Origin of the sequence: Kangsaoukella pontilimi (genome assembly GCF_009830125.1) — a bacterium.
GTDB classification, from domain to species: domain Bacteria; phylum Pseudomonadota; class Alphaproteobacteria; order Rhodobacterales; family Rhodobacteraceae; genus Kangsaoukella; species Kangsaoukella pontilimi.
On sequence record NZ_WUPT01000006.1, the window covers coordinates 1 to 50,646 of the forward strand.

Sequence of the window (50,646 nt, forward strand, 5' to 3'; positions counted from 1 at the left end):
ATCCTCCGGCCGCAACGCCGAGAAATAAAGCGCCGTCATGATCGACACCATCGACGCCGACGACGCCTGATGACCGCCCACCTTGATCCCATCGACTTTGGGTCGGATGTGGTTGGCGTTGTGAATCATCCAGTGCGACAGCCAGAGCAGGCGCTGCTCGACGGTTTTCAGATGATTGATGTCAGACATGCGGTGTACGGGCCTCCCGAGCCATCCGACCGCCACATCAGACCGGGCAACCGGAGTATGACTGCAGGTATATACGCAATGATGCTGAGAACGAGCGGCATTCGTCGGATGAATGGGCGTACTGCAGTGGCGACCTCGCCGTCCGTGCCCATGCGGGTGGATGGCGGATGAGCGCCGGACAAGGCACGTCAGGCCGTGGCGGCCCAGACCCGGCCGCCACATTCGCAACGCATGCCCCTCAGCCCGAAGGCGCTTCAGTTAGGCCCAAGCATCCCGGACGGCAGGGCGGAGACCAAAGCTGCTTCGACGTCGGTTGCGGTGAAGTCCGGCAGGAGCGACGCGAACTTGTCGCCGCCGAGTGCATGATCGGTGTTCCAGAGATAGCGCATCTCCCTGACTTCGCGCGCGAACTCCAGGAAAGGCGACAAAAGGGTCAGAACGGCCCAGGGAAAGCTCGTGAAGCCAAGCTTGCGGCCCAGCGCCCGCTCAAGAGTGTCCCGGATCTCGGCCGCCGAAAGCGTGTGGCCCGGAAACGGGATATCCTCGAACTGCTCGAGGCTGCCACGCATTTCGGCCAGATCGACCGTCGCCCGCGCCCAGTCCGGCAGGTAGCAGAAGGATTGGCGCGTGCTTTCAGGGCCGGGCAAGGTGATCTTTCCTTTCCGGATACTGCGCAGGTAGACGGCGGAAAGCACGCAATCGTCACCGTCGGGGTCTATGAAATTGCCGCCCCGCAGGACGATGGTCTGGACACCGCTTTCCCGATACGCGCGCTCAAGCTCCAGCCGAAGCCGCCCCTTCTCGCTGACAGGTCTGGCGGGCGTCTTTTCGGACCAGGTGCCGGGGCGGTCACCGAAGTGATAAACGTTGCCCGGCAGGATCACCGTGGCACCGCTGGTCCGGGCGGCCTCGATGACCTCTCGGGTGATCGCGGGCAGGATCGTCTTCCAGTCGTGATAGTTCGGCGGGTTCAGCCCGTTCACGATCACGTCGACGCCCCGGGCCGCTTCGATCATGTCATCCGCACGGCGGTTGAAGCGCTTCACGGTCCAGCCTGCCGTCTCGAATGCCTTGCCGCTATGGCGTCCGACCTTTCCGGATGCGCCGAGAATAAGAACAGTGCCTTTCATTTCCGATCTCCTCATTTCATCAGTTGGCGCCAATTTAGACCCCATGAATTTGAATGTGGATTGACCAGAATGCTTCATCGGCTATTCATTTATGAATGCAGAAAGCTCTCAACGCGCTAGACTGGACCCACCTCAAGACATTCCTTGCCGTCGCCGAGGCAGGCTCGCTCACCGGAGCGGCGCGTCGTCTAGGACAAAGCCAGCCAACGGTCGGGCGCCACATCAAGGCGATGGAAACCGCTCTCGGGGTCGAACTGTTCGTGCGCGACCTGACCGGGTTCACACTGACCGAGACGGGAGCCACCCTTCTTGAACCTGCCCACGAGATGGCGCTCGCGGCCGCCCGGCTCGCGCAGCTTGCAGCAGGTCAGGACATCAGCCCGTCTGGCACGGTGCGGATCACGGCAAGCGTTGTGGTCTCGAACTACGTGCTGCCGCCGGTCATCGCCCGGCTCCGCAAAGCGGAGCCGAATATCGAGATCGAGCTCTATCCTTCGGATGCCACCGAGAACCTCGTCTTTCGGGAAGCCGACATCGCCATCCGCATGTACCGCCCCACCCAGCTGGACACCGTCGTCAAGCATTTGGCCGATCAGCAGATCGCGCTCTACGCAGCGACCTCGCTTCTGGACGAGTTCGGTCAGCCAGAGTCACTCGACGCGCTGAGCGAGATGCCCTTCGTGGGCTTCGATAAATCGGACATGATCATTCAGGCCATGCGCGGCATGGGGCTTCAGGTCGACCGGGGTTTTTTCGGGGTGCGGTGCGATGACCAGGCGACCTACTGGCAACTTGTTTGCGCAGGATGCGGTGTCGGAGCGATGCAACGGAGGATCGGAGATCGGACGCCCGGTGTGAGCCGATTGATCTTTCAGCCGGATTTGCCCCCCCTTCCCATGTGGCTTGCGGCGCCCGAGGCGTTACGGCGCAACGCACGGATCAGAAGGATATGGGACTTGCTTGTTGCAGAGCTCGGCCGGCTCGGCGAGTAATGCAGGCTCAGAGAGCGGCTTGGGCACATGACATTGATGACGTTTCGACTTTGAGAGAGCCGCATTCCGAAACAGCCCGGCAATGGCCGGGCGCCGCGCCACAGAGCCGAACGATTGATATTGAACGACTATTTCCGGAGCCCCCGAATGAACGGCAAAGCAATAAATCTGTCCGAGAAACTTGAAACCTTCTCCGAATACTGGTCTCCGAAAATCGTGTCGCGGTTCAACGGCAACGACGTGATGGTGGTCAAGGTGAAAGGCGAGTTCGTCTGGCATGCGCATGAGGAGACCGACGACTTTTTTCTCGTCCTCGACGGCGTCGTCACGATTGAAACCGAGGACGGCAATGTCACGCTGAACCCCGGTGAACTTTATGTCGTGCCCAAGGGCGTGCAGCATCGACCGGTGGCTGCGGAAGAGGCGCATATCCTCCTGATCGAACCGAAAGGCACGCCCAATACCGGCGACATCGCGACAGCGGCGGAGAAGATCGACATCTAGCGGGCGCGCGCCCCGCATTTACAAGGCGATCCGCCGGAGGATCAGAACAGACCCGTTGCAATACGTCGGAAGACAAGGAAGCCCTTCATGATCACACGCGTTTACCGGGTGCGCATTCACCCCGATCTTCGCGAAGAGTTCGAGCCGCTGTTCAGGACCGTTGCCCGCGGCTCGGTGTCGGACTGCGCCGGATGCGTAGACGTCACGGTCGGGTTCCCGTCCTCGGCTGCCCCGGATGAATACGCGATGATCACGGTCTGGCAGGATGAGGCGAGCTTGCGCGCCTTTGCGGGCTCGGATTGGACGGTCCCGCATATTCCCCCCGGCATGGAGAAGTTCGTCGACGCCTGCTGGGTTCACCATTTCCATCACGGATAGTCACATGCACCCCAGACCGAGCACGGGCTTGCACCCATCGTGCCCTGCCCACCCATGAGCCGCCATGACGACATCTGACATTCGAGACCTCGTTCCCGTGCTGGAAACCGAAAGGCTGATCCTTCGCGGGCACACTTCTTCTGATTGCATCCACAGCGCTGCCATGTGGGCCGACCCCGAGGTCGTACGCCTGATCTCGGGACAGACTGCGACTGAAGCGCAAAGCTGGGGCCGCATTCTGAACTACGCAGGTCTTTGGCATCATCTGGGCTACGGCTATTGGGCGGTCTTCGAGAGATCATCGGACGCGTTTCTTGGCGAGGTCGGCTTTGCCGATTTCAAACGCGCATTGGTTGCACCGGTCAGCGGCGTGCCGGAGATCGGCTGGGCCTTCCGGACCGCGGTGCAGGGGCAGGGTTTCGCTATCGAGGCCGTCCGGCGCATTGTCGCGTGGGCAGATCAAAGCCTGCCTCATCCCGAGACCTTCTGCATCGTCGACCCGAAGCATGAGCGCTCTCTAAGCCTTGCCACAAAGGTCGGGTACGAGGTGGCGTCTACCGGGAAGAACGCGGGCAAAGACGTTCTGATCATGAGCCGTCCACGCCGGGGGTGACCCAGGCGCGCGCCCCTGAGAATAAGCGATTTTGGCCGGGTGACTATTCGCCTCTGGCGAAGTCCTCCGCATCGCTCCGAAGGCATTTCTCGAAAAACAGGTCCGGGTACGGATCATCGTTGAAGCGCTCGATCCGGCTCCAGCCCATCTTCCGATAGAGGCCGACGGCCTCGACCAGTGTGCTGTTGGTATCCAGCCGAAGCGTCTCGATCCCGAGTGCGCGCGCCGCCTCTTCGGCGGTGGTCATAAGCCTGTGCGCCAGACCCAGCCCCCGCGCTGCGGGCGCGATCCACATGCGCTTTATCTCGGCAAGCGTATCGCCCCGACCCTTCACCCCCACGCAGCCGATCGGCATGTCACCGAGCCGCGCCACAACAAAGGTCCCATTGGGATGCTTCATCTGTGACAGCTCGGGGTCACCCGATTTTTTCAGGTCGAATTCAACACCAAGGCGCGCGCTCAGCTCTGCCGCGAAGGCGGTCAGGCATTTCGTGGCGATCTCGGACGCATAATCGACCTCTTCGAAAACAATGTTCTCGCGGGACAGAGCGATCGTCACGATGTCCATGGCATCGAGCAGGCGCTCGGCGTTCTTATGTCGCTCGAGAATCGCGGCTGCCCGCTCGTTTGAGAGCTTTTCGTAGATCGTGAACTCCTCCTCACCCGCTTTGGTCAACCGCGTCTGGCGGCTGCGCCGGTCATCCTCGTTCGGGGTCGTCTCGATCAGCCCTTCGGCTTCGAGGCTACGAAGCAGGCGGCTCAGTTGACCTGTGTCGAGTTTCAGAAGCGCACGCAGGTCGGAGACATTCTGATACCCCAACCCGATCGCATTCAGAACGCGCGCCGCGCCGAGCGGACGTCCGCGGTTCAGGAACGATTCTTCAAGAGCGCCGACTTCCACGGCGACGGACCGGCCGAAGTTGCGAACGCGGGATATCTGGTCGATCTGCATTACCTGACTTTAGTCAGATAAATTGATCGCTCAAGAGATTTCAGCCGTCACAACGAGAGAGCCGCGCGCCTTGCCTGCCCGGCCCTGCCATCGGCCAGTCCGAGGTTGCCTGAGATCATCCGTTCATTGATAATAATAAAACGCGAACATTTTGCAGGTGAATCACATGGAAAAAGAGCCGCGACGCAGGATCGTTTCCTCTCGCCATCTCGCCGAGGGTGAGGGCTGGCAGGCGTCGGAATTCGAGTTCGGCCTGATCATCGCGTTCAACGCCTTTTCGCGCTGGATGGTGAAATGCATGGCCGCTGCAGGGCAAACCGACATGAGCCCTCTCGAAATCCTCGTGCTCCACAACGTCAATCACCGCGGCCGCGACAAACGCCTGAGCGATATCTCATTTCTGCTGAACATCGACGACACCCACACCGTCAACTACGCGCTTCGCAAACTGTCCAAGGCCGATCTGATCGTCTCGGAGAAGAGGGGGAAAGAAGTCTTCTACAGTACGTCGCCAAGTGGCGCCGCGCTTTGCGATCAATACCGCGATGTCCGCGTCCGTTGCCTGATCGATGGCCTCAGCCGAATGGATATGTCGGGCGACGAGCTGAGCAGCCTTGCCGCCAGCCTGCGCGCCCTGTCGGGGCAGTACGATCAGGCGAGCCGGGCCGCGTCCTCTCTGTGACGCAGCCTGCACGGCTTACCGGTTCATCGCCGTCGGAAGATAGGTGACGATTCCGGGGAATACCGTGATCAGGACGACGGCCACCACAAGCAGCAGGAAGAACGGAAAGGCCGCCTTCGCGATGCGCAGGATGTCGATGCCGGTCAGACCCTGAATGACGAACAGATTGAAGCCGACCGGCGGCGTGATCTGGCTCATCTCCACCACAAGCACAAGGTAGATGCCGAACCAGATCGGATCGATGCCCACCGCCATGACCATCGGCATGATGATCGACGTGGTCAGCACGACCACCGAAATCCCGTCCAGAAAAAGACCAAGCACGATAAAGAAGATCGTCAGGACAAAGAGCAGGAAATAGGGCGACAGCCCCATCCCGCCGATCCATGCCGCGAGATTGCGCGGCAGGCCCGTGAACCCCATCGCGACGGCAAGGAACGCGGCGCCCAGAAGGATAAAGGCGATCATGCAGGACGTCCGCGCCGCCGACAGGAGCGCATCGAGGAAATCCGCGCGGCTGAAACTGCCGGACAGAACGGCAAGCAGGATCGACAGAAGCACGCCCAGCGCCGCCGCATCGGTGGGCGACGCAATCCCGGTGTAGATCGCGCCGATCACGCCGACAATCAGAAGTCCCACCGGAATGAGCCCCCGCGCCTCCCAGAGCTTTTCCTTCAGGTTCAGCTTCGAGCGCTCCACCGGGATCATGTCCGGGTTCAACCACGAGACGACGGCAACATAGGCGCCGAACATAGCGACCAGCAGCGCGCCCGGAATAAGACCCGCCACGAACAGACGCGCGATGGATTGCTCGGTGGCCACGCCATAGACGATCAGGATAATCGAGGGCGGGATAAGGAGACCCAGAGTCGCCGACCCTGCAAGCGTCCCAAGGATCAGCCCCTCGGGATAGCCGCGCGACTTCAGCTCGGGGATCGACATTTTGCCGATGGTCGCGGCGGTTGCCGCCGATGACCCCGAAACGGCCGCGAAAATGGCGCAGCCCAGCACGTTCACATGCAGCAGACGCCCCGGCAGACCGCCCAGCCATGGAGCCAGGCCGTTGAACATGTCCTTGCTCAGTCGCGACCGCAAAAGGATTTCACCCATCAGGATGAAGAGCGGCAAAGCGGTGAGCGACCATGAGTGGCTATGCCCCCAGAAGGTCACCGCCATGTTCAGTCCTACGGACGAGTTCGAAAAGAAGGCGAGCGCCACGGCGGCGACCGCCGAGAGAGACAGCGCGATCCACAAACCGCCCGCCAGAAAGACGAAGAGTACTGCCAGAAGGATCAGCCCGACGACAGGATCAGACATGTCAGACCTCCTCCGAAGCGGCGATGACAGGCGCACCGCGCAAGAGCGTCTCGACGAGGCTGTGGATCGCCGAGATACAGAGCAACGTCATCCCGACGCCCATGGCCGATTGCGGAATCCAGAGTGGTACGGGGATGGTCCCGTTCGACACATCGCCGTAATGCACGCTTTCCGCGACCAGAACCCAGATGAAGTAGACCGCGAAGCCCGTCAGGAACGCTGCACCCGCGAGGGCGGCAATTTCGCAAACCAGCCGGGCGCGCGGCATCAGCCGCGCAGTAATCAGGGATACCCGGATATGGCCGCCGCTCCGGAATGTGTACGGCATGGCCAGAAAGGTCGCGGCGGCCAGCATAAAACCCGAGAAATCAGCATAGGACGGTATCGTCGATGGAAGGGGAAGTGACAGTGCGCGGGTCGAAAAGTTCAGGAAAATCTGTGCGCTGATCAGAAGCGCGATCGCCAGGATGGTGAAGGCCGCGATCCATGCCGCGCCCAGATACACCCGGTCAAGCAAGTGCCCCATCGTATTCCCTCTCATCTGAAAGCCCGGCGCCCAAGCGGGAGAAGACCTGTGCCGGGCTTATCGTACAAGGCGAAAGCGGGCCCGTCAGGCCCGCTTCCACGTTGTCATTACTGGTCCTGATAGGCCGTCAGGATCGACATGGCCGCTTCCGAGGCACCGGATTTCCAGTTTTCCAGCATCTGCGCGCCGATCTCCTGCAGCCCGGCCGTCAATTCGGCGCTCGGCTCCACGATGATCATGCCGTTGTCAGCCATGATCGCGGTTTTCTCGTCCGCTTCGGCGGCCGACATTTCCCACCCGCGGGCCTGCGCGGCCGCGGCGGCGTCCATGACGGCAGCTTGCACGTCATCTGGCAGGCGGCGGAAGGCACGTTCGTTGACGACGACGATATTCTTCGGGACCCATGCGTTGATGGCGGTGTAGTGCGTGACGAAATCCCATGCGGTCGAGTTCGCGCCCGTCGACGGCGAGGTGACCATCGCTTCGACCTGTCCCGTGGCGAAGGCCTGCGGGATGTCGGGGGCCTCGACCTGTACCGGTGCGGCCCCTGCGAGCGCGGCGAATTCCTCGAGCGCGGCGTTATAGGCACGGAAGCGCAGACCGGCGAGGTCTTCGACACTGCTCACTTCACCATTTGTATAGAGGCCCTGCGCCGGCCACGGCACCGAGAAGAGTGGCATCAGCCCCTGCTCGGCCAGAAGTTCGGTTACGACCGGGCGCTGCGCATCCCAGAGACGCGCCGCGTCGTCGTAGCTGGTCGCCAGGAAAGGCTGGCTGTCGATGCCGAAGGCCGCATCGTCGTTGACCAGAAGGGACAGGAAGAACTCGCCGATGGGCACCTGGCCCGACCGGACGACGTTGCGGATTTCGCCATGCGGAAAAAGCGAGCCGCCGGAATGCACGGTGATTTCCAATGCGCCATCTGTTGCCTCGGCAATATCGGCGGCAAATTGGGCAATGTTCTGCGTGTGGAATGTCGAGTCGCCATAAGGCGTCGGCATGTCCCATGTGTCCGCCGTCGATGCGGTGGCAAGGCCACCGGCGACCACGGATGCAAGGATGAAGTGCTTCATTCGGAACTCCTCTGTTGGATAGGGTGAGGTCGTTGCCTCAAATTCATTATGCTGATAAATTGTCAGCGTTTTGCACATAAAGCAACAGGTTTGTTCCTCACGATCCCCGAGGACCTCGTACACAGGAAACGTCAGCGGCTCTTGGGAAACAAGGGAGGCGGGCATGTGGCCGTCAGAACGAGGCCTGACGGGCAAAAAAAACACCCGGAGCGGGCTTTTTCAAAGGACCGAAGCACCGGCGTATTGCAGCCTTGATCGACGCCCCGCGCGCGAGTCTTTCAGTAATAAGTCGGTGGAAGGTGGTCTTATGCCCGGCTGCTGCCCGCATCGAGCGTGGCGAAAAACGCGGACGGTGTTAGCCGCTTCCAAAAGGGAATTTCCACACGGCGGCTGGACTTAAAAGCGGGGCCTACCCGAAATGACCAGCCGCCCGAGTCACTCGGGCGGCTGGACTTTCGTCACTGTCTCAGAAGAACCCGAGCTTGTTCGGATTATAGCTGACCAGCAGGTTCTTGGTTTGCTGGTACTGGTCGAGCATCATCTTGTGGGTCTCACGCCCGATGCCTGACTGTTTGTAGCCGCCAAAGGCCGCATGAGCGGGATAGGCATGGTAGTTGTTCACCCAGACGCGCCCGGCCTCGATACCCCGACCGAAGCGGTAGGCGCGGCTGCCATCGCGGGTCCAGACGCCGGCACCAAGGCCGTACATGGTGTCATTCGCAATGGCCAAGGCCTCTTCTTCGTCCCTGAACGTCGTCACCGAAACGACGGGCCCGAAGATTTCTTCCTGGAAGACGCGCATCTTGTTGTGGCCTTTCAGGATAGTGGGCTGGATATAGAACCCGTTGGACAACTCGCCGTCGAACCGCGCTGCGTCTCCCCCTGTCAGAACCTCGGCGCCCTCTTCGACCCCGATAGTCAGGTAGGACATGATCTTGTCCTGCTGTTCCCTGCTGGCCTGAGCGCCCACCATGGTCTCGGCGTCACGCGGATCGCCCTGCTTGATGGCCTTAACACGCTCGATGCAGCGGGCGATGAACGCCTCATAGATGTCCTCCTGAATGAGCGCGCGGCTCGGACAGGTGCAGACCTCGCCCTGGTTGAAGGCGAAGAGGACAAAGCCCTCGATGGCCTTGTCGAAGAAGGCATCGTCCTCGTCCATGATATCGGAGAAGAAGATGTTCGGGGACTTGCCGCCCAACTCAAGCGTGACCGGGATGAGGTTCTCGGTCGCGGCCTTCATGATGAGCCGGCCCGTTTCCGTCGAGCCTGTGAACGCGATCTTGGCGATACGCGACGACGTCGCGAGGGGTCCCCCCACATCCGGGCCGTATCCGTTGACGATATTCAGGACGCCCGCGGGCAGGAGATCGCCAATGATCTCGGCCAGAAGCATGATCGCCGCCGGCGTCTGCTCGGCCGGTTTCAGGACGACGCAGTTGCCCGCGGCCAGCGCCGGGGCGAGCTTCCAGACGGCCATCAGCACCGAGAAGTTCCACGGGATGATCTGCCCCACGACGCCCAGAGGTTCGGCGAAATGGTAGGCGACAGTGTCTTCGTCGATCTGGGAAATCGCACCTTCCTGCGCCCTCAGCACACCGGCGAAATAGCGGAAGTGATCGATGGCAAGAGGAATGTCCGCGCCCGTCGTCTCACGGATGGGCTTGCCGTTGTCCCATGTTTCGGCACTGGCGATCAGGTCGAGATTCTCCTCCATGCGGTCGGCGATCTTCAGAAGGATGTTCGACCGCTCGGTGGCAGACGTCTTGCCCCATGCGTCTTTCGCCGCATGGGCGGCGTCGAGCGCCAGTTCCACGTCGGCGGCGCCTGATCGGGCGACTTCGCAGACCTTCTGGCCGGTGATAGGGGTGATGTTGTCGAAATAGGCGCCGTCGACCGGGGCGACAAACCTGCCGCCGATAAAGTTGTCGTAGCGGGTTTTGAATGGCGACACATGTTCGCTGCTGATTTGCGACATCTCGTTCATGTTGGGACTCCTCCAAAGTGCCCGGCCCAATGCCAGGGACAGGAGCAGCCTGAGGTGAGGCCGACGCCGCGTCAGCCCCGCCCAAGACGTAGTTCGGGGCGAGGTGTCTCAAAGCTGAGACAGGTTCGGGTGATCTACTCGATTCCGAGCCGCTTCATGCGCCGGTAAAGCGTGGCACGCCCCACGCCCAATGTGCGCGCGGCCTCCGACACGTTGCCGTCGGTCCGGGCAAGTGCCCGGATTACCGCCGCCCTCTCGGCCTTCTCGAAGCCGGTCGGTCCGTCCTCACGTCCGAAAATGTCCGACGCAGGCCGTTCCGCCAGCGGACCGGTCGCCACCAGCCCGAAAGCGCGGCGCGCACCACGGGTCGCGCCGCGGACGATGTCGTTTTCATCGACCGCCAAAAGCATGGCGGCTTCGTTTTCGCCCTGATCGGCCACGATGATGCGGGCACGGGGGAAAGCAGCCCGAAAGTTATCCGCTTCGATCTGGCGCGCGGTCTGCGCGACCATGGCGGCGATCAGCCGGTTAAAGCCCTCCGTCTGATCGGCACGCGCCGAAGAGACGTCGAGCGCGCCAATCAATTCGCCCTCTGAACCGAAAATGGGCGCGTCCATGCAGCTCATCGCGGTATTTCGCGCATGGAAGTGCTCGTCACGGTGAATGGTCACACGGCGTGCTTCGGCAATGCAGGTGCCGATACCGTTGGTCCCCTCCGAAGCTTCTGACCAGTCCGAGCCCGGCGTCAGCCCCCAGCTCTCGAAGATCGAGGCATCCCCGTCGGCAGCCCGCAGGTCGAGCACCACACCTTCGGCATCGGTCAGTAGGACAGCGCAGCCCGAAACGCCGACAAGTTGATAAAGGGCATCAAGCCGTGGAGCTGAGACGCGCATCATCGTCTCGGAGCGATGGCGCCGTTCGGTCAGGCCTTCGCTTGTGACCTTCTGGACGCCATGCGATTGGGCGGGATCGAGGCCGTGATGATCCAGCGAGCGTCGCCATGAGGCTGCAAGCCGCGAGCGCGCCGCAGCACTCGGGTCACGTGCCGTTTCGACCACGCGTTCAACGTGATTGGGACTTTTGGCCAATCTCTCCGTCCTCCCGAAGTCAGGCTAGTCAAAAACCGAGCTTCGGGAAACAGCGGATAGTGGGGTCTATCAGAGAAGGGCGGTGAAGCCCCTCTGTGCCGATCGATGGGATGACGTAAACCCGAATGCCCCGGTACACAGGAAACTCGGGTTCATTGTGCCGTAGTGGCATTGCTGATCGCGCTTGCCTCCTCAAGCATACGCAACTCGGAATGCAGCACAGACAGCTGGCATCCGTTTGAAGCCCTCAAGAACAGCACCGGGAACTGCGGCAATCCAATCCGCCGGCAGGAGACTTCAAAGGCGTCACCGGACCCGAAAACATGTCCCATCAATCCCAGTCTGAAAGGATGCAGTCGGGACCGTTGCCCCTACCCCGATTGACAGGCGGGCCCAAGCCCGCAAGATCGCGGCATGAACGCGGACCAGGTCCTTGAGGTCTGGGCGTTGTCGGAGGCTCATGGACTGGAGGTCTGCATCGACGGCGGTTGGGCTGTCGATGCTCTGCTCGAAGAGCAGACCCGCGCACATGGCGACCTCGACATCGCCCTTCCGGCGGCACGGATGCCAGATCTGCGCCGGCTTCTGGCCGGGCGCGGTTTCGTCGAAGTGCCCCGTCCCGACAGTTGGGAGCACAATTTCGTTCTCGAACGCGCGGACGGCGCGGCGGTGGACGTGCATTCCTACGTACTGAACCCCGACGGCAGCAACCGCGGCGGCGTCCCGTACATTGCCGATCACCTGACCGGGTGGGGCCGGATCTTGGGGCGTCGCGTGCGGTGCGTGCCACCCCGGCACCTTGTGGATTTTCACACCGGATATGAGGTCGACAAAGACGATTGGCAGGATGTCCGACGGCTTTGCGAACGCTTCGGAATTCCCGTTCCGCCGATCTATTCGCGCTTTCAGTCGGACGAATCAAATTCATGATCCCAGGGGCATGTTCTGCCCGAAATTTGCGCGCAATTTCCGACAGCTCGCGCATTTTCAGAGCGTTTTGTCAAAAAAACTTCACCTTGAAATCATAAGCTTGGCTCACGACCACCGCTTCGGAACGACGGCAAGCGCAGGGAGTGTCTTCCCACATTGCCGTTTTTCTGAGATCGTTTTTGCACACGTGTGCAATCAGACACCGGGTACCGAACAGGGAGGACCTTCATGACCAATCTATTTCGCCAGACAGCCCTTGTGGGCGTGCTTGCCGGACTTGCGGCGCCGGCCTTTGCCGAGGATATCAACATCACAGTCTGGGCCGGCGGCTCGAACGACAGTGACAGCTACCGGATCGAGGCGATCGAGATCGCGGCCGACATTCTGGAGCGCGAAGCCGCCATTCTGGGCGAGGAGTTGAACATCACCGTCGAGGGGCGTCGCGACTTCTCGGGCTGGGACGAGTTCAAGCAGGGTGTGACCCTTGGCGCCGAAGCGGGCACCGCGCCCAGCATCGTCGTCACCTCGCATCTCGACATCGCGCCGTGGAGCACCGCGGGCTATATCGTTCCGGTCGAGGACTACGTCGATCTGGACGCCTGGCCGCTCAGCAACGTCTATCCGAACCTGATGGAAATCGCCTCCTATGGCGGCACCCAGTGGGGCATCCCGCAGGACGCCGAGTCGCGCCCGTTCTTCTTCTGGCGCGAGACACTTGAAGGCATCGGATACACCGAAGACCAGATCGACGCGCTGCCCGAAATGGTTGCCAGCGGCGAATACACGCTCGCAAACGTCCTGGAGGACGCGAAGAAAGCGCTCGACATGGGCCTGATCGAGGAAGGCTACGGCTTTTATCCCCGTCCCTCCAACGGCCCCGATTATGCGCAGTTCTACCAGTCCTTCGGCGGCGAGCTGGTCGATCCGGACACCGGCAAGCTGGTTCTGGACAAGGCGGCGATGACCGAGTTCTACCAGTTCTTCGTCGATGCGGTCGCAGCAGGCATCACCCGCCAGAACCACATCGGGACGGACTGGAACCAGTGGTATAACGAGGTGGCGAACGGCCGCGCCGCCTTCTGGCACGGCGGAACCTGGCACTTTGGCCGCTACGCTCGCGAAGGCAATGACGATTTCTGGAACACGATCCAGTTCTCGCTGATCCCGGCCGGCGACGACGATGGACGCGCCAACACGATCACGCACCCGCTGGTCTATCTGGTCATGAACCAGGAAGACGACCGGGTCGAAGAGATCGCCGCGCAGCTTGTCGCCATCGCGACCGAACCGCGTCTGAACTCGCTTCATGCGATCCAGTCGAACCACCTTGCTGTCGCGAAGGCGCAGAGCGACATCGACCTCTATCGCGGTGACCGCTGGGCCTCCGAGGCGACAGAAGTCCTGCTGGGCGCGGCAAACTCGCAGCCGAACCACCTGAATTACGGCGCGTTCTCGGAAGCGATGTTCCGCGGGCTTGAAGCGGCTTGGTCCGGCGTGCAGACGCCTGAAGACGCCGTGGCCGAAGTCGAGGCGCAGATGCGCGCCACGATCGGCGACGATCTGATCGTCCGCTAATTCCGGCTACAAGGCAGGGCGCCGCGTCCCGAGGACCGGCGCCCTTCCGACCTCACTCCAAGGACTGCTTACAATGACGTCGCGCATGCTCGGCATTGGGTTTCTGTCGCCCGCCATCATCTCGGTCTGCATCTTCTTCCTGCTTCCGGTGCTGCTGACGGTGGTCTTCGCCTTTACCAACATGTCCACTTCGACGGGCATCATGGGCGGCGACTACCGGATCAACACCGAACAGCTTCGCAGCCTTCCCGACCTCGACGTGAGCGAGGCAACAGTGGAACGGCTCGAAACCGCGGGCTTTCAGATCACCGAGGCGGGTCTGACGGCGCTTGCCGACCAATTCAGCAAGGATACCGCGGAGGAGCTGCGCGAGGATTACCTGGGCGAGACCTTCGAATCCCGGCGCGATCTCGAGCGCGTTCTGAAAGACCTCGACGAGCCGATCCGCCGCACCCGCGACCGCAAAGAGGCGGCCGATCTTTTCGCGGTCACTCTGATCGGGGAGCGTTTCGGGACCGAAGAGGAATTCCGCGCTGCCCTTGGCACCACCGGCATCGACGCCGTCGATCACGACGTCCTGACCGAGTTCGCCTATACCGGCTGGACCTGGACCACCGACAATTTCAGCCTGCTGATGGAGCTGCCGTCAACGCTTCGCTATGCGGCCAACACGGCCTTTTACGTGGTCGCAACGCTGACCTTCAACATTCTCTTCGGCCTGTTCCTGGCCATTTCGACCTTCTACCTGCCTGGACGTCTGGCCAATACGTTCCGCGCCATCTGGTTCCTGCCACGCATCCTGCCACCGGTTCTCTATGTGCTGATGTGGAATTGGTTCACGTGGGATAACGGCTTCATCGCCACGGTGATGGGATGGTTCGGCGTACCCGCAAAGAACTGGATGATGCATACATCAACCCATGCTTGGACCGCGATCGTCCTGATCAACGGCTTCGTGGGTGCGTCGCTCGGCATGATCCTGTTCTCTTCCGCGATCAAGGCGATTCCGACCTCGATGCTCTACGCCTCCGAGGTGGACGGGGCCAATCGCTGGCAGCAGGTTCGCTACATCATCCTGCCTCAGATGCGCTGGCCGATCCTGTTCATGACTTCGTACCAGACGCTGAGCCTGCTGACCTCGTTCGAATACATCCTGCTGGCCACGGATGGCGGACCCGGACGCTCGACCGAGGTCTGGGCGCTGGCGGCATTCCATACGGCCCTGAACAACTATGGCGGCAACCTGCAATACGGGTTCGGTGCGGCCTATGCGCTGGTGCTGGTTTTCATCGGCATCGCGCTTTCGGTCGCCTATCTGCGGTTCTTCAACTTCAAGGAACTGCTCAGCAAGCCGAGGATCGAGCAATGACCGCACATCCCCGCATCTGGCACCTTGTCCTGATCCTGTCGATCTTCTCGACGCCGCTGGTCATCATGTACGTCTACCAGGTGATCGACAGCATCGCGTCCCCCGATCCGGGCTCGCTCATTCCCGGTGAGATCGACCTGTCGAACTGGCGTTTCCTTTGGGAACGGATCGACATGGGGCGCCCGTCGATCTGGATGGTGACGTTCAACACGTTCATCTTCGCTTCGACGACGGCCTTCCTCGTGACGCTTCTGTCGACCACGGCGGGCTATGCTCTGTCGCGACTCGACATGCCCGGGCGGCCCTATTTCCTGGGCGGTCTGATCATCCTGCACGCCTTCCCGACGATCACGCTGATCATCGCGATCTTCATCATCCTGCAGTTCCTCGGCCTCTTCGACACGCTTCTGGGCATCATCCTGGTCAAGGCGGCGCTTGAGCTGCCCTTCGGGGTCTGGATCATGAAGGGCTTCTACGACACCGTGCCATGGGAGATCGAAATGGCCGGAGTTCAGGACGGGGCCAGTCGGTTCCGCGTCTGGTGGGAGCTTGTGCTGCCACAGGTCAAGCCGGGTCTGGCGGCGCTTCTGATCATCTCCTTCCTGTCGGGCTGGTCTGAATTCGTGCTGCCGCTCGTTCTTGCGCCGGGCTCCAGCACGCAGGTTCTGTCCACTTACATGAATGCCGTGATCCAGGACGACGCGTCTGCGGATTTCGGGCTCTTCAAGGCGATCGGCATGTTTTACTCGATCCCGGTCATCGTCATCTACCTGGTTTTCCAAAAGCAGCTGATGAACATCTACGGCGGAGGCACCAAAGGCTAATGGAACTCAGGTTGGAGAATTTCACCAAACGGTTCGGTGACGTCACCGTGATCGAGAACATGGACCTGACGGTCAACAGCGGCGAGATGATGGCGCTCCTCGGCCCTTCCGGCTGCGGCAAGTCCACGACGCTCTTCGCGATCTGCGGCATCCATAAGATGAACGGGGGCGCGCTCTATTTCGGGGATCGTGACGTCACCACCGTGTCCGCGCAGGGCCGATCCGTGGGTGTGGTGTTCCAGAACTACGCGCTTTATCCGCACATGACGGCAGAGCAGAATATCGGCTTCCCGCTCAAGGTGCAGCGGATGCCCAAGGCCGAGATCCGCCGCGAGGTCGAGCGGTTGGCCGACCTCGTGCAGATCGGCAACCTGCTGGACCGCCGGCCCGCCGAGTTGTCGGGCGGTCAGCAGCAGCGCGTGGCGCTGGCCCGCGCGATGATCCGGAAGCCCGATGTCCTTCTTCTGGACGAGCCGCTCGCAAACCTTGACGCCAAGCTCAGGCTAGAGATGCGCTCCGAAATCCGGCGCATCCAGCGCGAGACCGGGATCACCGCCATTCTCGTTACCCATGATCAGGTCGAGGCCATGTCAATGTGCGACCGCATCGCGCTAATGCGGGACGGCAAGATTGTCCAGCTCGACACGCCTGAGCAGATGTACCGCAATCCGCAGTCGCAATTCGTCGCGGGTTTTCTCGGCAATCCGCCGATCTCGTTTCTCCCGGCCCGGGCGGACGCCTCCCTGACGCTGGCCAACGGTCAGACGATCGAGCGTCCGCCCGGATTGGAGGCCATGGGAGATGTGGTTCTGGGCATCCGGCCCGAGCATTTCGGCCCGCAGCATGGCACGGGCTTGAAGGGCAAAGTCGTCTTCGTCGAGCCGCAGGGCCGCGAAGAGCTGGTGGATGTCCGGCTGGATGGCGGCGGCGATATCCGCTCGATCCTGCCTGCAGGCGATCCGATCCGGCCCGGCGAAACCGTGGACTGGGGCATCGCGCCCGGCACGATCCTTGCCTTTGGGCCGAACGGGGACCGTCTGTGACACGCCCCGGCCTGCCCGCACGGCCGCTCTCGATCGCGCATCGGGGGGCGTCGGCCTATGCGCCCGCGAACACGCTGGCCGCGTTCCGCAAGGCGGCTGAATTGGGCGCGGACATGTGGGAGGTAGACATCCGCGCCACCGCCGACGGTGTGCCGGTCGTCCATCACGACGCCACGCTGGCAGATGGGGCCGAGATCGCGTCGATGAGCCGGGAGGCGCTTCGCAAGAAGATGCCCGACTGCCCCGACCTGTCCGAGGTCGTCGCACTGGCCCGCGAGCTTGGCGCGGGCATCTATGCCGACATCAAGGACCGGGACGCGGCCCTGCCGACGCTGAGCCTCTTGCAGGAGGCAGCGATTTCACCGGTGATTCTGGGCGCGTTCGGGCGCGAGGTGGTCGAGGACCTGAAACGCGCGGGCAGCACCTATCCAGTGGCCGGCCTTGTTCCGCTTGGCGCCGATCCTCATGAATACACGGCGGATGCTGATATCATCCATCTCTGCTGGGAGCGTCTGGACGCGCCGCAGGACACTCTGACGCCAGACTTCTTTGCGCGCGCTTTCGCAGACGGCAAACAGGTGGTGCTCTGGCACGAGGAAGACCCCGCACGCATGGCCGCGATCCGGACACGGCCGGTGACAGGCATCTGCTCGGACATGCCGGAGCTGGTCAACCCGCACCGTCCGCCCTCGGACTATCCTTTCGGCATCGTCTGCCACCGTGGGGCCAACACGATCGCTCCCGAGAACACTCTTCCCGCGCTTGAATGCGCATTGGCGGGTGGGTTCAGCCATATCGAGGTGGACCTGCACATCACGTCGGACGGACAGATCGCGGTCATCCACGACCCCATGCTCGACCGGACGACCGATGGCACCGGCCCCGTCACGGAAAAGACCATGGAGGAGTTGCGCGCGCTCGACGCGGGCTCGTGGTTCGATCCGTTCTTCGCAGGCACGCGCATTCCGACGCTGGATGAGGTACTGACACTGATCCGCCGCTACGATGCGCGGGCTTACCTCGAGTTCAAATCGGCGCCGCCTGCGCCGGTGCTTGAACAGGTGACGGCGGCGGGCCTGCTCGACCGTGTTTTCTTCTGGTCCTTCAACCGCGACTTCCTGCACGAGCTGCGCAGGCTGAGCACCGAGGCGCGGATCATGTCGAGGCGGCAGGACTATCCGTCGCTCGCAGAGGCGATTGCGGATTACGATGCCGACCTGATCGAGTTCACGCCCGAGGCGGATCCTTGGGAAGTCGCCTCGCTTCGAGGCAATTTGCCGCAAACGATGGTGGCGTATATGGGAGGGGAAAAAGACGTGTTTGACCGCATCCTGATGCTGCGCCCCGATCTGTTCAACCTGAACCGGCCCTTCGAGTTCTCCCGCCATGTTGCGGACCGAGGGCGCCATGGCTAGGACCGGGCAGCGCAAGCCGACCTCGTTCGACGTCGCCAAGCTGGCCGGCGTGTCGCGCTCTGCCGTGTCGCGGGCCTTCACGCCGGGCGCCAATATCGCGCCCGAGACGAAGGACCGCGTGACGCAGGCCGCCGCCACACTCGGTTACCGCGTCAATTCTCTGGCGCGCGGGCTGCAGCAGGATCATTCGGGCATCGTCGGGCTGGTAGCGTCGCGGCTGGACACGCCGCTCCGGTCGCGGCAGGTGCGCTATCTGAGCGAGGGGCTGATCCGAGAGGGGTACAAGCCCATGCTGATCACGGTCGAAACGCCGGACCATATCACCGAGCTGGTGGACTCGCTTCTCAGCTACAACGTGGCCGGCATGATCTTCACCTCGGACTCACCGCCCCGCGCGCTAATCGAGGAATGCGGGCGCATGGGTCTGCCGGTGGTGCTGGTGAACCGTGCGGGCGTGTCGAACTGGGGTGACCGGGTCGTCGCCGACAACGCCGCCGCCGGCACGCTGGCCGCCGAGACACTGATCGAACTGGGCGCGACAAGCCTTGGCTGCCTTGTGCCACGGAAAGAAACCTACTCGGTTTCGGGCCGGTCAAAGGAGTTTCTGAAGGCCGCTGAACGGATGGGTGTCCCGACCGAGGTGCTCCACGCCGAGGATCAGGGCTATGACCTTGCCCGCGCCGGTGTCTGCGCGACCGACCGCGCCGTTCTCGACAGGATCGACGGGCTCTTCTGCGCAACCGATCTGATGGCGATCGGCGCGCTCGATGCGCTGCGCCACGATCTGGGTATCTCGGTTCCCGACCGGATACAGGTGCTTGGATTCGACGATATCGAACAGGCGGCATGGGCCTCTTACGACCTGTCGACAATCCGGCAGGACGTGGCCGCGCAGTCGAGCACCGTTCTTCGGCTTCTGGTCGAGCGGATGGAGGACAATACGCTGGACAAACGGGTCGAGAACGAGCCGCTCGCTGTGATCCTGCGGGGCACGACCCGCCAGAAGGCCGTAAATGGACGTTAAGCGCATCCCCGAGCTGATCGCCCTTGCAGAAGAGGCGGGGCGGCTGGCGCAGCGGATGCGCGCCACGCCCGAGCAACTGGCGACGCGGATCAAGGGGCCGATGGACCTTCTGACCGAGGCCGATCTTGCAGTCGAGCGTCTGCTCCGTGAAGGGCTGGCCCGGCTCGACCCCGATGCCGCCATCCTTGGCGAGGAGGGCGGGCTTCAGGGTGAGGGGCGCGCCACGTGGATTGTCGACCCCATCGACGGCACCGTGAATTTCTCGCGCGGGTCGCCGGACTGGGCGGTGTCCATCGCCTGGGCCGACGCTAAGGGGATCGGGGCGGGTGTCCTCCACGCGCCCGACCTGGGACAGACCGCATGGGCCGTTCGGGGCGAAGGAAGCTGGCTGAACGGCGAGCGGGTCGTCTTTCCCGACCAACCTGTCGAAGGCCCCATCGTGGCAATTGGTCATTCGGCGCGGACGCCGCTTCAGCCCTATCTGGACCGGATTGCCCGGCTGGCCGAGGCTGGCGTCTCGCATCGCCGCTCGGGGGCGGCGACGATCTGTTTCCTGTCGGTTCTGGCGGGCTGGACCGATGCGTTCCACGAAGAGGGCCTGAACCTCTGGGACGTGGCGGCAGGGCTGTTGCTGATTGAGGAGGCGGGCGGCACGATCCAACACGACCCCCTGCCGTGCTTTTTCAAGCAACCGTCCCGCGTCATCGCCTGTAATCGCGCGCGCGCGGACCTGGCCGATCTTCTGGACTGAGCCTGCGTTTCAGCTCAGTTCGAGGCGGAAGCGGAAGGTCATGTCGCCTTCGGTCCACATCGTGAAATTCGTCCCCCACTTATTGTTGAAGAGAACGAAGCGCCCGCCCATCGCCGGATTGGGCAGGTCGGGCGCGTGGTTCAGAAACGGCAGGGACGACAGCCCGAACAGCCCCGCATCGAGCGGCGTCAGCAAGAGCGATGCACCCTCCGGCGTCTCTGCCGCCACCGCCTTGACCGAGTGCAACTGACGGTTCCCGTGGACGGGGATGTCGGCGGGGTCGATCCGGAGGCCCATTTTCTCCAGCCGCAGCGTGTCGTCCCGGATGACCGGCTCGAAGTGACAGAATCCCGCCTCGGGCTGCCGGTTTGCGGCCTTGCCCGACAGCTGAAGCGTGACCAGAAGCGCGTCGCCCGCATCTGCGTAAAGCCAGGTCACCCCGGTGGGCGCGCCGAAATCCGCCACCGCATCGGCGGGCATCCGCGCCGTGACCCATAGCCGCCCACCGTCCGAACGAACCTCGACACTCTCAGGATGGAACAGTGCGGCCCTCTGCGTCCCGGCCTTGGCGAGACCGGGCTTGGTATGATCCTGCACGCCCCAGCGGAAACGCTTGGTCAGGTAGCTGTCGAGATAGGCCTCGATCTCGTCAGCCGAATAAGCCCTCTGGGTGAAGGCGAAAAGCCCCTGCCCCCCCTTCCGCGCATCGACGGTCGCGCCACCCTCTCGGGCAATGCTTCGGACAGCACCCGTTCGGGGATCGAGCGTCAGGCCAAAGCCCCCGATCCGCGCCGGAGTGTCGTCGCTTAGAACCTCGCCCGAGGGTTCGGGCACGACGGGCGGCGCGGCAATACCGGCGGCGTCATCGGCGTCGAGACAGGCGAGCGCATCGTCAATGATACGGTCCTGCTCGGCCCAAGCCCCCTCGGTGATGCGAAAGCGGGGGTCGTCGCGGCGCGCGGCCTCGAAATCGGGCCGATCCCAGGCTGACTCATCCCGGAGATAGGTCTTGATATCCACGCCCCAGGTATGCTCGGCCACTTCGAGCAATTTCCGTCCGAAGGCCCGGCGGGCGGGCGTCAGGTTACCCTCCATCCCGTCGAATGCCCGCTGACAATCCAGGAAACGGGACAGGCGACGGGGCGCAGACCCGGTGCCGTGAATCCAGCTATCCCCGATCTCGGACGTGATGACCGGCAGGCTCTCGCGGATCGTTCTCAGGTCGGACCAATAGGCGTCGAGCGTCGAGGCCCGGATGTCGACGCCGGGATACTCCTCGCGCATGTGGTCATAGGTCTCGACCACATGACCCACATTCTGCGGGCCGATATTGTCCATCGTATGGGCAAAGGCGATGCCGTTCTCCATACCGTCCGCCACGAAGCGCGCGCCGTAGGAGTTCTGGTAGAGCACCACGACCTCGGCCCCGTTGGGCGCGCGCCAGCGGAAAAGCGGCGGCAGGTCGGGCACCGGCGAGGCCGCGTTGACGCCCAGATGCAGGAACTCGATCCCGGCCTCTGCCATGACCTCGACCGCGCCGAGCGTGTGGCCCGGCACGTCGGTCATCTTGGCGGCGCGTGTCCGGCGCCCGAACCGCGCATCCAGTTCAGCCGAGAGCGCCAGCCCCTCGCGGAAAAGCGGGCGCGACATCAGTTCGGTATGGGTGGTGAAGGGCAGCGCGTGCCATGCAATGATCCCGTCTTCTATCGCGCGCTCCAGCCGCCGGGCCTTGTCGGCGGGCTGGGTGTTCAGATGATCCCAGATCAGCCAGCTTCCGGTGGTCCAGACGAAGGCGGGCGCGGCCGGATTCTCGGCCAGGAAATGCTCGCCCGTATCCAGTGCCATGGGGATGTAATACTCGTGGTATTGCCGTCGCACCGCGCTGGCGTAGCCGGTGAAGCCCAGATCCAGATGCGTTTTGAAAATCAGATGGATACTGGGCATGGGAGGGACCTTTTTTCGGCGGGAATGCCTTTTCCGAGCCTAAAGGATTGCCCTGGCATGGCAACACGCGAGGTCCGTTTTCCGGACCTATTCGTCGATGTAGATGGGCGAGGTCAGCGCCCGGATGACAGGCTTGTCCCAGGACCCTTCCCAGTCCATGCGCCCGCCCCGTCCGGCGGCCACATGCGCGCGGGCGGCGGCCACGATGTCGGCCCGGCTTCGCTCGGCCACGATCTGCGCGCGGACGAAGCCGACGGGGCCCACAACCTCGAGCACGGTGTCGTGATCGGGTGTCTCGATCCGCTGCTGCGCAATCCGTCCCCTGGCGTCCCAGATTTCGATCATATCCCCCGGTGCGCCGGTCGCCTGACAGATCAGCAGATGCGCCTCCGACGCTGGCACTGCACCGCCGTGGCCAACCTCGCCCACGCGGATCGTCAGACGGGGGCCCTCGGGCGCCTCGGTCACGAAACTCTGCCCGGCGCGCAGCGCATCGAGAACCCCCGCGACCGAAAGCTCCTCGCACCAGAGAAAGGTACAGGGCCGTGCCAGCGTCGCCAGATTGCCGCTGTCGTCCGACTCGGGCTGATGGAAATCCGAGCCGCCGATCGCGGTGATCCTGAGGCCCGCGGCCAGCCGCTCCTGATAGCGCGCCAGCGAGATATGATTGCCCGCCATCCAAGGCGCCTGCCAGACCTCCATGCAGTCGATCTCGGGCAGGTCGTAGGTCCAGGGGATGTCGGGCTTGTCGTGGTTGACCGAGAAGAGGTGACCCTGCGCGCGCAGGCGCGCGACCATGCGCCGGACATCATCGCTGTTCGCGACGCGGAAATCCGCGACCTCGCGCGCGCCGAAGACATTGCCGTGCCCGGCTGCGGTGGTGAACTCGTATGCGGGGATGAAGACCGGAACAGCCGAGTCGTCGCGGTCGAAGTAGGCGGCATGGGCCGTGGTCGTGTTGTGGTCCGTGACGGCCAGGAAATCGAGCCCCTCGCGGCGCGCCGTCTGGTGCAGGGTCTCGGGCGCGCCCCTCGCGTCCGAGTGGAAGGTGTGGCACTGCAGGTCGCCGCGATACCACCCTGCCCCGGCGCGTTTCGGCAGACGGGGCGACTGTGCCCTCGCAGCCGCGCGCGGCGTCCGGTCGAAGACGATGTCGAGGGTGATTTCCACGGGCGTTTCGGGAAGTTTGTAGAACCCCAGGATCACTTGCCACCGCCCCGGCCAGAGACCCGGACGATAGCCGGGCGTGGCAGCGTCGGTGGCCACGAAAATCTGGCTTCGCGCGCCGCCGGACCAGCCCGCGAGCGCGCCTTCGCTCGGGAAATCGCCCATATCGGGCGTGCCGAGACCGAGGTCGATCACGCAATCGGACGCCTTGGGGTAGGAAAACCGGATGTCGACCCGCGTGACACCTTCGGGTACGTCGAAAGGTATAAGGAAGTATTCCGACCGCGCCTTGTCCTGGCGGTCGATCCGCCGCCTGATCGTCATCCTGTCGCGATCGGTCACTGCCGGCCTGCCTCTGTCTCCGCGCCTTGCCCGAGCTTATGCCGAATAGTCTCCGCCGGACCAGCCCGGACGCCCGTTGGTGGCTGGCAGCATCGGAAAACACCACTCGCAGGAAGCGAAGGCACTGCTGTCCTAAGAAGTTCGGGTGCACGCGGACGGCAATCCGACAGGTGCCAACCGGTGTTTGGTTCGGATGCCGATTCTGCGCTGCCGATCTGAAGCGCCTCTGAATCAAAGTTCCGGACAGATATCGACGCGACTGCCCACCAAAATCCTTTGCAACCGTAGAACGCTTGGTTCGACATGACTTTGAGACTGCTCCGGGGACCGTTCTGACCAGTGAGAAACTGGCAGGGACGCGATCCTTCTGGCGCTGATGAGTGCCGCCGCGTCCACTATCTTCGAATGCTTTCCGCATTGCAGAAAGCAATTGCTGCACATGCGAAAAGGCTCCATCATTCAGCCATGGCATCAAATCTCTCGATTATCGTTGTTGAACCGGACCGCGACCGCGCTCTCATGATCGTGGACAGCCTGCGCGAGGCCGGCGACCTGCGAGATCGCGGACCTGCATCTCATGCTGAAAACCGGCACCGACGTCACCCTGTTCAATGGTCTCTTCGACCATCTCGGGGAAGTCGGTGCGCTCGATAAGGGCTTCATCCTCGATCACACGATAGGCTTCGAGGAAACCTTCGTTGCCGCGTCGCCCTTCATCAAGCCGCCGACTAGAAAGTAGACGGCCATGAAATCCTTCCCGATGTTCCTCCGCACCACCGGACGTCGCGTCGTCATCGTCGGCGGCGGCGAACAGGCCACCCAAAAGGCGCGCCTCATCCTGAAGACGGATGCCGAGATCGTTTTGGCCGCGCCGCTCCTCGACCCAGAGCTCGACGGGCTTGTGCGTCAGGGACGGGCCACCCACCTTGCCGGTGCGGTGTTGCCTGAGACATTCCAGGGCAGCGCGCTGACCTTCGTGGCGACCGGCTGCGCGGGCGCGGACATGGCGCTGCACGCGCTTGCAAAGGCGAGCGGAGCGGTCGTGAATGTGGTTGTTCGCCCGGACCTCTGCGATGCCATCACACCGTCCATCGTTGACCGCGATCCGGTGGTCGTCGCCATCGGAACCGAGGGTACCGCGCCTGTCCTGGGTAGGGCGATCAAGACACAGATCGAGACCTCCCTGCCCCCTCGGATTGGCGGTCTGGCGGCGCTGGCCGGGCGTCTCCGCGACTCGGTTGCCAGAAACCTTCCGCAGAATGGGCGCCGGGCCTTCTGGTCATGGGTCTTCAATGGCGAGCCTGCGCGGCTACACCGTCAAGGCGCCGAAGAGGATGCCGCGCGCGTCATCAAGGACGCCATCGAAATGCGCCGCGTCCCGGACGGTGCCGGCGTCGGTCATATCGCGCTTGTTGGCGCGGGCCCTGGGGCGCGCGATCTTCTGACACTCCGCGCAGTCGAGCGCCTTCAGGAAGCCGACGTGATCTTCTACGACCGGCTGGTCGACGAGGAGGTGCTGGAACTCGCTCGCCGGGACGCAGAGCGCGTCTTCGTCGGCAAAGAGGTCGGACCGCATCTGCGCCCTGATCGTTGCAGAGGCGCGCAAGGGCCTCAGGGTCGTGCGATTGAAGTCGGGTGATCCGTCTGTTTTCGGACGTGCAACCGAAGAGATGGATGCCGCGCGCTCGGCCGGTATCGCCATCGAGATCGTGCCCGGCATCACGGCGGCCAGCGCAGCCGCCGCCAGTATGGGCCAAAGCCTTACCGAGCGCGGCGAAACCGATACTCTGGCGCTGACCACAGGCACATGTCGGCCGGGCGACGAGGATGCTGCATGGAGCGGCTGCTGGAGCCCCGGAACGACGCTAGCCGTCTATATGGGGGTTCGCGCCGCAGGCCGGATCGCCGCTGCCCTTATCGCCGATGGCGCGGCGCCGGACACGCCCGTCGATCTTGCCTGCGATGTTTCCAAGCCGACGGAAAGGCTGTTTCGGACCACTCTTTCGGAGATGGCGGACACTCTCACCGAAAACGCAATCACCGGCACAACGCTGATCCTTGTACGTTTTCCGAAGACCGAAAAGGCGGTTGCGTCGGTCGCCGCGTAAGGAAGCCCAGACGTTGGACCGGCCCGATGTAGAGTTGGATAGATGCATCCCAGACAACCAAAGTCCGCTTCGGCCGAGGTCTGGAGAAAAGTGTGGAACGGCAACGAACTTCCGCCCCGCCGCCAAGGTCACAATTGACTGGACACATCAACCCAGGAGACCGGTCGTGATGGCGCGTTCTTTTCGGCGACGGGCAGCAATCTCAGACTTAGCCGTCGCGCCATTCTAGCTAGCGGCATCAAGATGATCCCGAGCGGCACCGAGAGCAAAACATGATGTCGACCGATGCAGGCATCCAGATAACCAATGCGCCCTTGAACGATCGACGCGCTCGCGCTTCGCACATCCTGACTCCGACCAGACAAGGTCATTCGCTGAAATAGGTGAGCCAACAGACGGGAACCGGAGCGCCCACTCTCTGCAGGCTCTTTCGCTTGCTGCCAAGAGCTCCTTATTCGGTATTGAATCCCTCGCGCACGGCCACTCAACCTGGGCCACACGCTGTAGGGGTCTCTTTCAAGCCGTCAAGAAACGCTCAGGAGATGTCTTGGATCCACGACGAACTTCTCTGCGAAGATTCGCCGCCGATAGGGTTTCTCGCCTCTTCGAGCATTGCTCTCAGAGGTCGCGATACGCCTCGAGCGCCTTGCCCGCGTACATCAGCGCAGGTCCACCGCCCATTTCCACCGCGACCTCCAGAGCCTCGACCAGATCGTGCTCGGAGGCTCCATGACGGCGGGCCCCATCGACATGATACAGGATGCAGTCTTCGCAGCCCTGAACGACGGCAATAGCGGTCGCAACAAGCTCCTTCTGGGCTGCCGAAAAGCTCCCGGCGGTCGTCGCCGTCTTGGAGATCTTTCCAAAGCCCTCCATCAGACCCGGTGTTGCCTTTGCAAAGGCGCCGATCCGCCCTTTTGCCGCGTTGAGTTTCTCTTTGGTTTCTGTGGCCAAGATCCGGCCTCCTTGAATGAGATGGCAGTTTGTTTGAAGTTGTCAGGCTCGCAGTCGACCTTCAGATCGACGGCAGCACAAAGTCGGGGACGATGCCGCTTTCCGCGATGAACGGCGCTGTGTCACGGCCCGCGAACAGACCGTGGTCCGTGATCAGAATGGTCGACAGTCCTGCCGCCTGACCGCCCAGAATATCGGTGTGAAGCGTGTCTCCGATCATGGCGAAACGGCTGCCCTTCAGCCCTGAGAGCGCGATGTCGAATGCGTCCGAGTAGGGCTTGCCGAACAGCACGGGCCGGATGCCCGTCCGGTCCTGAAGGTCATGCGCCCAGAAGCCGGGCTCGATGGTCAGCCCGCCTTCCCGCGGTGCAACAAGGTCGGGGTTGCCGACGACCACAGGTCGCGGGCGCGCATTAAGCGAGGCGACGAGGCGCTCTTGCCGTTCTTCATCCCATCGGGCCGAAGACAGGAACAGGATGCCTTCGGCGTCATCCCAGGGCTGGCTATCACCAAGAAGGTCGAACATGCGGAGGTCGTCGGCATCGGCGAAGATGTCGTCATCCGCCGCGATGGCACCCCAACGAACATTAGGCGCAACCTTGTCGATATTGGCGAAGGTCACGTCTCGGCTCGAGACGATCTCGTCACGCGCGATGTCGAGCCCCATGCGCTGATATTTGGCGAGCGCTGCGTCACCAGTATAGCTTGCCGCGTTGGTCAGGACACGGATCGACTTGCCCCGTCGGCGCAGATCGGTCAGGCACTCGGCCGCGCCGGGGATGGCGGTCTCGCCCACGTTCAGGACGCCGAAACTGTCAAACAGGAAGCCGTCGAACCCGTCCGCTATCTCGAGGAGGCCTTCGGCATGCCGCATCGCTCCCGCCGCCGCTGCGTCGGGCAGACGGTCACGGATCGCTTCATAACGAGTCCATGCTTCCGACAGGGGAAGCATAGCCGGTGCAGTCGGCCCGGACTGGTCCGACTCTAGGATGCGGTCAGGCAAGGTCATTCATCACATCCCTCAGATGGGCGAATTGATCCCGAAGCGCCGGGTAGAGGCTTTTGTAGACATCGTACAGCGCGCGGTAGCGGGCGCTTTGTCTGTCGTCAGGAAGATAGGAGCGGCCTGCGCCACTCATCGCGGCCGCGGCGTCCTCGATGCTGTCGAATAGCCCCGCTCCGGCGGCGGCCAGCATGCCGGCCCCCAGACATGTCGCCTCGGGTTCGGCGGCGATTTCAACAGGGCGTTCCAGCACGTCGGCGATGATCTGACACCAAAGCGGGCTGCGGGTGCCGCCGCCCATAAGGCGGAACTTCTCGGTTTTCGATCCCAAGACGTCCTCGGCCCCGAAAGTGCAGAGCCGTTGCTCCAGAGCCAGCCCTTCAAGAATGGCCCGGTACATGTGCGCCTTGCCGTGGCTCGGACTGAGGCCAAACAGGACACCGCGCGCGTTGCTGTCCCAATAGGGCGTCAGAACGCCGGTAAGATAAGGCAGCGCCAGAAGCCCCTCTGCCCCGGCGGGCAGGTCGCTCGCGGCCGCTTCGAGAATGCGCTCGGGCGTGACATCGAGGCCGAAGGGCTTCGATCCGATGTCCGAGAACCGCTCGCTGAACCACGTGACGTTATAGGTGCCGCCGCCGAAGAAGGTCTCGAGCAGGTAGGTACCCGGAACGCCGCCCGTCATGGTACGGAAAGTGCGGTCGGTGCGGTACTCCGCACTGAACGTGCCGGACACGATACCTGTGCCAAGGTTGAGATAAGCTTCGCCCGGTTTCGTGATGCCGACACCAAGGCCCGCCGCCTGTCCGTCGCCCAGCCCCGCGATCACGGGCAGACCCGGCGCGAGGCCCAGTGCGTCAGCTACGTCGCGGCGCACGCGCCCAAGCTCGGCCCCCGGCGCGTGAACGCTGGGAAAGCGCGTCGCGTCCAGACCGAGTTGTCCTATGAGCGCGTCATCGAGGGCAAAGCTTTCGAGGTCGAGGACACCCAGCGGATCAACGCTGCCCCACGAAGTCGCCCATTCACCGGTCAGGCGATTGACGAGATAGGCATGGACATCCGCGACACGCGCGGTGCTTTCGAGGATGCGCGGCTCGTTCCGCATGAGCCAGAGTAGCTTGTACCAGCTTGTGGCCGTGTTCGGCGGCTTGCCGGTCGTCTGATGGACCGCGTCGCTACCGAAATCCTCGACCTCTGCCGTCGCGCGCGTGTCGAGCCAGAGCATGGCAGGGCGCAGCGCGTGACCGGTCTCGTCGAGGCAGACGAAGGTTTCGCGCTGATGCGTGATGGAAATCGCCGCCAGCCGTGAAGTGTCGATCGGGTTGCACGCCTTGCCGATGGCGGTGACTGTCGCGGACCACCAATCGGTTGGGTCCTGTTCGCCCCATCCGGGGTGCGGCGCGGCGTGGCTGAAGCTGGCGCGCCCCGTGCTCACCGCCTGCCCAGTTATGTCCCAGACGACGACCTTCGCGGCGGTTGTCGAGCAATCTATGGCAAGGACGAGATCCCCCATTATTCCGTCCCTTCGGCCGCCTTGCAGGCCTCGTCGACGCGGGCAAGAACGCGGGCCACGCCTTCGTCATCCCACCATCCGGCAAGGGTCAGAAGGTCGGCCACCGTGAAGCGCTCGCGCATGTATTGGCAGTTGCCCACGACCCAGTGCAGACGCTCGGCCGATGGGGCCGGGTCGAGATCGGTGAAGCGCATGGGCGCGCCGGCACGGTAGAGATAGCTGGCGATCTGGTGTGAGCCGAAAACTAGCTGATCATGCTCGGCCTTGAGCGCGTCCCAATCGGCAAAGGCAGCTTCGATACGGGTGCGCTGGCCCAGCCAGAGGTTCAGCTTGCTCCGGTACCGGCCCCAGCATTCCGCTGCGATGCGCCCGGACGCGTCGAGCCAATCGAACCCGGCCTTGACCCCGTCCTCCAGCCAGTCGATGGCCGGGAACATCCGGTCCATGTCGAGCCCCTCTTGCTGGCGCCGCTCGCAGAAAACCTCCCAAGCGGCGGCGCGGATAACCGAGCCTACGCCGACCTGCGCGCCATGGAGGCCTGTGGGCTCGTGCAATTCACCGTTCACCATGTCGAACATGTGGCTGATCAGGTGCTCCATCCCCGAGAGCGACGCCGTGGTGCCGCCCACACCGGTCACGATACCACGCATCGCCAGCGCCGTGGCAAGGTTCGCGCAGGCTTGCGGGTCTCCGGTGCCGACGCCACCCGACCACTCTTCGACGCCTTCGCCACAGAGGCTGAGCATTTCCAGAAGGACTGGCGCATATTTCGGGTCCATGCCCATGCGTGAGGCGAGGTACCAGTCACCCGGCGCCGCGTACATCGACAGGAGCTCTCCAAAGCCCGACGCGTTCAGGTAATGCGGCGCCTCGGCGATCACGCGGGTGTCGGTCAGCACCGCCTCTGGCCAGCGGGACGGGAGAGTCGTCTTGACGCCGTTTTGCAGAACAACGGCGAAGTTGTCGGTGTAGCCGTCGACCGAAGCAGCGGTCTGCACCACCACATGCACCGGAACGCCCGCGCGCTCGGCCGCGATTTTGGCGACATCCGTAATGGTGCCGCCGCCGACCGAGACAATCACGTCAGCACCTTCCGAGGCGGCTGCCGCAGCGTCGAGGATACCCTCGTCCGCGTGCAGGATCGGGTGACCATCGTCGAGCGTGACGCGAGTGACGCTGTAGCGACCGCTCAGAAGCTCTTCGACCCGCTGTTTCAGATCGGCGCTTTCACGGCGGATGAGGACCGGATCGACGATCATCCGCACCTGCGTCTCTTGTCCCGCCACGCGACCGGCCAATGCGAGATGGCGGTCGATGACGTCGGTGAGCTGCGTGAGCACATCGTCGGAGATATGGACCTCGGCCATGCCAAGGCTGGTGAACTGGCCGTTGGGGTCATTATCGGCCAGGACCTGGCGGACGCGGGACAGGCGGGACAGGTCGCTCAGGGCAAGATCGAGGGGCATGGTGTTCTCCGGTTCAGACGGTGTTCGGACAACCGGTCACGGTTATCGCGCTTCCAGGCGGGATTTCAGATCTGCCAGGAAACCCGCTGCCCGGGCGCCGTCGACGGCTCTGTGGTCACTCGTCAATGTAAACTCTGCGATCGGACGCCACTCGGGCGCGCCGTCGTTCCAAACCTGGCGCATGGTCGTCCCGCCAACGGCAAGGATGGCGACCTGCGGAGGGTTGATGATGGCCGTGAACCGGGCCACGCCGAACATGCCCAGGTTCGAGACGGTGAACGTCCCGCCCATGACCTCGGCGATGCCGATCCTCCCGGTGCGGACCTTTTCCACAAGCGCCTTCCTGCGCTCGGCGATACCGGCGATGTCCAGCGCCTCGGCGCCGTGGATCACCGGAACTGTCAGTCCCTTTTCGGACGCGACGGCCAGCCCTAGGTTGACGGCATCGTATTCGACGACGCCGTCTTCCTGCCAATGGGCGTTCAGTGCGGGATGCGCTGCAAGGGTCGCTGCGCAATCGGCGAGGATGATGTCGGTCAGGGTCACGCCCGGCTGTTTCCGCGCCGACGCGTTGGTCATGTCGACCTCGACCGTCACCGGGAACATGGGCGCGGACCATGCGGCGTTCATCGCGCGCACCATAAGCTTTTCGGTCTTCCCCAGCCCGCGAATGCGGCCCTGGGGTTCGGCAATCATTGTGTCGCCCATTGTTCTCTCTCCCCGTCAGGCTGCTTGAGCTTCAGCGGCTTTGCCGGCACAGCCGTATTGCTGCATCTTCTGGATCGTCGCCTCGACCATGCGCGCACGGCCTTCGGCCATCGCATCCTCAAGCTGGCGATCGCCCTGTGCGAAGACGGCTTCCAGCCCGGCGCGGAAGGCGTGACGCAGGTCGGTATCGGCGTTAAACTTGTGGACGCCGGCGGCCTTCGCCTCCTGAATTTCGCGGTCGGTCAGACCAGATGCGCCGTGCAGGACCAGCGGGATGCCCGTCGCCGCCTTGATCTCGCGAATGCGCTGAATGTTGATCGGCTTTTCCGGCATGTCGGGGATGACGCCGTGCACGATGCCGACCGAGATCGCGAGGTAGTCGATGCCGGTCTCAGCCACGAAGCGGCGGGCCTCTTCGACATCCGTGTAGTAGGCTTCCCAATCGACGTTCTCACCCGCATCCGGGATCTTGCCAAGTTCGGCTTCGACCGGCACGCCAAAGGCGTGGGCGATCTCGACGACCTTGCGGGTGGTCTCGATGTTCTCCTCGAAGGGCAGATGCGCGCCGTCATACATGACCGAGGTGAAGCCCAGCTTGAGGGCCAGCATCACCTCGTCCCACGAACCGTGGTCCAGATGGATGACGTATTTCGCGTTCGACCGCTCGGCGATCCGGCGGGTCAGTTCATAGGCGCGCTCGACCCCCATATGCGGGATGATGGCGCGGCCAACCTGCATGAAGATGGGAGAATCCACACGTTCGGCGGCCCAGAGCAGCGCCTCGCAGGTTTCCTCGTTGTGCATGTTGTAGGCGCCCACGGCATAGCCACCGCGGCGGGCCTCTTCGATGATCTGGCGAGGATCGGATTGCAGGTTGATTTTCATTGTTTCGTCACTCCGGGTTGGTCGTCTGAGGTCATTGAGCCGCGACACTTGCCGCCGCCATGTGCTGGCGGGGGACGTCGAAGCGGCGGATGTAATTCGTGTAGTCCTGCGTTTCGCGACGGCGGCGGGCGTCGTCCCAGCCACGGCGTCTTGCGAGGATGTCGGCCGCACGCTCCAGCGCGTCGCGCCCGCAGGTGCCGTTCAGCCCAACCATCACGCGTCGGATCAGCGCGTCGGTCAGGGTGCGGCAGAATTCGTTCTCGAAGGTGAAAACCAACTCGGCACCGATCGCGCCGGTCTCGTCATCGAAGACCTCGAGAAGCGCGGGCGTCTCGGTGCCCAGCGCAAGGATGTCACCGGCGCGGGAGCCGTATATAGAAACCAGCCGGTCCACCGTTTCCCGCGACACGCTGGTCGTGTCGGCGAGACGCGCGGCATAAGCACCGGGGTCCGAGACGCGGGCGCCCGGGAACAGGATCTTGTGCGTGGTGCAGCGCGGCGCCTTGCGGCCGAGGCGCTGAAAGACCTCGTCCACCGTCTCTTCGGCGAGGCTGCGGTACGTGGTCAGCTTGCCGCCGATGATCGAAAGAAGCCCCCGGCATTCCGGCGCGTGATCGTGGATGACATGGCTGCGCGGCACCTTCCATTCCGACTGGTCCGGAATATAGGGAAGCGGGCGCACGCCGCTGTAGGTGTAGAGAATATCCGCTTCGGTCAGGTTGGCGGACGGGATCAGGCTGTTCACTTCGGAAAGGAGGTACCCGACTTCGGCCTCGTCTGCGCGGGCCAGATCGGGGTTTTCGTCGAATTTCTTGTCGGTCGTACCGATCAGGATCTTCTCACCCCACGGAATGACCAGAACCAGCCGCCCGTCGGTACGGGACTCGTAGTAGACTACGTCGGTCGGTGCGCCGGGGAACGGGTCTACGACCAGGTGGCTACCCTTGGCGCCCCCGATGTGACGCTTGCCGCCGGCGGTCTGCCCTTCGAGCACCTTGTCCACCCAGGGACCGGCCGCATTGACCGCAAGTGCTGTCTGAAGCGTGTGGCGCTCACCGGTCAGTTCGTCAGTATAGGTCACCCCGGTCAGGCGCTGACCGTCCTGGGTGAACCCATCGACGCGGCAATGGGTGAAGATGTGACATCCTTCGGCCGCCGCCTGAAGCGCAACCTCGGCACAAAGCCTTTCCGACCAGACGACCTGACCATCGTAGAAGATCGCCGCGCCGTCGAGGCCGTCATCGCTCATCTGAGGGAAGCGGCGCAGCGTCTCGGCCCGCGAGAGCACCTTGTGATTGGACGGCGACTTGTCGAAGGACAGGACATCATAGGCGATCATTGCCGCACGGATCGTCCAGTGAGACCGGCGGTTGTGCCGGTAAAACGGCATCATCAGCGGCACCGGCTTGACGATATGCGGGGCAAGACGGAACAGGATTTCCCGCTCGCGGAGCGACTCGCGCACAAGGCGGATATCGCCCTGCTCCAGATAACGCAGACCGCCGTGGATCAGGCGGCCAGACCAGCTTGACGTGCCGCTGCCGATGTCCTCTTTCTCGACCAGCGCCACGCGAAGACCGCGAAGTGCGGCATCGCGCGCAATGCCGAGACCGTTGATCCCCGCACCGATGACGACGAGGTCATAAACGGCACCCGCTTCAGGGCCTTTGGTCGGATGTTCCTTGGGTGCCGTCATGATGTGTCTCGTTCGGTTCGGAGGGGATCGCCCGGAGGTCAGTCGTCGGTTTCGATGTAGGCAAGAAGCGTGCGAACCTTGGCTTCCTCACCTTCCTGGACGAGGATCTCGCTCAGGATGCCGGTGGCCGGAGCTTCCAGCTCTTGCGTGGCCTTTTCGGCTTCGATTTCAGCGATGGGCTCGTCTTCCTCGACGCGGTCTCCGACCTTCTTCAGCCACTCCGTGACTGTGCCTTCGCTCATGCCCATGCCCCACTGGGGCAACAAAACTTCGACCTTCATCAGCTCGCTCTCCGGTTCACTTGGTTCAACTGGTCAGCGCAGACCGCTTCGATAGCGGCGACGATGCGCTCTTTGGTGGGGTAGATCTCGCGCTCCAGAACGGGGCTGAACGGGACCTGCATATCCAGCGCGCAGACGCGCTTGATCGGGGCGACAAGCGCGTGCTGCGCCTTGTCCGCCACGATGGCTGCGATCTCGGCCGCAGCACCACATGTGCGGTGTGCGGGCTCGGCGATCACGAGCCGTCCTGTCTTCAGGACCGAACGAACGATCGTGTCGGTGTCCATCGGTACGAGCGTCCGGGGGTCGATGACCTCACAGGAGACGCCGCGCGCCTCCATCTCGTCCGCCGCCTGCAGCGCGAGGGGCAGAGAGCCAGAAATACCGACGATGGTGATGTCGCTGCCTTCGCGGTGGGTGCGGGCGACGCCGAAGGGGATGTGATATTCCTCGTCCGGAACCTCTTCCTTCTGACCCCAGAGCGGTACGGCCTCGAATGTCAGGACCGGATCGTCACTGTCGATGGCCGAGCGGAGAAGCCCCTTGGCATCCGACGCTGTGGCCGGCGCCATGATCTTGAGGCCGGGAACGTTCATGAACATCGGGTACGGGCGATCCGAGTGGTGCGCACCGGTGTTGAGCCCGTAGAACATGGCCGAGCGAAACACGACCGGGATCGAGCTTTGGCCGCCGAACATGTAGCGGTTCTTGGCCGCCTGGTTCACGAACTGGTCCATCGCCATGTAGAGGAATGACGAGTAGGACAGGTCGACGATCGGACGAAGGCCGGTCATCGCCGCGCCGATGGCGGTGCCGACGATGGCTTCTTCCGAAATCGGCGTGTTGCGGATGCGGTTCTGGCCGAACTGCTCGACGAAATCGCCCTTCTCGGCCCGCTGCTTGCCACCGCCGGTAGTGCCGTAGACGTTCGCCTCGACATCCTCGCCGATGATGATCACCCGCTCGTCGGCGGACATCGCTTCCTGTTGCGCGGCACCGATGGCGCCGATGTAGGTCATGACACTCACAGGACATTCTCCAGTTTGTAGTCGTCGGTGTAGAGATGCTCGAAGGCGACCGAGACATCGGGGTCCGGGCTTTCCAGCGCGAAGGTGGCGCAGTCCTCGACCTCCTGCTCGATCTCGGCGTCGATGGCGTCCATCTCGTCCGCCGTCGCAATGCCCTTTTCGATCAGAAGATCGCGGAACAGGATGATCGGATCGCGGGACGTCCAGAGCGCCTTTTCCTCGGCGTTCCGGTAGTCGACGTTGATACGCAGACCTTCGGAGTGTTCGCGGAAGCGGTAGGTCATCACCTCGACCAGCGAGGGGCCTTCGCCACGGCGCGCGCGGTCGGCGGCTTCGCGAACAGCGTTGTAGACCGCGATAACGTCCTGACCGTTCTCGACCCGCACGCCCGGCATTCCAAAGCCCGACGCGCGATCAACGATCCGACCGCCGGTCACCGTGTGGGACGGCGTAGAGAGCGCGTAGAAGTTGTTCTCGCAAAGGAAGATGACCGGCAGCTTGTAGGCCGAGGCCAGGTTCATCGATTCATAGAGAACGCCCTGGTTCGCGGTGCCGTCACCGAAGAATGTGATCGCCACCCGCTTCTCACCCAGCACCTGAGCCGAGAGGCTGGCGCCGACCGCAATCGGAATGGAAGAGCCGGTGATGCCGGATTCGCCAAGACTGCCGACTTCGTAATCGGCCAGGTGCAGCGATCCGCCCTTGCCTTTACACACGCCGGTCGCCTTGCCCACGAGCTCGGCCATCAGCGGACCAAGCGGCGAGCCCATGCCAATCGGGTGGCCGTGGCTGCGGTGGTTGCCGGTCATGTGGTCGCCCTTGGCGAGCGCCATGCAGGCACCCACGACCTGGGCTTCCTGACCGATGCTGGTGTGAACCGTTCCGGGGATATAGCCGCGCTTGACCATCTTCGAGGCACGCTCGTCGAACAGCCGGATGCGCAACATTCTACGCTGCATTTCCAGAAGCTCGTCTTTCGGGAGGCTAAGGCCATCTATCATTGTCTTGGCACCATTTGGATCATTTGTTCAACTTGCGTACATTTGTATCTTTCGCGCTTTCAAAAAGCAAGTGAGATTTCTTCTGCGGCGCAGAGGCGCGAAATTCTTCGTGTTTTTTGTAAAAATTGCTGCTGTTCCGGCGCGGACGAAAAGCGCCCCCTCGCTATCGCAGCGGAAAGATTATGCGTGAGATTCGGACTGCGGACTGGACTAGTCGGCAGTTATGAGCCAGTTTTTCGACTAACGAACAGATGTGGCAGAGACCGGATATGAAAGACCTGGGAAAGAATTCGAGCGACGCGGCACGGGCGGCATGGCTCTATTTCATCGAAGAGATGACGCAGAGCGAAATCGCCGACAAGCTGGGCGTCAGCCGGAGCACGGTCATCCGCCTTCTGCAACGCGCGCGTCAAAGCGGCCTTGTCACGATATCTCTCAGTGTTTCCATGGAGACATTCGAACTAGAACGCGATCTCGAACGTGTTTTCGGCTTGAAGAAGGCCCGCATCGTCCCAGAGGCGGATGACGATGACACGCAGCGCCGCTGGCTGGGCCAGATCGCGGCGGAGACGCTGCAGGAAATGGCACGCAAGAATTCGACGATGGCGATCAGCTGGGGGCGCACGCTCCGCGCCATGGCCGATTCGCTAACGGGTGAAGTGTCCGTGCCGGGCATGCGGACTGTCGCCCTACTGGGTGGACTACACAATGCCGACCGGGGCACGAACCCGTTTGAGGTGGCCGAGCTGGTCGGCACCTTCTTCGATGCCCCTGCCCGCGCCCTCTACGCGCCGGTCTATGTCAGGAACGCCGCAACCGCCTCCGGTCTCACCGCCGATCCGGGCCTTGCCGAAGCACTCGACATGGCGCGGCGCGCATCGCTGGTCGTCTTCAGCGTTGGCACACTCAGCGATGACGCGACCATGCTGAAACTCGGCTACGTCAATCCGACGGAAAAAGCATTCCTTGAAAGCAAGGGGGCCGTTGCGGACATCGCCTGCCGCTGGATCGACCGGGAGGGCAAGCCGGTAGAACTGCCGCAGACCATCCACCCTATCGGAATCACCCTGACCGATCTCAGGAACATCCCCGAACGGCTTCTCGTTGCGGGTGGCGCGAACAAGGCCGAGGCCATCCACGCCAGCCTTCGTGGCAACTATGCCACGCACTTCATCACTGACGAGGCAGTGGCGAAGGCTCTTCTGGCTGCGGAAAAAGTTGCCGCCGAATAGACTGGAACACTTGCGCACAGCCTGAGCATATGCTTCAATTCTCCGGAGGAGCGCGGCTGCATGGCCGCGCACGCATTCGGCTGATGGAACGAGCGCATGATACTCGGGATAGATCTTGGCACCTCGATGGTGAAAGCCGCGATGTTCTCGCGGGACGGCGAATGCATCGGCGTCGCCTCCCGTAAAAGCTCGCCCACGGCGCTTGGTGGCGGCCGGATCGAGCAGGACTTCGAAGAGATCGTTACCGCGGTGAGCGAGGTCGTGCGGGAGGTCTGCGCCGACTGCGAGCCGCCCGAGGCGATCGGGATCACGGGTCAGAGCGACGGGCTGTGGCTGCTCGACGAGACCGGCCATGGCGTGCGCCCTGCTGTCTCGTGGCTGGACGACCGTGGCAACCCGTACTTGCAGCGCTGGATCGACGACGGCACCTTCAGGGCTGTCTTCCGCCGGAACGCCAACGCCATCTTCCCCGGTAGTCACGCGCCGCTCATGGCCGCGCTCAAGGACGGCGACCCTGAGGCGTTGATGGCTTCGCATACCGCCAGTTATCTCAAGGACGGTATCCTGCAGCGCCTGACCGGCGCACGCGTCACAGACGCCTCGGACGCATCGCTCCCTTTCCTCGATATCGTCAAGCGCGACTACGACCCCGAGATCCTGAAGATGCTCGGTCTGAGCGATCTTCGGCGACTACTCTCGCCCGTGATGCCCGCCCCTGGTCAGGCCTTCAGTCTGAACGCCGAAGGTGCGCGGCTGACCGGTCTCCCCGAAGGCATCCCCGTTCATGCCGGGCCGTTCGACCTTGTCGCCTGCGCCATGGGTGCAGGCGTCCGCAAGGTGGGTGATGGTCTGATCATCATCGGCACGACCTTGGCCTGCGAGGTCATGGTCGACCGGGTGGACACCCAATCCGACCCGGTCGGCATGACGCTCTGCATGCCCGAAGAAGGTCGCTGGATTCGCGCCATGCCCGCCACTGTGGGCACCGCGACGCTCGACTGGGTTCTCGATCTGGTGGGGGCGACCCATGCGGATGTGGAAACGCTTCTGGCCCAAAGCCGGCCCGGCGCGAACGGTGTCACCGCCCTGCCCTTCTTCTCGGCCACCGGCGAACGTGCGCCCTTCGTCGACGTGAAGGCGCGCGGGCAGCTCTGCGGCCTGAACACCGCAACGACGAGGGCGGACCTCGTCATGGGAGTCTGCGAGTCCGTCGCCTACGCCGCGCGCCATTGTATCGAGGCTGCTGGCCTGACTGGCCGCGTTCTGGTCTGCGGCGGCGGCGCCAACTCGCAGACGTGGAGCCAGATGGTGGCAGATGTTCTGCAGCGCCCTCTCTACATCGCCCCCCGCCCCGAGGTTGGCGCGCGCGGAGCGGCAATTGCCGCGATGAACGTCGCGGGGATTTCCTACGACGCCGACGCCTGGGCAGAGCCCGAGGGCGTCATCGAACCGAGGCGCGAGACCGCAGCCCGCTATGAGGCTGGTTTCGCCCAGTATCTGGATACGGTCGAAGCCGCGCGCGGCCTCTGGAATCGGCCCGCCGTGAAAGAGCAAGGACTGCTATGCCCCGCGATCTGAACAACCCGACCGAGCGCCACCCGGAAAAGGCCCGGCGCGTCGAGACACCCCGCCTGCCGAAGCCCGACTGGATTCGGGTCAAGGCGCGGGCGGGTGAAGGCTACAAGACCACGCAGGCCATCGTGCGCGAGCACAACCTGACGACCGTCTGCGAAGAGGCTGGCTGCCCGAACCTGGGCGAATGCTGGAACCAGGGTCACGCGACCATGATGATCATGGGCGAGATCTGCACGCGCGGCTGCACCTTCTGCAATGTGGCGACCGGGCGGCCCGACGCTCTGGACGTCTTCGAGCCGGGGCGCGTTGCCGATGCGGTCGCAAAGCTGGGCCTTAACCACGTGGTCATAACCTCGGTCGACCGTGATGATCTTTCCGACGGCGGTGCGGCGCATTTCGCGCAGACGATCCGCGCGATCCGTCATCGCGCACCGGCGACGACGATCGAAATCCTGACGCCCGACTTCCTGAAATGCGCCCCCGACGCGCTGGAAACCGTGGTCGCGGCGAAACCGGACGTCTTCAACCACAACCTTGAGACGGTGCCCCGCCTCTACCCCGAGGTCCGGCCCGGCGCGCGCTATTTCCACAGCCTCCGTCTGTTGCAGCGGGTGAAAGAGCTCGACCCGTCGATCTTCACGAAATCCGGCATCATGGTCGGCCTCGGCGAGGATGGAGGCGAAGTTCGGCAGGTCATGGACGACATGCGGGCTGCGAACGTGGATTTCCTGACCATCGGTCAGTATCTGCAACCGACGCGCAAGCACCATGCCGTCGAGCGCTTTGTCACTCCGGAAGAATTCGCAGGCTATGAGAAAGCCGCCTATGGCAAGGGCTTCCTGATGGTTTCGGCCACGCCGCTCACGCGTTCCAGCCACCACGCAGGCGCCGATTTCGAGCGGCTGAAAGCCGCGCGAGAGGCCCGCGTCGCCCGCGCCTGACATCCAATCTCAAGGAACAGTACCATGGCAGTCGCGCCTCGTTTCGCCTTTCTCAAGGCCCGCTGGCACGCGGATATCGTGGACCAAGCCCATAGTGGCTTTCTCAAGCGAATGGGCGAGCTTGCCCCCGATGCAGAGGTCGAGGCGTTCGAAGTTCCCGGCGCGTTCGAGTTGCCGCTGCTGGCCCAACGGCTCGCCGGGACCGGACGCTATGATGCGATTGCGGCCGCCGCTTTCGTGGTGGACGGCGGGATCTATCGGCACGAATTCGTGGCGCAAGCCGTGGTCTCGGGTCTGATGGAGGTCCAGCTGAAGACCGATGTGCCGGTCCTCTCGGTCTCGCTCACACCGCACCATTTTCAGCCGACGGAAGAGCACGAAGCGTTCTTTGCGGATCACTTCATCCTGAAAGGGCGCGAGGCGGCGGATGCCGCCTTTGCCATCGTTTCTCAGGCTGCTGTCCTCTGACACCCTTCCAAACGCGCAAACGAAAACGGCGCCCACGAGGGCGCCGTTTCGTTTCGTCTGGCCGCAGGCTTACTTGATAACCAGCCCGCGGGTTCGCGTCGTCGTCAGCGTGACCACCGCGATGATAAAGATGCCGTAGACAAGGCTCTGCGCGGCCGCGTTGAAGCCGATGGCCTGGATCGCGATGGGCACGAAGGCCACGGTCAGCGCGCCGAAGACCACGTTCAGCGGGTTGGTCAGGCCGCCCGAAATCGAGGTGCCACCCACCAGCGCCGCCGCGATACCTGGCAGCAGAAGCGCGCTGCCCAGACCGCTGGCCGAGGCCGAACCGGCCTGCGCCACGATGGCGATACCGGCAAGACCACCGGTGAAGCCCGAAATCGCGAAGGCGATGACCTTGACCCATTTCGTCGGTATGGCGGACAGGATGGCGCCTGACTCGTTCTTGCCGACGGCGGTCATGTTCTGCCCGACCCGCGTCAGGCGCAAAAGCACCCAATACGCCACGGCCACGACCACGCCCATCCAGAAGGTGAGCGGGATGTAGAACAGCTTGGCGCTGTAGAGCGTTGTCACCAGTTCGCGGTTCTCGGAGAGATAAATCGTCTCGGACCCGCTGACGACAAGGGCCGTCGTCTGGAGAATACCAAGCGTGCCGAGTGTCAGGGCGAAGGACGGCACGTGGGTATAAGCGAGGATCAGACCGTTGATCGCACCGATCACGGTCAGAAGCGCAAGAACCGCGATCATCGCCCCGACTCCGAATGCGGGGATCGTCATCGCCAGAAGGATTGCCCCCACAAGGCTGATGGCCGCATTCGAAAGGTCGATCGAACCGATGTTCAGGACCATCGACTGGCCAAGCGCTACCAGAAGGATCGGCGCGGCCGATGCGGTTGCAATGGAGATGCCGAGCGGGCCCAGATAGTTCGAGTTGAACACGCCTACCACAAGGAGCATCGCGAAGAAGACCAGCGGCGGCGCCACCGTATGCCAGGCGGAGAATTCCCGCAGCTTGGTGAGAAAGGCCATGTCACCCCCAGACGCTTTCTTGGCGGTGAATGCTGAAGACTGTGCTGTGTTCTCGGTCATACCATTTCCGCCACGATTTCTTTGATTGCCAGGTCGCTCGCCACGCTCAGATCATGGCGCGCCGACAGTTGGCCGTCGCGCAGGACGATGATCTCGTCCGCCATTTCCAGAGCTTCCTCGATGGTGTCGGGGATCAGGATCACGGCGGTGCCGTGGTCGCATGCTTTGCGGATCTCGGCGTTCACCGCCTGAGACACACCGACATCCAGCCCGCGCAGCGGGTGGTCGAGCATCAGGACCTTGAGGTCCGACGAATTGAGCCATTTCGCCAGAACAACCTTTTGCTGGTTGCCTCCGGAGAACTGGTCGAGGGGTTGCTTGATATTGTTGGGATTCACGTCGAGACGGTCGAACCAGCTTTGCGCGGTTTCGGCCATCTTTCCCGGACGCAGTATCTGCCCCCGCGCGGCTTCGCCCGGATGGACAAGAGCGATGTTCCGCGTGCCGGAATAGCCGCCGATCATGCCCTCGACCTTCCGTTCGGCGGGTACATAGGCCAGACCCGCGGCGACCGCCTTGCGGATCGACCAGTTGTGGACCGGCTTTCCGGCCACTTCGATCGTGCCGCCGTCGAATTCCTCGGCTCCGAAGAGCGCCCGCATGATGCGTCCGCGACCCGAGCCGTTCGTGCCGACAAGCGCGGTGATCCGTCCAGGATAGGCCGCGAAAGAGATGTCCCTGAACTTGCCCTTCATGGTCAGGCCCTGCACCTCGATCGCCGGTTTCAGCTCGATGGGCCGGGACGATCGCGCGTGCGTCGACACCGTGGGAGCATCGTCGACCATCGCCTTGAAAAGTTCGTCCTTGGTGACGCCTTCGGTGCTGCGGTCGCTGGTCAGGACACCGTGGCGCATGACCAGAACGCGGTCGCAGATACGCAGGACTTCGTCCAGACGGTGCGAAACGAAGATGACGCTCGCGAATTTCTTGAGCTTCAGGATCTCGCGCTCGAGCACCTCGACTTCGGCCTGTTCCAGAACGGCGGTCGGTTCGTCGAGAATGATCAGCGGCGTGCCGTCGCCGCCCGGCTCGACACAGACGGCGCGGGCGATCTCGACCATCTGGCGGTCGACGAAGGACAGATCGCCGACGCGGGCCTTCGGATCCAGGTTGACGCCAATCTTCTTCAGGACGGCGGCAGCATCGGCATTGATACGCTTCCAGTTCTGGAAGCCGAACCGTTCAAGGCCCATGCGCGACTGGTTCTGCTGCTCGATGTTTTCCGCAACCGAGAGGTTGGTGAAGAGCGACTGTTCCTGATGGACGACGCCGACACCGGCCTTGAACGCGTCGTTGGGGCTGCGGAAATTGGCGACCTTGCCGTTGATCTCCATCGTGCCTTCGTCGGGGCGTTCGATGCCAGCGAGGATCTTCAGGAGCGTGGACTTGCCCGCGCCATTCTCGCCGGTGAGGCCGATCACCTCACCCCGGTCGATCTGGAGAGAGACATTGTTGACCGCTTTCACCTTGCCGAAGGACCGGCTGATGCGCGTCAGTTTCAGGACGGGGGGATATGCTTGAGTCATTTCGCCACCTTCAGTCGGCCGCGCTGCGGCCATGCAACCGCGATCACCGCGATGAGAAGGATCATCCCGAAGACGCCGGACTGGTAGTCGGGGTCGACACCGGCCAGAACGAGACCGTTGTTAAGGATGATCAGAAGAAAGACACCGATGGCCGAGCGGATCACACCGCCTTCACCACCGCTGAGGGCCGTGCCGCCGATCACGGCAGCCGGGATAACAACAAAGAGCTGACCGAAGCCGATATCAGGCGAGCCGGAGCCAAGCTGCATCGTCGCGAGGATACCTGCGAGACCGCAAAGGGTGCCGGCAATCGCGAACGCGGCGATCTTGTAGCGGTCGACGGGCATGCCGTTGCTGCGCGCAATCGGTTCGTTGTTGCCGATGGCCATCAGGCCGCGGCCGAACTTCGTGTAATGCGAGACGAAGACACCTGCGGCCAAGATCACGGCGGCCAGCCAGAAGCAGTTCGGCAGACCGAGCGTGAGCTGCGTGGGCCAGCGTGCCAGCGCCTCGCTCGTCAGACTGGGCAGAAGGGCGTTGCCGTAGAGCAGGATGGCGATACCAAGGCCGACATACCACGTGCCGAGCGACACCACGAAGGACGGCACCTTGAGCTTGGCATAGATCGCACCGGTGATGAGGCCGAGCACAAGACCAAGGCCGAGGGCCACGAACCACGCCCAGACACCGATATCGCCTTCAAGGCGCGTGTTGGGCGAGAGCAGGATCCAGGCCATTCCGGCGGCGCCCATGACGCCTTCGACGGAAAGGTCGATCGATCCCATCTGAATAACAAGCGATGTGCCGACCACGATGATCAGGGGCACGGACACCTGAAACAGGACGTTCTGCAGGTTCTCAACGCTCGCGAAGCGCGGGTTGAGAAGCGAAAAGAGGACAATGAGGACGACCAGCGCCGCGAGGATACCGGTCGGGCCGCTCAGGTTTTTGATGGACAGGTTTCGCATTGGACTGGTCTCTTTTTGGAAATCTGGCGCGGCGACCGTCGCCAGTGGGGTCTTGTACCCCGGCCGGGAGGGAGGGACCCGGCCGGGGCTTTGACAGTCGTGGCTTAGCTCTCGGGCAGAACTTCGACGCCACCACCGATCAGCGGAACCGGCTCGGTATCCCAGGGACCGGTTTCGATCAGACGCTCAACGAAAGCATCGGGCGCGCCCGGCTCGTCGTACTGGAGGTACTGCTCGTAGTTGGCAGGCGTAACGCAGCTCAGCTTGAAGAAGCTCTCACGCTTGTTGTCTTCCAGCTCGCTCGGGACGATCTGGCCCGACGCGGCAAGGTAGGCCGTGTAGAGACCGATGGCCGAGGCCATGTAGCCGCGATGGAAGGTCTCGCCCACGATCGCGTTGTCGCCGCGACCCGAGATGATGTCTTCCAGCGTCTTCGGATACAGACCGTCCGACGAGAACTTGACCTTGTCCAGCATGCCGGCGTTCTCGAAGGACTGCATGGCACCGATCTGCATGCCGTCATCCGCGCTCCATACGCCATTGATCTGGTCGCCGTACTTGACGATCAGGTCCTTCGCGTTCCGGGCACCAAGCTGCGGGTCCCAGTTCGACGGACGCTCTTCGAGGATCGTGATTTCCGGATAGTTCTCGTTGATCTCGGCCTTGAAACCGGCAACGCGGGTCTTGGACGTGGTCGAGTCCTGAACGCCGGGCAGCAGGATCACGTTGCCTTTGCCGCCAAGGGCATCGGCGAGAGCCTGGGCGCCGCAGCGGCCGGAGTCGACGCCGGTGTGCTTCTGGAAGGCCACGAAGTTGTCACCGATATGCTGCGGTTTGAACTCGTCGGGCTTGTTCCACCAGATGGTGACATAGCCGCCGGCCTGCTTGACCGCATCGACGATCGGAGGCGCGTCCGAGCTGGCGACCGTGTTGACGAACATGATCGGCTTCTTGCCGCTGGCGAGAATGGCGAGGATGCTCGAGATCGACGTCTGCGACGAGTTGTTCGAGTTCACGATCTCAAGGTCGATACCGGTGGCGCGCGCCATGGCTTCGGCACCTTCGATGTTCGAGATCATGTACGGGTTGGTCGTGTTGATGACCGACGCCACGATCACCCACTCATCGGGGTTGAACCCCTCGGGATGCTCGATCTTGGCCTGGGCCATGGCGTCGTTGGCACCGAGGCCAGCGATCATGGCGGCCGCGACGATGGCGGTGAACGTGCGGCGGGTCGTCCCACCGATCTTCGACAAGCTCTTCATGATATCCTCCTGTTGGAACTTGTTGGTATTGAGGTCAGCGCAGGCCTTTGAAGAAGGTGCGCACGTCGTCGACAAAAAGGTCGGGGACTTCGAGCGGGGCGAAGTGGCCGCCGTCGTTGTGAACCCGGTACTGTTGAAGGTTGAAGTACTTCTTCGTCCAGGTGAGCGGGGGCTTGTAGATCTCGCCCGGGAAGATCGACACGGCGGTCGGCACGCCCACGACCGGGAAGCGGTTGTGGCTGGGCTTCCACGGATTGCCGCGGCATTCCCAGTAGTACCGGCACGAGGTGCCGCCGGTGTTGGTCAGGTAATAAACCGCCGCCGTGGTGATCAGGTCTTCTTTCGGCCAGACCTTCTCAAAGGCTTCGGTGCCCTCGCCGCGCTCGGCAAGGCCCCAGAAATAGCGCTTCTCGGTGATCCAGGCGAGCTGACCGGCGGGGCTGTCGGCCACGAGGGCGCCAAGCGTCTGCGGTTTCGTCAGCTGGATTTCACCGTAGCCGCTTTCGTTCTGGACGAAGTTCTTGCCGCGCTCGAACCAGCCTGCCTCTTCGGCGGTGTATTCGGTGGCCGCCGGCAAGCCGAGGATCGGGTCGTATTCGATGCCTTCGGGCTGGTCCGGATGCTCGGGCAGGTAGTGGCTCATCTGGGCCGGGAAGTGGGTGTAAACCCCGATCACATCTTTCTCGTACTTGTGACCGTGCTGCTGCGCGACGAGTGCGCCCCAGTCGCCGCCGGCGGTGGCGTATCTCTCGTAGCCGAGGACCTCGGTCATCAGCTTGTTTTCCAGATCGGCGGTCTTGTGGAAGTTCCAGCCGGTCGTGCGCAGCGGCGACGAAAAGCCGTAGCCGGGAAGCGAGATCAGAACGACATCGAAGCTGTCTTCGGCATTGCCGCCATAAGCTTCGGGGTCGGTCAGCGGGCCGATCACCTTGCGAAGGTCCCAGAAAGTCCAGGGCCAGCCGTGGTGGATCAGAAGCGGCATCGGGTTCTTACCCTTGCCCTTCACATGGATGTAGTGAAGCGGCACATCCATCAGGTCGATCTTGAAATGCGGCAGCTCGTTCATGCGCCGCTCGACATCGCGCCAGTCGTACTCGTTGATCCAGTAATCGATCAGCGTGCGGTGATAGGCTGTGTTGTAGCCGTATTTCCAATCGTCATTGGCGAAGTCGTCCATGAAGCGGGTCCGCTTGAGGCGGGACATCATGTCGTTCAGATCTTCGTCCGGGATGTGGATCTCGAATTTGGTCGGGGACTGATCGAGGGCCATGTCTGTTTCCTCCCTGTGGGTCTCGTGGCCGCCCTCCCCGGGCGGCTGCAAAGTGTCGTCAGTGATCGAGATGGCGCATGACGTCCTTGATCAGCGGCCAGACGCGGGCTGCCGATGTGTGGTCCATGCTCTCTTTCGGCGAATGCAGGTCGTAGAGGTTCGTGCCGATCCCGATGGTGTCCAGACCGTCGATCCGCTGCGTGAACATGCCGAGTTCGAGGCTGCAGACCGAGACCAGCACATCGGGCTTCTGACCCATCGTGCGCTCGTAGCAGTCCTTCGCGATCTCCAGCATCCGCGAATGCGGGTTCCACGGAAATTCGGGCGCATCCAGGCCGATTTGCTTGGCGCGCACGCCGTCGCCAGCCAGATCCGCGAGCAGCATGAGCTGATCCAGAACCATGTGCTTGCGCGAGGTCACGGCGCTGGTGATCGTGCTGGTGATCTCGACACGGTCGCCCGCCGTAATCATCAGGCCGATGTTGTTCGACGTCTCCCAGTTGCCCTTCACTTCCAGGTTCTGGTTCGTGATGCCGTTCGGCAGAAGCGCGATGACCTGCACCAGGCGCGCAGCGGCGGCAGGCGACATGACCTTTTCGACGGACTTGTCACTTTGGGCGACCGTGATCCGCATGTCGGGATCGGCAAGGCGGAACTCGGACTTGATGTCGGCGGCAAGAGCTTCCACGGCGGCGGTGATCGCGCCGACCTCGTCCGACTTGACCCAGAGCAGCGCTTCGCTTTCGGCGGGAATGACGTTGTTCTGGACACCACCCGAGACGCGCGCGACCTGAACGTCGCCCGCCTTCATCGCAGCGCGAAGGAGACGGCCCAAAAGCACGATCGAGTTGCCGCGCTCGAAGTGAATGTCGAATTCGCAGTGGCCGCCCAGAAGGCCGCGAATGTCAATTACCAGGGCGGTGCGCCCGGCCTCGGCATCGGACCATTCCGTGTCGACGTCGATCCGGCAGGTCACGTCACCCGAGCAACCGGCAAGGAGCTGCTTCTCCTCGATCCAGTTAAAGTCGATCATCCGCTTGCCGGAAAGCTTGGTCAGATCGACATTGTCGCCACCGACCTTGCCCATCTCTTCCATGACGGTCATCACGCATTCCAGCGGCGGATGCGGGATGTCCGACGAGTCGAGCAGCGCAAGCATGTAGGAAATGCCCAGACCGTTGTCTGCGCCAAGCGTCGTGCCTTCGGCGCGGATACGATCGCCATCGACCTTGAGCGTCACGCCCTGAGTCGCGAAGTCGTGCGTCACGCCCTCGTCCAGCTTGCAAACCATGTCGATATGGCCATGCAGGATGACGGTCGGCGCCTTTTCATAGCCGGACGTGCCGGGCTTTTTGACGATGATGTTGTCGAGATCGTCGCGGTGGTACTCGAGACCACGCTCTTCGGCGAAGGCGGCGATGTAGTCGGTCGCATCCTTCTCGTGCTGCGAGCAGCGATGCTTGCCGCTCAGCTCTTCGAAGAACCGCATGACTTCGCGGGGTTCGATGTTCTCAAGCACAGCCATGTCTTCGTCTTCCTCCTTGTCGGCCCGATTGAGCGCCGCGTTTTCCACGGGCCCCGATGGCGATGTTCCCGCGCCAGCTTCCGGAAGGTCGAGCGCCGCTCCTCCTGCGGCATCTTCAGCTTCGCCTTCCCTTTGTGGCGCTATTGTTCGTCTTGCGGTCATTTGTATCATTTTTTCCGTTTCTGACAATCCCAAATCTTTCGACATCGTATTTTCTGTTACTTTTCACTGTTTTTATTTCGATTTCTTGCGCGCCAGGCGACCACCTCGAGACCGGCGACGCTCGCAACACAGAGAAATCTCCTCACATTGCGCCATTTGTTCAAAGCCTGGATAGGCCAGTATTCGAAGCGATTCTCCTCCACCCTCAACTACCTTCGATCCCAATGACGGCCACTGAGTTGCCCCCCTCCGGTGACGACACACGGCACTTCGGAGCATGGACGCAGTGACGCGACTCGCCCCTGTGTTCCGCATGTCGAATTTCGTATTTCGTATACGAAATATTTAGGCTAGTCTACCCAAGAGGCTGGACCTAGGGTCGGCCCACAAGAAAAGGAGGCACGATGCAGTCGATCAAACCCAAGAAGTCGCTGGTTGATGAGACGTACGAAATTCTCGTAGAAGCCATTTGCCTTCGAGAGTTCGAACCCGGCGAGCGCCTGAATCAGGACGAGATCGCCGCACGGCTAAACATCTCGCGTCAGCCGGTGAACAGCGCCATCGCGATTCTCAAGGCCGACAACCTTGTCGAAGATACGGGTCGCCGCGGCGTCATTGTCGCTCCGATCGACCCGGACATGTCGTCGTCCATCTACGAATACCGGATGGTGATCGAGCCGATGGCTGTTGAGCTAGCCGCCCGGCACCTGCCACAGACAGCGCGAAGCGAAGCCGACGCCATACTTAAAGAGGGCCGTGAGGCCGTCGAGCGAGCCGACATGCGTGCGCTCCTACAATCCGACCGCTGTTTCCACGAAATGATCTACGGCTGGAGCCGCAACCTTGTCATCCAGAAGTCGATGCAGGTGACATGGAATCACCTGCGGCGGGATATGGCCGAGGTTCTGCGTGATCCTTCACGCTCCGCGCCGATATGGGACGAACATGCCGAAATAGTCGACGCGCTCCTGTCCGGCGACACGACCGGCGCGGCAGACCTGATGCGCGACCATCTGCGGAACGCGCATGAGCGCAATTCAAGACCGGGCGACGGGTCATCGACAGGATGAGGGTTTCATCCAGTCGCCTCCGGCCCCGACGCATCGCGAGGCTCCTGCTGCGCCCCCTCCCGGTTTATTGACGCGGGCGCTCTCGTGGGTTGGAACTGAACACCCATAAACTTGGCCGATGATACACAACCGAGGCGTCGAGCAGGCGCGCGGGACTGTCCGACACTCATCCATGGCGACGGGCGAAACGGGTAAAAGGATTTCGGGAAGCTTGGCCTGGCTGTGCACGCAGTCTCGAGCGATCCAGTCTCGGCCAGAAATTCCCTGTTAACAGGGAAACTGCAGGGAAAACTGGCGGATTCAGTTTGATTACGCCTGCGCTCCCCCCAAAATACCGAAGATAAGCAGATGGTTATGGGTGATTTCCCTAAGACAAAGAACAGGGATTTTATTGAGCTCGAACAGCGAACTCTTAGCTGCGAACAGGGAGTAACCTTCGCGTTCGGGAAAAGGGCGGAAGTACTTCGACAGGCTTTCCCAATAGGAGTCCACCTAAGTAGGTGACGCTAAAATCTGACTGATGCTAGAGTTCAATTATAGGTCATCCAATCAAAGGATGTCTTATCAATCGACCTCCCCTTGGTCAGACCCTCGACCCTTTCCACGATCGACGCCGCGTCAATGCCATGGCGATGGTAGAGATCGCCGATCGTGCCGGTCTCTCCAAAATGTTCGACCCCAAGGGGAACGGTCCTGTGTCCCGCGACCGAGCCCAGCCAGGCCAGCGTCGCCGGATGCCCGTCGATGACCGTCACAAGGGTGCAATGGTCCGGCAAGTCCTTCATCAGTCGTTCGACATGCCCCTCGGCGCCGCTCTGCCCTCGGGACCTGGCCCGTTGCGCAGCCGTCCAGCCGGCATTCAGACGGTCCGAGGATGTCACGGCCAGCACACCGACATCCCGCCGGGCCTCGGCGATGGCGCCCGCGGCCTCGATCGCCTTAGGGGCGACAGCGCCCTGATAGGCGATCACGACCTCGCAATTCGGACCGGGCTTCCGCAACCAGTAGGCGCCGTCAATCGCCCCCTGCCTAAAGGCATCGTCGCCGCGTTTGCCCGGCTGCTCGATCGGGTTGGTGGTCAGTCGCAGGTAAACCGC

The 50,646-nt window shown here is 62.8% G+C and carries 45 protein-coding genes and 2 pseudogenes; 20 read left to right on the forward strand and 27 right to left on the reverse strand.

Features of this window, described 5'->3' with window-relative positions:
- Nucleotides 1-189, reverse strand: a 189-nt coding sequence (locus tag GQ651_RS18195) for a hypothetical protein (RefSeq protein ID WP_160765484.1), incomplete at its 3' end; no start/stop codon positions are given.
- A 254-nt stretch (nt 190-443) separates the two neighbouring features.
- The gene (locus GQ651_RS18200) at nt 444-1,319 is read right to left on the reverse strand and encodes an NAD-dependent epimerase/dehydratase family protein (RefSeq protein WP_160765715.1); all 876 of its coding nucleotides are present in this window, start codon (nt 1,317-1,319) and stop codon (nt 444-446) included.
- 95 nt (nt 1,320-1,414) lie between these two features.
- Between GQ651_RS18200 and GQ651_RS18205 the strand changes: the two genes are divergently transcribed.
- The 4 genes from GQ651_RS18205 to GQ651_RS18220 all read left to right on the forward strand — a co-directional run bounded on the left by GQ651_RS18205 (nt 1,415) and on the right by GQ651_RS18220 (nt 3,806).
- Nucleotides 1,415-2,311: a LysR family transcriptional regulator gene (locus GQ651_RS18205; RefSeq protein ID WP_160765716.1), complete on the forward strand. Its 897-nt coding sequence runs from the start codon at nt 1,415-1,417 to the stop codon at nt 2,309-2,311.
- A 147-nt stretch (nt 2,312-2,458) separates the two neighbouring features.
- On the forward strand, nt 2,459-2,815 hold the full coding sequence (locus GQ651_RS18210) for a cupin domain-containing protein (RefSeq protein WP_160765717.1): 357 nt from the start codon (nt 2,459-2,461) through the stop codon (nt 2,813-2,815).
- An 87-nt stretch (nt 2,816-2,902) separates the two neighbouring features.
- Nucleotides 2,903-3,193, forward strand: a complete 291-nt coding sequence (locus tag GQ651_RS18215) for an antibiotic biosynthesis monooxygenase family protein (RefSeq protein ID WP_160765718.1) — start codon at nt 2,903-2,905, stop codon at nt 3,191-3,193.
- 64 nt (nt 3,194-3,257) lie between these two features.
- Nucleotides 3,258-3,806, forward strand: a complete 549-nt coding sequence (locus tag GQ651_RS18220; protein ID WP_160765719.1) for a GNAT family N-acetyltransferase — start codon at nt 3,258-3,260, stop codon at nt 3,804-3,806.
- 43 nt (nt 3,807-3,849) lie between these two features.
- Here the strand turns inward: GQ651_RS18220 and GQ651_RS18225 are convergent, their stop codons facing one another.
- The gene (locus tag GQ651_RS18225) at nt 3,850-4,758 is read right to left on the reverse strand and encodes a bifunctional helix-turn-helix transcriptional regulator/GNAT family N-acetyltransferase (RefSeq protein ID WP_160765720.1); all 909 of its coding nucleotides are present in this window, start codon (nt 4,756-4,758) and stop codon (nt 3,850-3,852) included.
- Between the two features lie 166 nt (nt 4,759-4,924).
- Here GQ651_RS18225 and GQ651_RS18230 point away from each other — a divergent pair, with 166 nt between their 5' ends.
- Complete coding sequence (locus GQ651_RS18230; protein ID WP_160765721.1) at nt 4,925-5,440, forward strand: winged helix DNA-binding protein; 516 nt, start codon at nt 4,925-4,927, stop codon at nt 5,438-5,440.
- Nucleotides 5,441-5,455: 15 nt separating this feature from the next.
- Here the strand turns inward: GQ651_RS18230 and GQ651_RS18235 are convergent, their stop codons facing one another.
- The 5 genes from GQ651_RS18235 to GQ651_RS18255 form a co-directional block, all read right to left on the reverse strand.
- Complete coding sequence (locus GQ651_RS18235) at nt 5,456-6,757, reverse strand: TRAP transporter large permease (RefSeq protein ID WP_160765722.1); 1,302 nt, start codon at nt 6,755-6,757, stop codon at nt 5,456-5,458.
- A 1-nt stretch (nt 6,758) separates the two neighbouring features.
- On the reverse strand, nt 6,759-7,283 hold the full coding sequence (locus tag GQ651_RS18240) for a TRAP transporter small permease (RefSeq protein ID WP_160765723.1): 525 nt from the start codon (nt 7,281-7,283) through the stop codon (nt 6,759-6,761).
- Nucleotides 7,284-7,390: 107 nt separating this feature from the next.
- On the reverse strand, nt 7,391-8,356 hold the full coding sequence (locus GQ651_RS18245; protein ID WP_160765724.1) for a TRAP transporter substrate-binding protein: 966 nt from the start codon (nt 8,354-8,356) through the stop codon (nt 7,391-7,393).
- Between the two features lie 466 nt (nt 8,357-8,822).
- Nucleotides 8,823-10,343 (reverse strand): aldehyde dehydrogenase, encoded by a 1,521-nt coding sequence (adh, locus tag GQ651_RS18250; protein ID WP_160765725.1) that lies wholly within the window; start codon nt 10,341-10,343, stop codon nt 8,823-8,825.
- Nucleotides 10,344-10,477: 134 nt separating this feature from the next.
- Nucleotides 10,478-11,239, reverse strand: coding sequence for a helix-turn-helix domain-containing protein (locus tag GQ651_RS18255; RefSeq protein ID WP_160765754.1), 762 nt, complete (start codon nt 11,237-11,239; stop codon nt 10,478-10,480).
- A 606-nt stretch (nt 11,240-11,845) separates the two neighbouring features.
- On the opposite strand from GQ651_RS18255, the gene GQ651_RS18260 reads away from it, so the two are divergent.
- From GQ651_RS18260 to GQ651_RS18295, 8 genes are all read left to right on the forward strand, one after another.
- Nucleotides 11,846-12,361 (forward strand): nucleotidyltransferase domain-containing protein, encoded by a 516-nt coding sequence (locus tag GQ651_RS18260; RefSeq protein WP_160765726.1) that lies wholly within the window; start codon nt 11,846-11,848, stop codon nt 12,359-12,361.
- Between the two features lie 228 nt (nt 12,362-12,589).
- Nucleotides 12,590-13,936 (forward strand): ABC transporter substrate-binding protein, encoded by a 1,347-nt coding sequence (locus GQ651_RS18265; RefSeq protein WP_160765727.1) that lies wholly within the window; start codon nt 12,590-12,592, stop codon nt 13,934-13,936.
- 73 nt (nt 13,937-14,009) lie between these two features.
- The gene (locus tag GQ651_RS18270; protein WP_160765728.1) at nt 14,010-15,305 is read left to right on the forward strand and encodes a carbohydrate ABC transporter permease; all 1,296 of its coding nucleotides are present in this window, start codon (nt 14,010-14,012) and stop codon (nt 15,303-15,305) included.
- Nucleotides 15,302-16,129 carry a carbohydrate ABC transporter permease gene (locus GQ651_RS18275; protein ID WP_160765729.1) on the forward strand — a complete coding sequence of 276 codons (828 nt, stop codon included), beginning with the start codon at nt 15,302-15,304 and terminating at the stop codon, nt 16,127-16,129. The genes GQ651_RS18270 and GQ651_RS18275 overlap by 4 nt, the downstream gene beginning before the upstream one ends.
- Nucleotides 16,129-17,172 (forward strand): ABC transporter ATP-binding protein, encoded by a 1,044-nt coding sequence (locus tag GQ651_RS18280; protein WP_160765730.1) that lies wholly within the window; start codon nt 16,129-16,131, stop codon nt 17,170-17,172. The genes GQ651_RS18275 and GQ651_RS18280 overlap by 1 nt, the downstream gene beginning before the upstream one ends.
- The gene (locus GQ651_RS18285; protein ID WP_160765731.1) at nt 17,169-18,587 is read left to right on the forward strand and encodes a glycerophosphodiester phosphodiesterase; all 1,419 of its coding nucleotides are present in this window, start codon (nt 17,169-17,171) and stop codon (nt 18,585-18,587) included. The genes GQ651_RS18280 and GQ651_RS18285 overlap by 4 nt, the downstream gene beginning before the upstream one ends.
- Nucleotides 18,580-19,611, forward strand: coding sequence for a LacI family DNA-binding transcriptional regulator (locus GQ651_RS18290; RefSeq protein WP_160765732.1), 1,032 nt, complete (start codon nt 18,580-18,582; stop codon nt 19,609-19,611). Before GQ651_RS18285 ends, GQ651_RS18290 begins: the two co-directional genes overlap by 8 nt.
- Nucleotides 19,601-20,362 carry an inositol monophosphatase family protein gene (locus GQ651_RS18295; RefSeq protein ID WP_160765733.1) on the forward strand — a complete coding sequence of 254 codons (762 nt, stop codon included), beginning with the start codon at nt 19,601-19,603 and terminating at the stop codon, nt 20,360-20,362. Before GQ651_RS18290 ends, GQ651_RS18295 begins: the two co-directional genes overlap by 11 nt.
- A gap of 9 nt (nt 20,363-20,371) precedes the next feature.
- On the opposite strand, the gene GQ651_RS18300 is transcribed toward GQ651_RS18295, so the two are convergent.
- Both GQ651_RS18300 and GQ651_RS18305 read right to left on the reverse strand, forming a co-directional pair.
- Nucleotides 20,372-22,306, reverse strand: coding sequence for a DUF5054 domain-containing protein (locus GQ651_RS18300; protein ID WP_160765734.1), 1,935 nt, complete (start codon nt 22,304-22,306; stop codon nt 20,372-20,374).
- Between the two features lie 87 nt (nt 22,307-22,393).
- Nucleotides 22,394-23,815, reverse strand: a complete 1,422-nt coding sequence (locus tag GQ651_RS18305; protein ID WP_160765735.1) for a CehA/McbA family metallohydrolase — start codon at nt 23,813-23,815, stop codon at nt 22,394-22,396.
- A 577-nt stretch (nt 23,816-24,392) separates the two neighbouring features.
- Here GQ651_RS18305 and GQ651_RS18850 point away from each other — a divergent pair.
- Together GQ651_RS18850 and cysG are read left to right on the forward strand one after the other, a co-directional pair.
- Complete coding sequence (locus GQ651_RS18850; protein WP_227258367.1) at nt 24,393-24,554, forward strand: hypothetical protein; 162 nt, start codon at nt 24,393-24,395, stop codon at nt 24,552-24,554.
- A 21-nt stretch (nt 24,555-24,575) separates the two neighbouring features.
- A pseudogene (gene cysG / locus GQ651_RS18315) lies at nt 24,576-25,923 on the forward strand (siroheme synthase CysG).
- Nucleotides 25,924-26,541: 618 nt separating this feature from the next.
- Here cysG and GQ651_RS18320 read toward each other — a convergent pair.
- From GQ651_RS18320 to GQ651_RS18365, 10 genes are all read right to left on the reverse strand, one after another.
- Nucleotides 26,542-26,877, reverse strand: coding sequence for a carboxymuconolactone decarboxylase family protein (locus tag GQ651_RS18320; RefSeq protein ID WP_227258368.1), 336 nt, complete (start codon nt 26,875-26,877; stop codon nt 26,542-26,544).
- Between the two features lie 61 nt (nt 26,878-26,938).
- Nucleotides 26,939-27,886 (reverse strand): HAD-IIA family hydrolase, encoded by a 948-nt coding sequence (locus tag GQ651_RS18325; protein WP_227258369.1) that lies wholly within the window; start codon nt 27,884-27,886, stop codon nt 26,939-26,941.
- Entirely contained in the window at nt 27,873-29,390 is a 1,518-nt protein-coding gene (locus GQ651_RS18330) for a xylulokinase (protein WP_160765736.1), read from the reverse strand. Before GQ651_RS18330 ends, GQ651_RS18325 begins: the two co-directional genes overlap by 14 nt.
- Complete coding sequence (locus GQ651_RS18335) at nt 29,390-30,856, reverse strand: iron-containing alcohol dehydrogenase (RefSeq protein WP_160765737.1); 1,467 nt, start codon at nt 30,854-30,856, stop codon at nt 29,390-29,392. Before GQ651_RS18335 ends, GQ651_RS18330 begins: the two co-directional genes overlap by 1 nt.
- Before the next feature lie 42 nt (nt 30,857-30,898).
- Nucleotides 30,899-31,564: a 2-oxo acid dehydrogenase subunit E2 gene (locus GQ651_RS18340; protein ID WP_160765738.1), complete on the reverse strand. Its 666-nt coding sequence runs from the start codon at nt 31,562-31,564 to the stop codon at nt 30,899-30,901.
- Between the two features lie 15 nt (nt 31,565-31,579).
- Complete coding sequence (locus GQ651_RS18345; protein ID WP_160765739.1) at nt 31,580-32,449, reverse strand: class II fructose-bisphosphate aldolase; 870 nt, start codon at nt 32,447-32,449, stop codon at nt 31,580-31,582.
- Nucleotides 32,450-32,480: 31 nt separating this feature from the next.
- A complete protein-coding gene (locus tag GQ651_RS18350) occupies nt 32,481-34,145 on the reverse strand; it encodes a glycerol-3-phosphate dehydrogenase/oxidase (RefSeq protein WP_160765740.1) in 1,665 nt (554 codons plus the stop codon).
- A gap of 38 nt (nt 34,146-34,183) precedes the next feature.
- Nucleotides 34,184-34,426: a biotin/lipoyl-containing protein gene (locus tag GQ651_RS18355; RefSeq protein WP_160765741.1), complete on the reverse strand. Its 243-nt coding sequence runs from the start codon at nt 34,424-34,426 to the stop codon at nt 34,184-34,186.
- Nucleotides 34,426-35,445 carry an alpha-ketoacid dehydrogenase subunit beta gene (locus tag GQ651_RS18360; RefSeq protein ID WP_227258370.1) on the reverse strand — a complete coding sequence of 340 codons (1,020 nt, stop codon included), beginning with the start codon at nt 35,443-35,445 and terminating at the stop codon, nt 34,426-34,428. Before GQ651_RS18360 ends, GQ651_RS18355 begins: the two co-directional genes overlap by 1 nt.
- A 5-nt stretch (nt 35,446-35,450) precedes the next feature.
- Entirely contained in the window at nt 35,451-36,455 is a 1,005-nt protein-coding gene (locus GQ651_RS18365) for a thiamine pyrophosphate-dependent dehydrogenase E1 component subunit alpha (RefSeq protein WP_227258371.1), read from the reverse strand.
- A 269-nt stretch (nt 36,456-36,724) separates the two neighbouring features.
- On the opposite strand from GQ651_RS18365, the gene GQ651_RS18370 reads away from it, so the two are divergent.
- From GQ651_RS18370 to GQ651_RS18385, 4 genes are all read left to right on the forward strand, one after another.
- Nucleotides 36,725-37,687, forward strand: coding sequence for a sugar-binding transcriptional regulator (locus tag GQ651_RS18370; protein ID WP_160765743.1), 963 nt, complete (start codon nt 36,725-36,727; stop codon nt 37,685-37,687).
- A gap of 96 nt (nt 37,688-37,783) precedes the next feature.
- Nucleotides 37,784-39,265 (forward strand): FGGY-family carbohydrate kinase, encoded by a 1,482-nt coding sequence (locus tag GQ651_RS18375; protein WP_160765744.1) that lies wholly within the window; start codon nt 37,784-37,786, stop codon nt 39,263-39,265.
- Nucleotides 39,250-40,203 (forward strand): lipoyl synthase, encoded by a 954-nt coding sequence (lipA, locus tag GQ651_RS18380; protein WP_160765745.1) that lies wholly within the window; start codon nt 39,250-39,252, stop codon nt 40,201-40,203. The genes GQ651_RS18375 and lipA overlap by 16 nt, the downstream gene beginning before the upstream one ends.
- A gap of 24 nt (nt 40,204-40,227) precedes the next feature.
- The gene (locus GQ651_RS18385) at nt 40,228-40,671 is read left to right on the forward strand and encodes a 6,7-dimethyl-8-ribityllumazine synthase (RefSeq protein WP_160765746.1); all 444 of its coding nucleotides are present in this window, start codon (nt 40,228-40,230) and stop codon (nt 40,669-40,671) included.
- A 69-nt stretch (nt 40,672-40,740) separates the two neighbouring features.
- Here the strand turns inward: GQ651_RS18385 and GQ651_RS18390 are convergent, their stop codons facing one another.
- From GQ651_RS18390 to pepD, 6 genes are all read right to left on the reverse strand, one after another.
- Complete coding sequence (locus GQ651_RS18390) at nt 40,741-41,763, reverse strand: ABC transporter permease (protein WP_160765747.1); 1,023 nt, start codon at nt 41,761-41,763, stop codon at nt 40,741-40,743.
- Nucleotides 41,760-43,289 (reverse strand): sugar ABC transporter ATP-binding protein, encoded by a 1,530-nt coding sequence (locus GQ651_RS18395; RefSeq protein ID WP_160765748.1) that lies wholly within the window; start codon nt 43,287-43,289, stop codon nt 41,760-41,762. Before GQ651_RS18395 ends, GQ651_RS18390 begins: the two co-directional genes overlap by 4 nt.
- The gene (locus GQ651_RS18400; protein ID WP_160765749.1) at nt 43,286-44,257 is read right to left on the reverse strand and encodes an ABC transporter permease; all 972 of its coding nucleotides are present in this window, start codon (nt 44,255-44,257) and stop codon (nt 43,286-43,288) included. The genes GQ651_RS18395 and GQ651_RS18400 overlap by 4 nt, the downstream gene beginning before the upstream one ends.
- Nucleotides 44,258-44,361: 104 nt before the next feature.
- Nucleotides 44,362-45,522, reverse strand: coding sequence for a sugar ABC transporter substrate-binding protein (locus GQ651_RS18405; protein WP_160765750.1), 1,161 nt, complete (start codon nt 45,520-45,522; stop codon nt 44,362-44,364).
- A 34-nt stretch (nt 45,523-45,556) separates the two neighbouring features.
- A complete protein-coding gene (locus GQ651_RS18410; RefSeq protein WP_160765751.1) occupies nt 45,557-46,792 on the reverse strand; it encodes an epoxide hydrolase family protein in 1,236 nt (411 codons plus the stop codon).
- A gap of 58 nt (nt 46,793-46,850) precedes the next feature.
- Complete coding sequence (pepD, locus tag GQ651_RS18415; RefSeq protein WP_160765752.1) at nt 46,851-48,317, reverse strand: beta-Ala-His dipeptidase; 1,467 nt, start codon at nt 48,315-48,317, stop codon at nt 46,851-46,853.
- Nucleotides 48,318-48,883: 566 nt separating this feature from the next.
- Between pepD and GQ651_RS18420 the strand changes: the two genes are divergently transcribed.
- Nucleotides 48,884-49,549 (forward strand): GntR family transcriptional regulator, encoded by a 666-nt coding sequence (locus tag GQ651_RS18420; RefSeq protein ID WP_160765753.1) that lies wholly within the window; start codon nt 48,884-48,886, stop codon nt 49,547-49,549.
- 530 nt (nt 49,550-50,079) lie between these two features.
- Here GQ651_RS18420 and GQ651_RS18425 read toward each other — a convergent pair.
- Nucleotides 50,080-50,646: pseudogene (locus GQ651_RS18425) on the reverse strand (transketolase); the annotation flags it as partial.

Coding starts and splice junctions, on each gene's coding strand:
- GQ651_RS18400 (WP_160765749.1), bottom strand. CDS start 44,257: ATGCGAAACCTGTCCATCAAAAACCTGAGCGGCCCGACCGGTATCCTC.
- GQ651_RS18325 (WP_227258369.1), bottom strand. CDS start 27,886: ATGACCTTGCCTGACCGCATCCTAGAGTCGGACCAGTCCGGGCCGACT.
- GQ651_RS18420 (WP_160765753.1), top strand. CDS start 48,884: ATGCAGTCGATCAAACCCAAGAAGTCGCTGGTTGATGAGACGTACGAA.
- lipA (WP_160765745.1), top strand. CDS start 39,250: ATGCCCCGCGATCTGAACAACCCGACCGAGCGCCACCCGGAAAAGGCC.
- GQ651_RS18340 (WP_160765738.1), bottom strand. CDS start 31,564: ATGGGCGACACAATGATTGCCGAACCCCAGGGCCGCATTCGCGGGCTG.
- GQ651_RS18375 (WP_160765744.1), top strand. CDS start 37,784: ATGATACTCGGGATAGATCTTGGCACCTCGATGGTGAAAGCCGCGATG.
- GQ651_RS18245 (WP_160765724.1), bottom strand. CDS start 8,356: ATGAAGCACTTCATCCTTGCATCCGTGGTCGCCGGTGGCCTTGCCACC.
- GQ651_RS18360 (WP_227258370.1), bottom strand. CDS start 35,445: ATGACCTACATCGGCGCCATCGGTGCCGCGCAACAGGAAGCGATGTCC.
- GQ651_RS18365 (WP_227258371.1), bottom strand. CDS start 36,455: ATGATAGATGGCCTTAGCCTCCCGAAAGACGAGCTTCTGGAAATGCAG.
- GQ651_RS18410 (WP_160765751.1), bottom strand. CDS start 46,792: ATGGCCCTCGATCAGTCCCCGACCAAATTCGAGATCCACATCCCGGAC.
- GQ651_RS18370 (WP_160765743.1), top strand. CDS start 36,725: ATGAAAGACCTGGGAAAGAATTCGAGCGACGCGGCACGGGCGGCATGG.
- GQ651_RS18850 (WP_227258367.1), top strand. CDS start 24,393: ATGCTGAAAACCGGCACCGACGTCACCCTGTTCAATGGTCTCTTCGAC.
- pepD (WP_160765752.1), bottom strand. CDS start 48,317: ATGGCTGTGCTTGAGAACATCGAACCCCGCGAAGTCATGCGGTTCTTC.
- GQ651_RS18220 (WP_160765719.1), top strand. CDS start 3,258: ATGACGACATCTGACATTCGAGACCTCGTTCCCGTGCTGGAAACCGAA.
- GQ651_RS18205 (WP_160765716.1), top strand. CDS start 1,415: ATGCAGAAAGCTCTCAACGCGCTAGACTGGACCCACCTCAAGACATTC.
- GQ651_RS18260 (WP_160765726.1), top strand. CDS start 11,846: ATGAACGCGGACCAGGTCCTTGAGGTCTGGGCGTTGTCGGAGGCTCAT.
- GQ651_RS18350 (WP_160765740.1), bottom strand. CDS start 34,145: ATGACGGCACCCAAGGAACATCCGACCAAAGGCCCTGAAGCGGGTGCC.
- GQ651_RS18280 (WP_160765730.1), top strand. CDS start 16,129: ATGGAACTCAGGTTGGAGAATTTCACCAAACGGTTCGGTGACGTCACC.
- GQ651_RS18390 (WP_160765747.1), bottom strand. CDS start 41,763: ATGACCGAGAACACAGCACAGTCTTCAGCATTCACCGCCAAGAAAGCG.
- GQ651_RS18225 (WP_160765720.1), bottom strand. CDS start 4,758: ATGCAGATCGACCAGATATCCCGCGTTCGCAACTTCGGCCGGTCCGTC.
- GQ651_RS18200 (WP_160765715.1), bottom strand. CDS start 1,319: ATGAAAGGCACTGTTCTTATTCTCGGCGCATCCGGAAAGGTCGGACGC.
- GQ651_RS18270 (WP_160765728.1), top strand. CDS start 14,010: ATGACGTCGCGCATGCTCGGCATTGGGTTTCTGTCGCCCGCCATCATC.
- GQ651_RS18230 (WP_160765721.1), top strand. CDS start 4,925: ATGGAAAAAGAGCCGCGACGCAGGATCGTTTCCTCTCGCCATCTCGCC.
- GQ651_RS18235 (WP_160765722.1), bottom strand. CDS start 6,757: ATGTCTGATCCTGTCGTCGGGCTGATCCTTCTGGCAGTACTCTTCGTC.
- GQ651_RS18295 (WP_160765733.1), top strand. CDS start 19,601: ATGGACGTTAAGCGCATCCCCGAGCTGATCGCCCTTGCAGAAGAGGCG.
- GQ651_RS18385 (WP_160765746.1), top strand. CDS start 40,228: ATGGCAGTCGCGCCTCGTTTCGCCTTTCTCAAGGCCCGCTGGCACGCG.
- adh (WP_160765725.1), bottom strand. CDS start 10,343: ATGAACGAGATGTCGCAAATCAGCAGCGAACATGTGTCGCCATTCAAA.
- GQ651_RS18330 (WP_160765736.1), bottom strand. CDS start 29,390: ATGGGGGATCTCGTCCTTGCCATAGATTGCTCGACAACCGCCGCGAAG.
- GQ651_RS18405 (WP_160765750.1), bottom strand. CDS start 45,522: ATGAAGAGCTTGTCGAAGATCGGTGGGACGACCCGCCGCACGTTCACC.
- GQ651_RS18335 (WP_160765737.1), bottom strand. CDS start 30,856: ATGCCCCTCGATCTTGCCCTGAGCGACCTGTCCCGCCTGTCCCGCGTC.
- GQ651_RS18265 (WP_160765727.1), top strand. CDS start 12,590: ATGACCAATCTATTTCGCCAGACAGCCCTTGTGGGCGTGCTTGCCGGA.
- GQ651_RS18240 (WP_160765723.1), bottom strand. CDS start 7,283: ATGGGGCACTTGCTTGACCGGGTGTATCTGGGCGCGGCATGGATCGCG.
- GQ651_RS18210 (WP_160765717.1), top strand. CDS start 2,459: ATGAACGGCAAAGCAATAAATCTGTCCGAGAAACTTGAAACCTTCTCC.
- GQ651_RS18345 (WP_160765739.1), bottom strand. CDS start 32,449: ATGAAAATCAACCTGCAATCCGATCCTCGCCAGATCATCGAAGAGGCC.
- GQ651_RS18215 (WP_160765718.1), top strand. CDS start 2,903: ATGATCACACGCGTTTACCGGGTGCGCATTCACCCCGATCTTCGCGAA.
- GQ651_RS18275 (WP_160765729.1), top strand. CDS start 15,302: ATGACCGCACATCCCCGCATCTGGCACCTTGTCCTGATCCTGTCGATC.
- GQ651_RS18255 (WP_160765754.1), bottom strand. CDS start 11,239: ATGATGCGCGTCTCAGCTCCACGGCTTGATGCCCTTTATCAACTTGTC.
- GQ651_RS18395 (WP_160765748.1), bottom strand. CDS start 43,289: ATGACTCAAGCATATCCCCCCGTCCTGAAACTGACGCGCATCAGCCGG.
- GQ651_RS18290 (WP_160765732.1), top strand. CDS start 18,580: ATGGCTAGGACCGGGCAGCGCAAGCCGACCTCGTTCGACGTCGCCAAG.
- GQ651_RS18300 (WP_160765734.1), bottom strand. CDS start 22,306: ATGCCCAGTATCCATCTGATTTTCAAAACGCATCTGGATCTGGGCTTC.
- GQ651_RS18355 (WP_160765741.1), bottom strand. CDS start 34,426: ATGAAGGTCGAAGTTTTGTTGCCCCAGTGGGGCATGGGCATGAGCGAA.